The sequence below is a fragment of the Pseudoxanthomonas suwonensis J47 genome, assembly GCF_000513955.1.
GTDB classification, from domain to species: domain Bacteria; phylum Pseudomonadota; class Gammaproteobacteria; order Xanthomonadales; family Xanthomonadaceae; genus Pseudoxanthomonas; species Pseudoxanthomonas suwonensis_C.
The window spans coordinates 1-54,791 of the sequence record NZ_AZUZ01000015.1 but is presented as its reverse complement, the minus strand read 5'-3'; the positions used below and the strand labels follow the sequence as shown (position 1 = coordinate 54,791).

At 71.0% G+C, this 54,791-nt stretch carries 54 protein-coding genes and 1 tRNA gene; 26 read left to right on the top strand and 29 right to left on the bottom strand.

Features of this window, described 5'->3' with window-relative positions; genetic code table 11:
- Positions 1-56 precede the first annotated feature (56 nt).
- Positions 57-1,160, bottom strand: a complete 1,104-nt coding sequence (locus M503_RS0106085; RefSeq protein WP_028919427.1) for a PLP-dependent cysteine synthase family protein — start codon at positions 1,158-1,160, stop codon at positions 57-59.
- A 104-nt stretch (positions 1,161-1,264) separates the two neighbouring features.
- On the opposite strand from M503_RS0106085, the gene M503_RS15795 reads away from it, so the two are divergent.
- Both M503_RS15795 and M503_RS0106075 read left to right on the top strand, forming a co-directional pair.
- Positions 1,265-2,998 carry an alpha/beta hydrolase gene (locus tag M503_RS15795; protein WP_081720954.1) on the top strand — a complete coding sequence of 578 codons (1,734 nt, stop codon included), beginning with the start codon at positions 1,265-1,267 and terminating at the stop codon, positions 2,996-2,998.
- Positions 2,999-3,163: 165 nt separating this feature from the next.
- Positions 3,164-5,059, top strand: coding sequence for a pyridoxal phosphate-dependent decarboxylase family protein (locus M503_RS0106075; RefSeq protein ID WP_028928152.1), 1,896 nt, complete (start codon positions 3,164-3,166; stop codon positions 5,057-5,059).
- 57 nt (positions 5,060-5,116) lie between these two features.
- Here the strand turns inward: M503_RS0106075 and glmS are convergent, their stop codons facing one another.
- A complete protein-coding gene (glmS, locus tag M503_RS0106070; RefSeq protein ID WP_028928151.1) occupies positions 5,117-6,949 on the bottom strand; it encodes a glutamine--fructose-6-phosphate transaminase (isomerizing) in 1,833 nt (610 codons plus the stop codon).
- Positions 6,950-7,317: 368 nt separating this feature from the next.
- Here glmS and M503_RS0106065 point away from each other — a divergent pair, with 368 nt between their 5' ends.
- From M503_RS0106065 to M503_RS0106035, 7 genes are all read left to right on the top strand, one after another.
- A complete protein-coding gene (locus tag M503_RS0106065) occupies positions 7,318-8,592 on the top strand; it encodes an efflux RND transporter periplasmic adaptor subunit (RefSeq protein WP_028919425.1) in 1,275 nt (424 codons plus the stop codon).
- Positions 8,593-8,718: 126 nt separating this feature from the next.
- Positions 8,719-9,435 (top strand): ABC transporter ATP-binding protein, encoded by a 717-nt coding sequence (locus tag M503_RS0106060; RefSeq protein ID WP_024868684.1) that lies wholly within the window; start codon positions 8,719-8,721, stop codon positions 9,433-9,435.
- A gap of 10 nt (positions 9,436-9,445) precedes the next feature.
- A complete protein-coding gene (locus tag M503_RS0106055; RefSeq protein ID WP_028919424.1) occupies positions 9,446-10,747 on the top strand; it encodes an ABC transporter permease in 1,302 nt (433 codons plus the stop codon).
- Positions 10,748-10,784: 37 nt separating this feature from the next.
- Positions 10,785-12,020 (top strand): ABC transporter permease, encoded by a 1,236-nt coding sequence (locus M503_RS0106050; RefSeq protein WP_028919423.1) that lies wholly within the window; start codon positions 10,785-10,787, stop codon positions 12,018-12,020.
- Positions 12,017-12,337, top strand: a complete 321-nt coding sequence (locus M503_RS0106045) for a hypothetical protein (RefSeq protein ID WP_028919422.1) — start codon at positions 12,017-12,019, stop codon at positions 12,335-12,337. The genes M503_RS0106050 and M503_RS0106045 overlap by 4 nt, the downstream gene beginning before the upstream one ends.
- Before the next feature lie 60 nt (positions 12,338-12,397).
- Positions 12,398-13,735, top strand: coding sequence for a sigma-54-dependent transcriptional regulator (locus M503_RS0106040; protein ID WP_028919421.1), 1,338 nt, complete (start codon positions 12,398-12,400; stop codon positions 13,733-13,735).
- A 10-nt stretch (positions 13,736-13,745) separates the two neighbouring features.
- A complete protein-coding gene (locus M503_RS0106035; protein ID WP_028919420.1) occupies positions 13,746-15,086 on the top strand; it encodes a sensor histidine kinase in 1,341 nt (446 codons plus the stop codon).
- A 222-nt stretch (positions 15,087-15,308) separates the two neighbouring features.
- Here the strand turns inward: M503_RS0106035 and glmU are convergent, their stop codons facing one another.
- The gene (glmU, locus tag M503_RS0106030; protein ID WP_028928150.1) at positions 15,309-16,682 is read right to left on the bottom strand and encodes a bifunctional UDP-N-acetylglucosamine diphosphorylase/glucosamine-1-phosphate N-acetyltransferase GlmU; all 1,374 of its coding nucleotides are present in this window, start codon (positions 16,680-16,682) and stop codon (positions 15,309-15,311) included.
- A gap of 180 nt (positions 16,683-16,862) precedes the next feature.
- Between glmU and M503_RS0106025 the strand changes: the two genes are divergently transcribed.
- Together M503_RS0106025 and M503_RS0106020 are read left to right on the top strand one after the other, a co-directional pair.
- Positions 16,863-17,246 (top strand): GtrA family protein, encoded by a 384-nt coding sequence (locus M503_RS0106025; RefSeq protein ID WP_028928149.1) that lies wholly within the window; start codon positions 16,863-16,865, stop codon positions 17,244-17,246.
- A gap of 92 nt (positions 17,247-17,338) precedes the next feature.
- Positions 17,339-17,593 carry a DUF2249 domain-containing protein gene (locus tag M503_RS0106020; protein ID WP_028928148.1) on the top strand — a complete coding sequence of 85 codons (255 nt, stop codon included), beginning with the start codon at positions 17,339-17,341 and terminating at the stop codon, positions 17,591-17,593.
- Between the two features lie 77 nt (positions 17,594-17,670).
- Here M503_RS0106020 and M503_RS0106015 read toward each other — a convergent pair whose 3' ends face one another.
- From M503_RS0106015 to M503_RS0105990, 6 genes are all read right to left on the bottom strand, one after another.
- Positions 17,671-18,249 (bottom strand): anthranilate synthase component II, encoded by a 579-nt coding sequence (locus M503_RS0106015; RefSeq protein ID WP_024868693.1) that lies wholly within the window; start codon positions 18,247-18,249, stop codon positions 17,671-17,673.
- A 10-nt stretch (positions 18,250-18,259) separates the two neighbouring features.
- Positions 18,260-18,982 carry an SIMPL domain-containing protein gene (locus tag M503_RS0106010; protein ID WP_028919415.1) on the bottom strand — a complete coding sequence of 241 codons (723 nt, stop codon included), beginning with the start codon at positions 18,980-18,982 and terminating at the stop codon, positions 18,260-18,262.
- A 23-nt stretch (positions 18,983-19,005) separates the two neighbouring features.
- On the bottom strand, positions 19,006-20,481 hold the full coding sequence (trpE, locus tag M503_RS0106005; RefSeq protein WP_028919414.1) for an anthranilate synthase component I: 1,476 nt from the start codon (positions 20,479-20,481) through the stop codon (positions 19,006-19,008).
- A 185-nt stretch (positions 20,482-20,666) separates the two neighbouring features.
- Positions 20,667-21,638: a lipid kinase YegS gene (yegS, locus tag M503_RS0106000; protein ID WP_037060644.1), complete on the bottom strand. Its 972-nt coding sequence runs from the start codon at positions 21,636-21,638 to the stop codon at positions 20,667-20,669.
- A 180-nt stretch (positions 21,639-21,818) separates the two neighbouring features.
- Positions 21,819-22,505: a ribulose-phosphate 3-epimerase gene (gene rpe / locus M503_RS0105995; RefSeq protein WP_037060642.1), complete on the bottom strand. Its 687-nt coding sequence runs from the start codon at positions 22,503-22,505 to the stop codon at positions 21,819-21,821.
- 42 nt (positions 22,506-22,547) lie between these two features.
- Positions 22,548-22,883 (bottom strand): J domain-containing protein, encoded by a 336-nt coding sequence (locus M503_RS0105990; RefSeq protein WP_028928145.1) that lies wholly within the window; start codon positions 22,881-22,883, stop codon positions 22,548-22,550.
- Positions 22,884-23,066: 183 nt separating this feature from the next.
- Here M503_RS0105990 and M503_RS0105985 point away from each other — a divergent pair, with 183 nt between their 5' ends.
- Positions 23,067-24,020 carry a phosphoribosylaminoimidazolesuccinocarboxamide synthase gene (locus M503_RS0105985; protein WP_028928144.1) on the top strand — a complete coding sequence of 318 codons (954 nt, stop codon included), beginning with the start codon at positions 23,067-23,069 and terminating at the stop codon, positions 24,018-24,020.
- A 253-nt stretch (positions 24,021-24,273) separates the two neighbouring features.
- Entirely contained in the window at positions 24,274-24,753 is a 480-nt protein-coding gene (locus M503_RS0105980) for a DUF962 domain-containing protein (protein ID WP_028919410.1), read from the top strand.
- 108 nt (positions 24,754-24,861) lie between these two features.
- On the opposite strand, the gene M503_RS15790 is transcribed toward M503_RS0105980, so the two are convergent.
- Positions 24,862-25,740, bottom strand: a complete 879-nt coding sequence (locus M503_RS15790; RefSeq protein ID WP_051414315.1) for an NAD-dependent epimerase/dehydratase family protein — start codon at positions 25,738-25,740, stop codon at positions 24,862-24,864.
- Between the two features lie 132 nt (positions 25,741-25,872).
- Here M503_RS15790 and M503_RS0105970 point away from each other — a divergent pair, with 132 nt between their 5' ends.
- The 6 genes from M503_RS0105970 to M503_RS0105945 are packed head-to-tail and all read left to right on the top strand — an operon-like array spanning position 25,873 to position 31,881.
- Positions 25,873-28,707, top strand: a complete 2,835-nt coding sequence (locus tag M503_RS0105970) for a monovalent cation/H+ antiporter subunit A (RefSeq protein ID WP_028928143.1) — start codon at positions 25,873-25,875, stop codon at positions 28,705-28,707.
- 22 nt (positions 28,708-28,729) lie between these two features.
- A complete protein-coding gene (locus M503_RS15785; RefSeq protein WP_081720952.1) occupies positions 28,730-29,197 on the top strand; it encodes a Na+/H+ antiporter subunit C in 468 nt (155 codons plus the stop codon).
- On the top strand, positions 29,194-30,750 hold the full coding sequence (locus tag M503_RS0105960; RefSeq protein WP_028919407.1) for a monovalent cation/H+ antiporter subunit D: 1,557 nt from the start codon (positions 29,194-29,196) through the stop codon (positions 30,748-30,750). The genes M503_RS15785 and M503_RS0105960 overlap by 4 nt, the downstream gene beginning before the upstream one ends.
- Positions 30,750-31,250 carry a Na+/H+ antiporter subunit E gene (locus M503_RS0105955; protein ID WP_028919406.1) on the top strand — a complete coding sequence of 167 codons (501 nt, stop codon included), beginning with the start codon at positions 30,750-30,752 and terminating at the stop codon, positions 31,248-31,250. Before M503_RS0105960 ends, M503_RS0105955 begins: the two co-directional genes overlap by 1 nt.
- 38 nt (positions 31,251-31,288) lie before the next feature.
- Positions 31,289-31,531: a K+/H+ antiporter subunit F gene (locus tag M503_RS0105950; RefSeq protein ID WP_231472333.1), complete on the top strand. Its 243-nt coding sequence runs from the start codon at positions 31,289-31,291 to the stop codon at positions 31,529-31,531.
- A complete protein-coding gene (locus M503_RS0105945; RefSeq protein ID WP_028919405.1) occupies positions 31,528-31,881 on the top strand; it encodes a Na+/H+ antiporter subunit G in 354 nt (117 codons plus the stop codon). Before M503_RS0105950 ends, M503_RS0105945 begins: the two co-directional genes overlap by 4 nt.
- A 22-nt stretch (positions 31,882-31,903) precedes the next feature.
- Here M503_RS0105945 and M503_RS0105940 read toward each other — a convergent pair whose 3' ends face one another.
- The 6 genes from M503_RS0105940 to hppD form a co-directional block, all read right to left on the bottom strand.
- The gene (locus M503_RS0105940) at positions 31,904-32,854 is read right to left on the bottom strand and encodes a sodium:calcium antiporter (protein ID WP_028919404.1); all 951 of its coding nucleotides are present in this window, start codon (positions 32,852-32,854) and stop codon (positions 31,904-31,906) included.
- A 75-nt stretch (positions 32,855-32,929) separates the two neighbouring features.
- Positions 32,930-33,556, bottom strand: coding sequence for a hypothetical protein (locus M503_RS0105935; RefSeq protein ID WP_051414313.1), 627 nt, complete (start codon positions 33,554-33,556; stop codon positions 32,930-32,932).
- Positions 33,557-33,663: 107 nt separating this feature from the next.
- Positions 33,664-34,956 carry a homogentisate 1,2-dioxygenase gene (hmgA, locus tag M503_RS0105930; RefSeq protein ID WP_037060639.1) on the bottom strand — a complete coding sequence of 431 codons (1,293 nt, stop codon included), beginning with the start codon at positions 34,954-34,956 and terminating at the stop codon, positions 33,664-33,666.
- Positions 34,949-35,170, bottom strand: a complete 222-nt coding sequence (locus M503_RS17935) for an endonuclease domain-containing protein (protein WP_331280017.1) — start codon at positions 35,168-35,170, stop codon at positions 34,949-34,951. Before M503_RS17935 ends, hmgA begins: the two co-directional genes overlap by 8 nt.
- Before the next feature lie 5 nt (positions 35,171-35,175).
- Entirely contained in the window at positions 35,176-35,316 is a 141-nt protein-coding gene (locus M503_RS17930; RefSeq protein ID WP_331280016.1) for a DUF559 domain-containing protein, read from the bottom strand.
- Between the two features lie 192 nt (positions 35,317-35,508).
- On the bottom strand, positions 35,509-36,555 hold the full coding sequence (gene hppD, locus M503_RS0105925; protein ID WP_231472332.1) for a 4-hydroxyphenylpyruvate dioxygenase: 1,047 nt from the start codon (positions 36,553-36,555) through the stop codon (positions 35,509-35,511).
- A 175-nt stretch (positions 36,556-36,730) separates the two neighbouring features.
- Between hppD and M503_RS0105920 the strand changes: the two genes are divergently transcribed.
- Positions 36,731-37,231 carry a MarR family winged helix-turn-helix transcriptional regulator gene (locus tag M503_RS0105920; RefSeq protein WP_024868712.1) on the top strand — a complete coding sequence of 167 codons (501 nt, stop codon included), beginning with the start codon at positions 36,731-36,733 and terminating at the stop codon, positions 37,229-37,231.
- A 60-nt stretch (positions 37,232-37,291) separates the two neighbouring features.
- Here M503_RS0105920 and M503_RS15780 read toward each other — a convergent pair whose 3' ends face one another.
- From M503_RS15780 to M503_RS0105905, 3 genes are all read right to left on the bottom strand, one after another.
- Entirely contained in the window at positions 37,292-37,942 is a 651-nt protein-coding gene (locus M503_RS15780) for a thioredoxin family protein (RefSeq protein WP_051414311.1), read from the bottom strand.
- Positions 37,943-37,944: 2 nt separating this feature from the next.
- The gene (locus tag M503_RS0105910; protein ID WP_028919400.1) at positions 37,945-39,468 is read right to left on the bottom strand and encodes a peptide MFS transporter; all 1,524 of its coding nucleotides are present in this window, start codon (positions 39,466-39,468) and stop codon (positions 37,945-37,947) included.
- Positions 39,469-39,639: 171 nt separating this feature from the next.
- The gene (locus M503_RS0105905) at positions 39,640-40,503 is read right to left on the bottom strand and encodes a tryptophan 2,3-dioxygenase (protein WP_028919399.1); all 864 of its coding nucleotides are present in this window, start codon (positions 40,501-40,503) and stop codon (positions 39,640-39,642) included.
- Positions 40,504-40,713: 210 nt separating this feature from the next.
- On the opposite strand from M503_RS0105905, the gene pdhA reads away from it, so the two are divergent.
- The 4 genes from pdhA to M503_RS0105885 all read left to right on the top strand — a co-directional run bounded on the left by pdhA (position 40,714) and on the right by M503_RS0105885 (position 45,069).
- Positions 40,714-41,811, top strand: a complete 1,098-nt coding sequence (gene pdhA / locus M503_RS0105900; protein WP_024868716.1) for a pyruvate dehydrogenase (acetyl-transferring) E1 component subunit alpha — start codon at positions 40,714-40,716, stop codon at positions 41,809-41,811.
- A gap of 76 nt (positions 41,812-41,887) precedes the next feature.
- On the top strand, positions 41,888-42,886 hold the full coding sequence (locus tag M503_RS0105895; protein WP_155951976.1) for an alpha-ketoacid dehydrogenase subunit beta: 999 nt from the start codon (positions 41,888-41,890) through the stop codon (positions 42,884-42,886).
- Between the two features lie 98 nt (positions 42,887-42,984).
- Positions 42,985-44,388, top strand: coding sequence for a dihydrolipoamide acetyltransferase family protein (locus tag M503_RS0105890; protein WP_028919397.1), 1,404 nt, complete (start codon positions 42,985-42,987; stop codon positions 44,386-44,388).
- A 297-nt stretch (positions 44,389-44,685) separates the two neighbouring features.
- Positions 44,686-45,069 (top strand): VOC family protein, encoded by a 384-nt coding sequence (locus tag M503_RS0105885; RefSeq protein WP_028919396.1) that lies wholly within the window; start codon positions 44,686-44,688, stop codon positions 45,067-45,069.
- A 21-nt stretch (positions 45,070-45,090) separates the two neighbouring features.
- On the opposite strand, the gene M503_RS0105880 is transcribed toward M503_RS0105885, so the two are convergent.
- The 10 genes from M503_RS0105880 to birA all read right to left on the bottom strand — a co-directional run bounded on the left by M503_RS0105880 (position 45,091) and on the right by birA (position 52,726).
- Complete coding sequence (locus M503_RS0105880; RefSeq protein ID WP_028919395.1) at positions 45,091-46,020, bottom strand: MBL fold metallo-hydrolase; 930 nt, start codon at positions 46,018-46,020, stop codon at positions 45,091-45,093.
- Positions 46,021-46,161: 141 nt separating this feature from the next.
- A complete protein-coding gene (locus M503_RS0105875) occupies positions 46,162-46,473 on the bottom strand; it encodes a hypothetical protein (RefSeq protein ID WP_028919394.1) in 312 nt (103 codons plus the stop codon).
- Positions 46,473-47,837, bottom strand: a complete 1,365-nt coding sequence (locus M503_RS0105870) for a tryptophan--tRNA ligase (protein ID WP_028919393.1) — start codon at positions 47,835-47,837, stop codon at positions 46,473-46,475. The genes M503_RS0105875 and M503_RS0105870 overlap by 1 nt, the downstream gene beginning before the upstream one ends.
- A 308-nt stretch (positions 47,838-48,145) precedes the next feature.
- On the bottom strand, positions 48,146-48,361 hold the full coding sequence (locus M503_RS0105865) for a CsbD family protein (RefSeq protein ID WP_024868723.1): 216 nt from the start codon (positions 48,359-48,361) through the stop codon (positions 48,146-48,148).
- Positions 48,362-48,585: 224 nt separating this feature from the next.
- Positions 48,586-48,738 carry an entericidin A/B family lipoprotein gene (locus M503_RS0105860; protein WP_028919392.1) on the bottom strand — a complete coding sequence of 51 codons (153 nt, stop codon included), beginning with the start codon at positions 48,736-48,738 and terminating at the stop codon, positions 48,586-48,588.
- A 103-nt stretch (positions 48,739-48,841) separates the two neighbouring features.
- Complete coding sequence (gene rocF / locus M503_RS0105855; RefSeq protein WP_028919391.1) at positions 48,842-49,765, bottom strand: arginase; 924 nt, start codon at positions 49,763-49,765, stop codon at positions 48,842-48,844.
- Positions 49,766-50,137: 372 nt separating this feature from the next.
- Positions 50,138-50,213: transfer RNA gene (locus tag M503_RS0105850), tRNA-Thr, on the bottom strand.
- Positions 50,214-50,226: 13 nt separating this feature from the next.
- Complete coding sequence (locus M503_RS0105845) at positions 50,227-50,931, bottom strand: SPOR domain-containing protein (RefSeq protein ID WP_028919390.1); 705 nt, start codon at positions 50,929-50,931, stop codon at positions 50,227-50,229.
- Positions 50,932-50,963: 32 nt separating this feature from the next.
- Positions 50,964-51,716 carry a type III pantothenate kinase gene (locus M503_RS0105840; protein ID WP_028919389.1) on the bottom strand — a complete coding sequence of 251 codons (753 nt, stop codon included), beginning with the start codon at positions 51,714-51,716 and terminating at the stop codon, positions 50,964-50,966.
- On the bottom strand, positions 51,713-52,726 hold the full coding sequence (gene birA, locus M503_RS0105835; RefSeq protein ID WP_428992216.1) for a bifunctional biotin--[acetyl-CoA-carboxylase] ligase/biotin operon repressor BirA: 1,014 nt from the start codon (positions 52,724-52,726) through the stop codon (positions 51,713-51,715). The genes M503_RS0105840 and birA overlap by 4 nt, the downstream gene beginning before the upstream one ends.
- A gap of 87 nt (positions 52,727-52,813) precedes the next feature.
- Here birA and M503_RS0105830 point away from each other — a divergent pair, with 87 nt between their 5' ends.
- Together M503_RS0105830 and M503_RS0105825 are read left to right on the top strand one after the other, a co-directional pair.
- The gene (locus tag M503_RS0105830; RefSeq protein WP_028919387.1) at positions 52,814-53,104 is read left to right on the top strand and encodes a hypothetical protein; all 291 of its coding nucleotides are present in this window, start codon (positions 52,814-52,816) and stop codon (positions 53,102-53,104) included.
- Positions 53,071-53,859, top strand: a complete 789-nt coding sequence (locus M503_RS0105825) for a zinc-dependent peptidase (protein WP_028919386.1) — start codon at positions 53,071-53,073, stop codon at positions 53,857-53,859. The genes M503_RS0105830 and M503_RS0105825 overlap by 34 nt, the downstream gene beginning before the upstream one ends.
- Positions 53,860-54,791: the final 932 nt, after the last annotated feature.

Below are 54,791 nucleotides of genomic sequence, written 5' to 3'. Positions count from 1 at the left end.
CCGACTCCCACGCCAGGCGTGCCAGCGCGGGGAAAGGCAGCGGGGCGAGACCCGCTCTACAGGTCGCCGCAGGCCTGCACCCCGTCGAGGGTGCCGCCGGCCACCGCGGCGGCGATCGCCCGGTCCGCGCCTTCCACGTCGATGCCGTGGCGCGCGTACCACGCCGGGTCGTAATAGCTGTGCGCGTAGCGCTCGCCGCTGTCGCAGAGGATGCTCACGATCGACCCCGTGCGCCCGGCCTCGCGCATCGCCTGCGCCGCGCGCAGCACGCCGACGAAGTTAGTGCCGGTCGAACCGCCGACGCGCCGCCCCAGCACCGCGCTGACGTGGCGCATCGCCGCCAGGCTCAGCGCGTCGGGCACCTTCACCATCGCGTCGACGCAGGACGGGATGAAGCTGCGCTCCACCCGCGGCCGGCCGATGCCCTCGATCCGCGAGCCGCCCTGGATCGCCAGTTCCGGGTCGCCCTGCCCCTCCAGCGCACCGACGTAGTAGTCGTAGAACACCGACACTTCCGGATCCGCGCACAGCACCCGCGTCGCATGCCGCCGGTAGCGCACGTAGCGGCCCAGCGTCGCGCTGGTGCCGCCGGTGCCCGGGCCGCACACGATCCACTCCGGCACCGGATGCGGCTCCTCGGCCATCTGCTTGAAGATCGACTCGGCGATGTTGTTGTTCGCGCGCCAGTCGGTGGCCCGTTCGGCGTAGGTGAACTGGTCCATGAAGTGGCCGCCGCTCTCGCGCGCCAGCTGGGCCGACACCTCGTTGATCGTGCACGGGCTGTCGACCAGGTGGCAGCGGCCGCCCTGGAACTCGATCGCCGCGATCTTCTCCGGCGAGGTCGAAGCCGGGATCACCGCGATGAAGGGCAGGCCGAGCAGGCGCGCGAAGTACGCTTCCGACACCGCGGTCGAACCGCTGGACGCCTCCACCACCGTGCTGCCCTCGCGCAGCCAGCCGTTGGCCAGCGCGTACAGGAACAGCGAGCGCGCCAGCCGGTGCTTGAGGCTGCCGGTCGGGTGGCTGGATTCGTCCTTCAGGTAGACGTCGATGCCCGGGTAGCCGGGCAGCGGCAGCGGGATCAGGTGGGTGTCGGCCGAACGGTTGAAGTCGGCCTCGATCTTGCGGATGGCGGCGGCCACCCAGTCGCGCTGGGACATTGGATTGGCGGTGGACGGTATGCGTGGATTCTACCGGGCCCGGTGCGGGCGGCGGCGCTATAGTCCGGCGCAGGGTCCGCCGCGCGGACCCGGGAGCCGCGAGGATGGGGACCACCCGCACCGCACGCCGCACGCTCCGGCCGCACCTGGCCGCCGCTGGCGGCCATGTCCGCGCCCGCCTCGGTGCGCGGATCGGCAGCACCGGCCTGGTCGTGGGCACCTTGTTCTTCGCCGCCTCGCTCACTCCCAGCCTGATCCCGCGCGGGATCCCCGCCCAGGCCGCACTGTCCGGGCTGTGCCTGGCCGCCGGCTACGGCCTGGGCGTGGCGCTGCGCTGGCTGTGGGAATACCTGGAACTGCCGTTGCCCACCGCTGGCCGCGGCCGCCGCATGGTGCTGGCTGCCTGCGCCGCGGCCGCGGTGATGGCCCTGTGGCGCAGCCAGCACTGGGAGAACATCGTCCGCGCGCTGATGCAGCTGGAACCGGCCGGGCCGCTGCGCGGCCTGGGCGTGGCCGCCGGCGCGCTGCTGGTCGCGGCGCTGGCAGTGCTGCTTGGACGCGCGGCGCTGATGCTGGTGCACGCGTTGATGCGCCTGGTCGCGCGACGCATCCCGCGGCGCATCGCGAATGTGGTCGGCTTCGTCGCCGGCGTGCTGCTGCTGGCGGGCCTGGTCGACGGCGTGGTCCTGCGTTCGGTGCTGGACATGCTCGACGCCTCCTACCGCCAGGCCGACGCACTGATCCCGCCAGACGAGCCGCCCCCCACCGCCTGGGACAGCCCCGGCAGCGCGCAGTCGCTGGTGGCCTGGAATGAACTGGGACGGATGGGCCGGCGCTACGTCGCCGAACGCCCGGATGTCGCCGATATCGCCGCCTTCGCCGGCCCCGGCGCGAAGGCGCCGCTGCGCATCTACGCAGGCCTGCCGACCGGCGACACGCCCGCGCAGCGCGCGCGGCTGGCGGTGGAAGAGCTGCAGCGCATTGGCGGCTTCGAGCGCAAGGCGCTGGTCGTGATCACGCCGACCGGCACCGGCTGGGTCGACCCGGCCGGCATCGACGGCCTCGAGTACCTCTACCGCGGCGACGTGGCCAGCATCGCCGTGCAGTACTCCTACCTGTCCAGCCCGCTGACCCTGCTGCTGGACCCGGAGACCGGCGGCGAGACCGCGCGCGCCCTGTTCCGCGAGGTCTATGCACACTGGCGCACGCTGCCGCGCGGGCAACGCCCGAACCTGTTCCTGCACGGCCTGAGCCTGGGCGCGTTCAACTCGGAACGATCGTTCGAACTGTTCGAACTGCTGGAGGATCCGTTCGACGGCGCGGTGTGGAGCGGCCCGCCCTTCGCCGCCAGCCGCTGGGCCGCGGTCACCCGCGCGCGCAAGCCGGGCACGCCGGTGTGGCTGCCGCGCTTCGGCGACGACGGCTTCGTGCGCTTCATGAACCAGCACGGCAGCGCCACCCCGCCGGGCACGCCCTGGGGCCCGATGCGCGTGGTCTACCTGCAGTACGGCAGCGACGCGGTGACCTTCTTCGACCGCCACGGCTTCTTCCGCGAGCCCGAGCTGCTGCACGAACCGCGACCGCCGGACGTCTCGCCTTCGATGCGCTGGTATCCGGTGGTGACGGCGCTGCAGATGGGACTGGACACCTCGCTGTCGATGAGCGCGCCGATGGGCTTCGGCCACGTCTATGCGCCCTCGCACTACATCGCCGCCTGGGTGGAAGCGACCGGCATCGACGACTGGAATCCGGACGACCTGGCCCGGCTGCGGCGCCACCTGGACCAGCGCCGCGCCGAGGAACTGGCCAAGGCCAGCGACGAAACCGCGGACGGCTGAGGGCGCGGCGACGCGCTCACGACTGCCGCGCGGCCGATCTGCACCCGGATTGATCCAGATCAGGGGCACGCGGCGCGGCCTCCATAGGCTTGCCGCATGCCGAATACCCTGCCCTCCCCGTATCCCTTCCCTGCCCCGGCGCATGCCCCGGAACCAGGCCAGCGCATGCTCGACGCCTGCTTCCTCGGTCCCTACGGCGAGAACGACACCCTGCTGGAGAAGCTGGTGGTGGAGTTCCTGCGCGACCACGTGCACTGGCGCCGCAACTTCCATCCCGAGGATCCGCCGGCGATCCCCACCTCCGCCGCGCAGCACCCGGAATACCTGGCGCTGGAGGCGCGGATGCGCCGCGAGCTGCACCAGCTCTCCGCCGCGCTCAAGCAGTCGGTGCCGTTCCACAGCCCGCGCTACCTCGGCCACATGGCCTCGGACCTGCTGCTGCCCGGCCTGGCCGCGCAGATCCTCGCCCTGCCCTACAACCCGAACAACGTCAGCGAGGATGCCGCGCCGATCACCGTGCAGCTGGAAGTGCTCGCCGGCCTGCAGCTGGCGCGCATGTTCGGCTATCCCAGCGATCCTTCGCGCCCGGACTGCGCCTTCGGCCACCTCACCTCCGGCGGCACCCTGGCCAACTACCAGGCACTGCGGATGGCGCTGGCGCTGAAGGCCTTCCCGGTGGTCCTGCGCGCAGCGGGCGTGCCCGACATCGGCGTGCCCGAGGACGACTGGCAGGCGTTCAACCTGGCGCCGGACGAGGCGATCGCCCTGCTGGTGCGCTGGCAGGACTGGCTGGCCACGCTGGGCGAAGGCGAACGCCGCCGCTGGCGCGCGCGGTTCCAGGAGCAACGCCTGGAAACGCTGGGGATGTTCGAGTTCTTCTCGCGCCACCCCGACCTGAAGGTGCCGCAGGTGCTGGTGCCGGTGACCGCGCACTACTCGTGGAGCAAGGGCCTGAAGATGCTCGGCCTGGGGCGGGCGCAGCTGCGCCTGGTGGCGACCTGCGGCATGCGCATGGACGCGGCGGCCCTGCGCGAGGCGCTGGAGCAATGCGAGCGCGAACGCCAGCCGGTGCTGATGGTGGTGGCGGTGCTGGGCAGCACCGAGTACGGCACCATCGATCCGGTCGATGCGATCGTGCAGGCGCGCCGTGACATGACTGCGCGAGGACTGGGCTTCGGCATCCACGTCGACGCGGCCTGGGGCGGTTACCTGGCCACCCTGTTCCGCAACCCGGACGGCAGCCTGCGCGCGCTGGAGGAGATCCGCGGCGAGTACCGGGACTTCCCGCAGCCGGAAGTGCACGCCGCGTTCGCCGCACTGGCGCGGACCGATTCGGTGACGGTGGACCCGCACAAGCTCGGCTACCTGCCCTATGGCACCGGCGCCTTCGTCTGCCGCGACCACCGTGCCACCGCGCTGGTGTCCGAACAGGCCGACTACGTGTTCAAGGAAGGCGACCGCGACGACTACATGGCCCGCTACCGCCAGCTGGGCCAGTTCATCCCCGAAGGCTCCAAGGCCGGCGCGGCGGCCGCGGCGGTATACGTCACCCACCACGTGCTGCCGCTGGACCACGCCAACTTCGGCCTGATGCCGCGGCAGACGGTGCTGGCCGCCGAGGCGTTCCAGGAACGCGCGCAGCGCTTCGCGGACGAAATGCGCGGCGTGGTGGCCGCGACCGTGCCGTTCCCGCCCGACAGCAACCTGGTCTGCCTGGCGCTGAACCCGCACGGCAACCGCGACCTGGCCCGCGCCAATGCCTTCGTCCGCCGGCTCTACGACGAACTGCGCTGCGACCCCCACCGGCCGCTGCAGGTCAAGCAGTTCTTCGCCTCGACCACCACCCTGCAGCGCACGCTGGTCGGCGAAGCCGAACTGCGGCGCATCCTCGACGCGCTGGGCATCGACCCGGCAACGATGGACGAGGCCACCGACCGCCTGGTGATCCTGCGCCACACCCTGATGAACCCGTACCTGGTCGACCACGAGAACGGGATCAGCTACATCGACCTGTACTTCGAGTACCTGGGCACCCTGCTGCGGGACAGGACAGCGCCGTAAAGGCGGCGTCGCATGCAGCGCGCAACGGGCAGCAGGCCCGTGCGCCTGCCGCCGGGCTTACTCCACCGTCACCGACTTGGCCAGGTTGCGCGGTTTGTCGACGTCGGTGCCGCGGGCCAGGGCGGTGTGGTAGGCCAGCAGCTGCACCGGGATGGTGTGGATCACCGGGCTGAGCACGCCGGTATGGCGCGGGGTGCGGATCACGTGCACGCCCTCGGAGGCAGTGAAGTTGCTGTCCTGGTCGGCGAACACGAACAGCTCGCCGCCGCGGGCGCGCACCTCCTGCATGTTCGACTTCACCTTCTCCAGAAGCCGGTCGTTCGGCGCGATCACCACCACCGGCATCGATGCATCCACCAGCGCCAGCGGCCCGTGCTTGAGCTCGCCGGCCGGGTAGGCCTCGGCGTGGATGTAGGAGATTTCCTTGAGCTTGAGCGCGCCTTCCAGGGCGATCGGGTAGTGCAGGCCGCGGCCGAGGAACAGCGCATTCTGCTTGCCGGCGAAGCGTTCGGCCCAGACCTGGATCTGCGGCTCCAGGTTCAGCGCGTGCTGCACGCTGCCCGGCAGCATGCGCAGCTGCTCGAGGTAGTCCGCCTCCTGTTCGGCGCCCACCTTGCCGTGCAGCTTGCCCAGCACCACGGTCAGCTGGAACAGCGCCGCCAGCTGGGTGGTGAAGGCCTTGGTCGAGGCCACGCCGATCTCGGCGCCGGCGCGGGTGTAGCAGACCAGATCGCTGGCGCGCGGTATCGCGCTCTCCGGCACGTTGCAGATCGACAGGGTGTGCAGGTGGCCGAGCGACCTGGCGTACTTGAGCGCCTCCATCGTGTCCAGGGTCTCGCCGGACTGGGAGATGGTGACGATGAGCGTGCGCGGGTCGGCGTAGGCCTCGCGATAGCGGTACTCGCTGGCGATCTCCACGCTGCACGGCAGGCCGGCGATGGCCTCGATCCAGTAGCGCGCGGTCAGGCCGGCGTAGTAGCTGGTGCCGCAGGCGAGGATCTGCACGCCGGTCACCTCGCGCAGCACCGCCCCGGCGTTCGCACCGAACAGGGTCGGCTCGAAGCTGCCGGCGTCGATCACCGCCTCGATGGTGTCGCCCAGCGCGCGCGGCTGCTCGTGGATCTCCTTCTGCATGAAGTGCCGGTACGGGCCCAGCTCCAGCGAGGCCAGCGACACGTCGGAGACGTGCACCTCGCGCTGCACCTCGTTGTCGTCCTGGTCGAACACGCGCACGCCGGAGCGGGCGACCTCCACGGTGTCCCCTTCCTCCAGGAAGATCACCCGGCGGGTGGCCTGCACGATCGCCGAGACATCGGAGGCGAGGAAGTTCTCGCCCTCGCCCAGGCCGACCAGCAGCGGGCAGCCCATGCGCGCGCCGACCAGGCGGTCCGGCTCGGAGCGGCTGAGCACCGCCAGTGCGTAGGCGCCGGTCAGTTCCTTCACCGCGGCCTGCAGCGCGGCCAGCAGGTCGCGGCCACCGGCCATGTGGTGGTGGATAAGGTGGGCGATGACCTCGGTATCGGTCTGCGACTCGAACTCGTAGCCCAGCGCGCGCAGGCGCTCGCGCTGTTCCTCGTGGTTCTCGATGATGCCGTTGTGGACCAGGGCCAGGTCACCATGGCTGATGTGCGGGTGGGCGTTGGCCTCGGTCACGCCGCCGTGGGTCGCCCAGCGGGTGTGGCCGATGCCGAGCACTCCGTGGAAGCCTTCGGCGACGGCGGCCTGCTCCATCTCGGCCACGCGACCGGTGCGGCGCACGCGGCGCACGCCCTCGCTGGCGGCCACCGCGATGCCCGATGAGTCATACCCGCGGTACTCGAGGCGCTTGAGGCCTTCGACCAGGACAGGAACCACATCGCGATCCGCGATCGCGCCGACAATGCCGCACATAGGGTCTTCCTACCGGAACAGGCCGAGGATTCTACCCGCAGGGCGTCGCCACTCCGGGGCGTCCCGGGCGCCCCGCCGGGCCTTTGGCGTGCCGCCGTTCACGCCTTGGATAGGAACGTGCCGGTGGCGTGCCCAGGCTTGCGCGCGCGGCAAGCCTTGCACGACGCCCGGCGCCTCATCCCTCCCCGATGGGGCCCGGCCACCATGCGTCCGCCCTGTCCGCCCCCTGCCGGGGACTGTCCGCGCGCCGTCCGGCGGACACCGCGGACACTCACGTCCGAGGCGGACACCCTTCCAGATCAATCACTTGCAGTTGGCACGGTGCGTGCTTTGCCTTTGCCCGTACACCACCGGCCAACCACCACCCGATGATCCCAGACACCTCCGCCCAGGACCGCCCCCTCTCCTCTTCCGCCCACGCCCGCCCGGCGTGGCGCCGCTGGCTCTGGCCGGCGGTCGGCGCCGCCGCCTTCCTCGTGGTCGCCGGCTGGGTGGTGTCCAGCTGGGGCGCCGGCTCGCGCTCCTACGACTCCGCGCGCATCCGCATCGCCGAGGTGAAGCGCGGCGACCTGGTCCGGGACCTTTCCGCCGACGGCCGCGTCATCACCGCCAACAGCCCCACGCTGTACGCCATCGCCGGCGGCACCGTCACCCTGCAGGTGGTGGCCGGCGACGTGGTGAAGAAGGGCCAGGCCCTGGCGGTGATCGACAGCCCGGAGCTGCGCAGCAGGCTGGTGCAGGAGGAATCGACCCTGGCCAGCATGGAGGCCGAGGCCAGCCGCGCCCAGCTCGATGCGCGCATCGCCCGGCTCAACGCGCAGAAGGCGCTGGACCAGGCCGACATCGACCACACCGCCGCACAGCGCGACCTGGAGCGCTACCAGCGCGCCCATGCCGGCGGCGCGGTTTCCAACAACGAACTGGCCCGCGCCCAGGACGAACTGAAGAAGGCCCAGATCGGCCTGCAGACCGCGCGCAGCGACGCCGGCCTGCAGGACCAGGGCGCCGCGCTTGACGCGCGCAACAAGCGCCTGCTGGCCGACCGCCAGAAGGCGGTGGTCGACGAACTGCGCCGCCAGGTCGACCTGCTGACCCTGCGCGCGCCGTTCGACGGCCAGGTCGGCCAGGTGCAGATCTCGCAGGGGACCAACGTGGCGATCAACGCGCCGATCCTCAGCGTGGTCGACCTGAGCGAGTTCGAGGTCGAGATCCGCGTGCCGGAAAGCTTCGCCCGCGACCTGGCCATCGGCGTGCCGGCCCAGGTCACCAGCCAGGGCAAGCCGTGGCCGGCCCAGGTCTCGGCGGTATCGCCGGAAGTGGTCAACGGCGAGGTCACTGCGCGCCTGCGCTTCGACGACGGCCAGCAGCCGCCGGGCCTGCGCCAGAACCAGCGCCTGTCCGTGCGCATCGTGCTGGATACCCGCAAGAACGTGCTGATGGTCGAGCGCGGCCCGTTCGTCGAGCAGGGCGGCGGCCGCTACGCCTGGGTGGTCGACGGCCGCAGCGCCGAACGCCGCCCGGTGCAGACCGGCGCCAGCAGCCTGGGTTACGTGGAAATCGTCTCCGGCGCCAGGGAAGGCGACCGCATCGTGGTCTCCGGTTCCGACCAGTTCGGCGATGCCGAGAGGGTCGCAATCAATTGATTGCTCGTGATTGGTGATTCGGGATTCGTGATTCACAAGAGCAGAAGCAACTGCCCCCGGATCACCCCGACCACCAATCGAATCACCAATCACCAATCCCGAATCACCATCTACGAGGATCCTCCAATGCTGGAAATGCGCCAGGTCTCCAAGGTCTACCGCACCGCGATGGTCGAAACCCACGCCCTGCGCTCTCTCGACCTGCACGTCCGCGAGGGCGAGTTCGTCGCCGTCACCGGCCCGTCCGGTTCGGGCAAGACCACCTTCCTCAACATCGCCGGCCTGCTGGAAACCTTCGACTCGGGCGACTACCTGCTCGACGGCGAGAACGTGCGCGGCCTCTCCGACGACGCCCGCAGCAGGCTGCGCAACCGCAAGATCGGCTTCATCTTCCAGGGCTTCAACCTGATCCCGGACCTCAACCTGTTCGACAACGTCGACGTGCCGCTGCGCTACCGCGGCCTGCCGGCGGCCGATCGCAAGGCGCGCATCGAGAAGGCGCTGGCGGACGTCGGCCTGGCCTCGCGCATGAAGCACTTCCCGGCCGAGCTGTCCGGCGGCCAGCAGCAGCGCGTGGCCATCGCCCGCGCCCTGGCCGGCGAGCCGCGCCTGCTGCTGGCGGACGAGCCGACCGGCAACCTCGACTCGCAGATGGCGCGCGGGGTGATGGAGCTGCTGGAGCAGATCAACGCCGCCGGCACCACCATCGTGATGGTCACCCACGACCCGGAACTGGCCGCGCGTGCCCAGCGCAACGTGCACATCGTCGACGGCGTGGCCACCGACCTGACCGTCGAGCCGGGCCTGCAGCGCATTGCCCGCACCGTGGCCGCTTCGGCCTGAGGAGCCCACCATGCTCGGCTACTACTTCAACCTGGCACTGCGCAGCTTCCGCCGCGACAAGGCCCTGACCGCGCTGATGGTGCTGGCCATCGCCCTGGGCATCGGTGCGTGCATGACCACGCTGACCGTGTTCCACGTGCTGTCCGGCGACCCGATTCCGACCAAGAGCGACCGCCTGTTCTACGTGCAGCTGGACGCGGCGGAGATGAACGACTACACCCCCGGCGAGGAACCGGACGAGCAGCTGACCCGCTACGACTCCGAGACCCTGCTGCGCGAGAAGCGCGGCCTGCGCCAGGCGATGATGACCGGCGGCAGCGTGTCCGTTACGCCGGAGCGCGAGGGCCTGCCGCCGTTCCTGTCGGACGCGCGCTACACCAGCGCCGACTTCTTCCCGATGTTCGAAGTGCCGCTGCTGTACGGCAACGGCTGGAGCGCGGCGCAGGACGAGCAGCACGCGCGCGTGGCGGTGATCTCGAAGGAGCTCAACGAGCGCGTGTTCGGCGGCGGCAACAGCGTCGGCAAGCAGCTGCGCCTGGACCAGACCGACTTCACCGTGGTCGGCGTGGTCGACGAGTGGCGGCCCACGCCGCGCTTCTACGACATGAACAGCGACCGCTACGGCGAACTCGAGAACGTGTTCCTGCCGTTCACCACCTCGCGCGACCTGGACATGGGCCGCAACGGCAGCATGAACTGCTGGGGCGACACCCAGGGCGATGCCACCGGCCCGAACGCGCCGTGCAGCTGGATCCAGTACTGGGTCGAGCTGGAATCGGCGGGCAAGGCCGGCGAGTTCCGCGACTACCTGGTCAACTACTCCGACCAGCAGCGCGCGGCCGGCCGCTTCAAGCGCCCGACCAACGTCCGCCTGCGCAACGCGATGGAGCTGCTGGACTACGCGCGGGTCGTGCCGAACGACGTGGTGATGCAGCTGTGGCTGGGCTTCGGCTTCCTGCTGGTGTGCCTGGTCAACACCATCGGCCTGCTGCTGGCCAAGTTCCTGCGCCGCGGCAGCGAGATCGGCGTGCGCCGCGCCCTCGGCGCCTCGCGCGGGGCGATCTTCACCCAGTGCCTGGTCGAAGCCGGCACCGTCGGCCTGGCCGGCGGCATCCTCGGCCTGGGCCTGTCCCTGCTGGGCCTGTGGGGCGTCCGCCAGCAGCCGGCCAGCTACGCCGAACTGGCCCACCTCGACGTGGGCATGCTGCTGCTGACCTTCGTCCTGGCCGTGGTCGCCAGCATCCTCGCCGGCCTGCTCCCGGCCTGGCGCGCGATGCAGGTCACTCCCGCCATCCAGCTCAAGAGCCAGTAACGGGCCCCTGCCCGTCGCTGCCTACCGGAGACGTTCCATGGACATCCGACCCATCCTCTCCACCCTGCTGCGGCACAAGACCGCCGCGGCCCTGATCGTCATCGAGATCGCCCTGACCTGCGCGATCATCTGCAACGCGCTGTTCATGATCAGCGACCGCCTCACCCAGATCCGCGAGGTCAGCGGCCTGGCCGAGAACGAGCTGGTCCGCCTGCAGATCACCAGCATCGGCAGCGACAAGGAAGAGACCGCGCGTACCCGCTCCGACCTGGCCGCGCTGCGTGCCATCCCCGGCGTCAAGGACGCGACCGTGCTCAACCAGGTCCCGTTCGTGAACTCGTCCTGGAACAGCAGCGTGCGCCTGAGCCAGGACCAGCAGCAGTCGACCGTCAACGCCACTACCTACATGGCCGAGGACCAGTTCATCGAGACCCTGGGGCTGAAGCTGGTGGCCGGCCGCGACTTCAACCCGGACGAGTACGTGGACGCCGGCGACGTGCTCAACGCGGTGGGCGGCGACTTCACCATCCCCGCGGCGATCATCACCCGCAAGCTGGCCGACAAGCTGTTCCCGGGCGAGGACCCGATCGGCAAGGGCTTCTACAGCTGGAGCGACCAGCCCACCCGCGTGGTCGGCGTGGTCGAGCACCTGGTGCGGCCGAACCAGATGGGCGGCCCGACGGCGCGCGAGTACGCGATGGCGTTCCCGCTGCGCCCGCACTACAACCTCGGCGGCAACTACCTGGTCCGCACCGATCCGGAGCGCCGCCAGGAAGTGCTGGAGGCGGCCAAGAAGGTGCTGCTGGCCAACGGCGCCGACCGCATCCTGCTGGAGGACAACACCAAGACCGTCGAGGAGCTGCGCCGCGAGTTCTACCAGGCGCCGCGCGCGATGGCCTGGCTGCTGGGCATCGTCTGCGTGGCCCTGCTGCTGATCACCGCGCTGGGCATCATCGGCCTGGCCAGCTTCTGGGTGCAGCAGCGGACCAAGCAGATCGGCGTGCGCCGCGCCCTGGGCGCCACCCGCGGGCAGATCCTGCGCTATTTCCAGACCGAGAACTTCCTGCTGGCCACCATCGGCATCGCCGTCGGCATGCTGCTCGCCTTCGCCATCAACCAGGCGCTGATGGGCAAATACGAGATGGCGCGGCTGCCGGCGCTGTACCTGCCGTTCGGCGCGCTGCTGCTGTGGGGCCTGGGCCAGCTGGCCGTGCTCGCCCCGGCACGCCGCGCCGCCGCGATCCCGCCGGCCACCGCGACGCGCAGCGTATGAGCCGCCGCAGCGCCAACCGCTCCCGCGCCGTGCCGGTCGACCGCGCCCTGGTCCGGCACGCGATCGCCGCGGCCGTCCTGGCCGGCGCCGCCTGGCTGGCGTGGGCGCTGCCGCTGGCGCCCACCAGCGGCTCCGGCCGGCCGGCGCGCGCGCCGGCCGGTGGCCTGCTGGTGCACCCGATGGCCGGCCTCGGCGCGCTCGCGCAGGGCCGGCTGCAGGTCTGCGGAGCGGTCGCCGGCGACTGCCGCGCGGCCTCCGCGTCGGCGATGATCCCGCCGCGGGACACCATCGGACAGGTCGTCCGCGTTCCCGGCTAGCCACTGGCCGGCCGGGAACAGGTAGCCTTGTCCCCCTTCTTCCCTCCACTGCCGCGCTGCATGTCCACCATCCTGGTCATCGACGACAACCCTGCCGTCGCCACCGCCCTCGAAGTGCTGTTCTCGCTGCACGACCTGTCCACCGTGCACGCGGCTTCGCCCGAAGCCGGCCTGGCCCTGCTGGACAGCGAGCCGGTGGACCTGGTCATCCAGGACATGAACTTCACCGCCGATACCACCTCCGGCGACGAAGGCCGGGCGCTGTTCGCGGCGATCCGCGAGCGCCACCCGGACCTGCCGGTAGTGCTGCTGACCGCGTGGACGCACCTGGAAAGCGCGGTGGAGCTGATCAAGGCCGGCGCCGCCGACTACGTGGCCAAGCCCTGGCAGGACGCCAAGCTGCTGGCCACGGTCAACAACCTGCTGGAACTGGCCGAGGCGCGGCGCGAACTGGACCAGCGCCGCGACGGCGAACGCCGCCGCCGCGACGACCTGGCCCGGCGCTACGACCTGCGCGGCGCGGTGTTCGCCGACCCGGCCAGCGAGCGCGTGGTCGCGCTGGCCTGCCAGGTCGCCCGCTCCGGGCTGCCGGTGCTGATCACCGGCCCCAACGGCGCCGGCAAGGAGAAGATCGCCGAGATCATCCAGGCCAACTCGCCGGCGAAGTCCGGGCCGTTCGTGACCGTGAACTGCGGCGCGCTGCCGGCGGACCTGATCGAGGCCGAGCTGTTCGGCGCCGAGGCCGGCGCCTACACCGGCGCCAACAAGGCGCGCGAGGGCAAGTTCGAGGCCGCCGATGGCGGCACCCTGTTCCTGGACGAGATCGGCAACCTGCCGCCGGCCGGGCAGATGAAGCTGCTGCGCGTGCTGGAGACCGGACGCTTCGCGCGGCTGGGCTCCAACCGCGAGCGCCAGGTCAAGGTGCGCGTGGTCAGCGCGACCAACGCCGACCTGCCGGCGATGATCCGCGAAGGCAGCTTCCGCGAGGACCTCTACTACCGGCTCAACACCATCGAGCTGGCGATGCCGCCGCTGGCCGAGCGCCCCGGCGACATCGTGCCGCTGGCCGAGCATTTCCTCGATGACGACAAGACGCTGTCGGCCAGCGCGATCAGCGCGCTGCAGCGCCACCCGTGGCCGGGCAACGTGCGCGAGCTGCGCAACGTGATCCAGCGCGCGCAGCTGCTGGCCACCGGCCCGCGCATCGAGGCCGAGGACCTGGGCCTGCCGCGCGCACCGGCGCAGCGCAGCAGTCCCGCGCGCGAGCCGGAGCGCGAACAGATCGAGGCGGCGCTGCAGCGCGCCGGCGGAGTGATCGCCCAGGCCGCCGCCGAGCTGGGCATGAGCCGCCAGGCGCTGTACCGGCGCATGGAACGACACGGGTTGAAGCCCGCATGAGGCAGCCGGCATGAAGCTCCGCCGCAGCCTGTTCCTGCGCCTCTTTCTGCGCCTGTTGCCGGTGCTGGCGCTGGCTGCCGCGCTGCCCTGGACCTTCGCCTACTGGATCGACCATGGCTGGGTGGTGGCGGTCAGTTCCACCCTGATCCTGCTGGGCCTGGCGTGGTGGAGCCTGCACCGCGCGCTGGCGCCGCTCAACTCGCTGTTCCGGGCCCTCGCCGGCAGCGTCAACACCTACCGCGACGGCGAGTTCAACTTCGGCATCAACTGGCACAGCAACGACGAGATCGGCGAGCTGGTCCAGTCCCACGCCGAGCTGGGCGAGGTACTGCGCCAGCAGCGCCAGGACCTGGTGCAGCGCGAGCTGCTGCTGGACACCATGGTGCAGAACACGCCGGTGGCGATGCTGCTGTCGGCCGCCGGCGGCGACCAGGTCCGCCGCGTGGTCTACGCCAACGTCGCCGCGCGCAAGCTGCTCAACGAAGGCCACAAGCTGGAAGGCCAGCGCATCGACGAGCTGCTGGCATCGCTGCCGGCGGGGCTGCAGGAAGCGGTGGCGCGCGGCAACGACAGCCTGTTCTCGATCGCCGACGAGGATGGCGAGGACGAGCAGGTCTACCACCTGTCGCGCCGCACCTTCACCCTCAACGGCCGCCCGCACGAACTGCTGCTGGTGCGCCTGCTCACCCCGGAACTGCGCCGCCAGGAAGTGCAGACCTGGAAGAAGGTGATCCGGGTGATCAGCCACGAGCTCAACAACTCGCTGGCGCCGATCGCCTCGCTGGCCCATTCCGGCGCCGAGCTGGTGCGCCGCGGCCGCACCGAGCGGCTGGGCGAGGTGTTCGCCACGATCGAGGACCGTGCGCGGCACCTCGAGGGCTTCATCCGCGGTTACGCGCGCTTCGCCAAGCTGCCGCAGCCGCGCCTGGACCCGGTGGTATGGGGCGAGTTCCTCGCCCGCCTGCAGCGGCAGATCGGCTTCACCCTGGAAACCTCGACCCCGGACCTGCCCGGCAAGGTCGACGTGGCGCAGATGGAACAGGCGCTGCTGAACCTGCTCAAGAACGCGCACGAGGCCGGCGACGAAGCCGATCCGCCCAGCGACGAGGTCACCGTGCGCCTGCTGCGCATCCCGGGCTGGACCCGCCTCGAAGTCCTGGACCGCGGCCCCGGCATGAACGAGGCGGTGCTGCAGAACGCGCTGCTGCCGTTCTATTCAACCAAGCGCAACGGCACCGGCCTGGGCCTGGCGCTGTGCCGCGAGATCGTCGAGGCCCACGGAGGCCGCCTGTCGCTGCAGAACCGCACCGATGGCGGCCTGTGCGTGGCGGTGATGCTGCCGGAGAACTGAGCGGCGGCGCTGGCGAGGTCTGGCGCGTCGCCACGCGCTGCGGAGTCACCGCCGGACTGTATCGCCCAGGGACCAATGCGTGGCCGCAGCCCCCCTGCCCCGGATGCGGCCTTCGGCCTTGTCCGGGCTACATCTCGTGGTGCGTAGCCCGGGTAAGCGAAGCGCACCCGGGGACGACGCACGAAGCACGCCGCGGCCCCGCGGCCGCAGGTCAATCCCGGCTCAGGCCTTCGGCTTCTTCTCCGGCCGCTTCCAGCCTTCGATCGTGTTCTGGCGCGCGCGGGAGACGGTCAGCGCGTCCGGCGGCGCGTTGCGGGTGATGACCGAACCGGCGCCGATCGTCGCTCCGGCACCGATCTCCACCGGCGCCACCAGCGCGGAGTTGGAGCCGATGAAGGCGCCGTCGCCGATCACCGTGGCGGACTTGTTCACGCCGTCGTAGTTGCAGGTGATGGTGCCGGCGCCGACGTTGACCCCGGCGCCGACCTGCGCATCGCCCAGGTAGGTGAGGTGGTTGGCCTTGCTGCCCACGCCCAGCACCGCCTTCTTGGTCTCGACGAAGTTGCCGACGCGCACGCCGTCGGCCAGCACCGTGCCCTGGCGCAGGCGCGCGAACGGGCCGATCGTCGCCGCGCCCTCGGTGACCACGCCTTCCAGGTCGCAGTGCGCGAGCACCTCGGTGCCCGGGCCCAGGCGCACGTCCTTGAGCCGCACGAACGGGCCGATGCGCACGCCGTCGCCCAGTTCGACCTCACCTTCGAGGATCACGTTGGCGTCGATCTCCACGTCGCGGCCCACGCGCACGTTGCCGCGCTGGTCGAAGCGCACCGGGTCGAGCAGGCGCGCGCCCTGCGCGCACAGGTCCCGCGCGCAGCGCAGCTGGAACGCGCGCTCGAGCTGGGCCAGCTGCCAGGGATCGTTGGCGCCCTCGGCCTCCAGCGGATCGGCCACCAGCACCATCTCCGCGGCGTTGTACTCGGCCGCGGCCATGGCGAAGATGTCGGTCAGGTAGTACTCGCCCTGCGCGTTGTCGCTGGAAAGCCGGGCCAGCCAGCGCTTCAGCGGATCGGATTCGGCGGCGATGATGCCGGTGTTGATGGTGCGGATGCGGCGCTGTTCCTCGTCGGCATCGCGGTGCTCGACGATCGCGGCGACCCGGCCTTCCAGGTCGCGGACGATGCGGCCGTACCCGGTCGGGTCCTCCAGGTCGGCAACCAGCACGCGCAGCAGGCCCGGCGCATCGCGCAGCCGCGCCAGCGTCTCCGGCCGGGTCAGCGGCACGTCGCCGTACAGCACCAGCACGTCGCACGCCGCGGGGATGCCCGGCATCGCCTGCTGCACCGCGTGACCGGTGCCCAGTTGCTCGGCCTGCTCGTACCAGTGCAGGTCTTCCTGCCCGGCGAACGCGGCACGCACCGCCTCGCCGCCATGCCCGTAGACCACGTGGATGCCTTCCGGCTGCAGCGCGCGCGCCGTGGCGATCACGTGCGCCAGCATCGGCCGCCCGCCGACCGGCTGCAGCACCTTGGGGAGCGAGGACTTCATCCGCTTGCCCTCGCCGGCGGCGAGGATCACCACGTGCAACGCCTGGGTCATGGTCTGTCCGTTCTTCCGGGTGCGCCGATTCTACTTCGGCGGCGCGTGGACGCGTCCGCCCGGCGGCCGTGCCCGCCCTCACGGCTGTGAACGGAAGCCGACCGGCTGGCTTCCGGGGCCGTGCGGCTGGCTTCTACAATGGCGCTCCCCGCCTGCCGAGCGGCCGACCGGAACCGATCGATGCGACTCATCCGCCAGGGCAGCCATTACCTCGTCTTCGGCGTGCTGCAGCTGGTGGTGGACTGGGCGGTGTTCGTGGTCCTCACCGCGCTGGGCATCGCCCCTGCGCCAGCCAACCTGGCCGGGCGCACCGCCGGCGCCATGCTCGGCTTCTGGCTAAACGGCCGTTACACCTTCGCTGATGACGACGGCCACCGGCTCGGCTGGCGCCGCTTCGCCCGCTTCTGGGCGCTATGGCTGGTGATGACCGCGATCAGCACCCTGCTGGTGGCCGCGGTCGAGGCGCACCTGGGCCTGCGCCAGGCCTGGCTGGCCAAGCCGGTGGTCGAGGCGGGCCTGGCGATGGCCAACTTCTTCCTGATGCGGCATCTCGTCTATCGCTGACGCCGGGGACAGGATCGTCGCCGGCGTTGACCTGCGTCAGGGCGCGCACGCGGCGGTGGCCGCAGGCTGGGCTCCCCTTCCAGGAGCCTGCCATGAGCGCCCCCGACAGCACCGAGTACACCGCCCATCCCTTCGACGCCCGCGGCATCGCGCGACGCTTCCGCCACTCCGCCATCTTCGGCGCGCTCGGTGCGCTCGAACCCGGCGAGGCGATGCGCTTCGTCAACGACCACGACCCCCTGCCGCTGCTCGACCAGATCGCGACCCGCTTCGGCGATCGCATCGGGATCGCCTACCGCCAGCAGGCACCCGGGGCGGTGGTGATCGACTTCATCGTGCGCGCCTGAGCCGGCAGGCGCCCGCCCGGATCGCCTCGGCACAGGCGGTCCGGCGCCGGGTGCGGGCGTTCCGCCCGCGGCGAGGCTCAGCGCTCGAGGAAATTCCGCAGCAGCGCGTGGCCGTGCTCGGTGAGGATCGATTCGGGGTGGAACTGCACGCCTTCCACCGGGTGTTCGCGGTGGCGCAGGCCCATGATCTCCTCGAACGAGCCGTCCTCGTTCTCGGTCCAGGCGGTGATCTCCAGGCATTCCGGCAGCGTGGACTTCTCCACCACCAGCGAGTGGTAGCGGGTGGCCTCGTAGCCGTCCGGCAGGCCGGCGAACACGCCCTTGCCCTCGTGGCGGATCGCCGAGGTCTTGCCGTGCATGATCCGGCCGGCGCGGATGACGTTGCCACCGTAGGCCTGGCCGATGCTCTGGTGGCCCAGGCACACGCCGAGGATCGGCGTCGTCGCACCGAGCTTTTCGATCACCTCCAGCGACACGCCTGCCTCGTTGGGCGTGCACGGACCGGGCGAGATCACGATCCGCTCCGGGGCGAGCTTCGCGATCCCGTCCACCGTCAGCGCGTCGTTGCGCACCACCTTCACCTCCGCGCCCAGCGCCTGCAGGTACTGCACGAGGTTGAAGGTGAAGCTGTCGTAGTTGTCGATCATCAGGAGCATTGCGACGGCCTCACTCGACCAGGGTGTAGATGATGTAGACGTCCTGGGTGAGCTCGATGCTGCCCTCCTTCAACACCGTCGGGGCCGCGGCGACGCGGCTTCCCGTCACCGCGATGCTGTCCAGTTCGACGCCTTCGCCTGACGTGGCGTAACGGACGTTGAAGCCCTGGTTGGAGATGTTGTGGACGGTACCGAGGCGCCGGCCGACCGAGGTGGCCATGGCCTCGGCGGTGCCGCGCGCATCCTCGACCGCGGCCGCCAGCAGTTCCTTGCGCAGCTCGTCGGAACGGGCCAGCTCGAACCGGCCTGTGCTGAGCTGGAGCTGGGTGGCCGCTGGCAGCGACGAGATCATCGCCTGCAGGTCGGCGAGCCTGCGGAACCGCAGCTTCACCTGGCGCTCGTAGGTGTTGCCGAGGAACACCTGGGTATCGTCCCGGTCGTTGTAGCGGTACTCGGGCTCGACATCGAGGTTGGAGATATCGATGTCGCGGTCTTCCAGCCCCAGCCCCTGCGCCAGCTCGAGCACGCGCTGGGCCAGCGACTCGATCTGGCGCTGGGTCCTGGCCGCGTCCTTGCTCGTTTCCGACAGGGTGACGTGGAGCGGGAAGATGTCCGGCACCACCTCCGCCTTCGCCTTGCCATGCACGGCGATGAAAGGCGCGCCACTGATCGACTGGGCCTGCGCTCCGAACGCCAGCGACGACAGCAGCAGCGTGGCGATGATTGCCTTCATGCCTGGCCTCCGTGGTGTGGTCTTCATAGTCCCTGCGCGGCCTGGGCCACCGCGCGGAACAGCGCGCGGCCCTTGTTCATGGTCTCGTCCCACTCCTTCTGCGGATCGGAGTCGTAGACGATGCCCGCGCCGGCCTGCACGTGCAGGCGGCCGTCCTTGATCACGGCGGTGCGGATGGCGATGGCGGTATCGGCGTCGCCATGCCAGCCGATGTAGCCGATGCTGCCGGCATAGACATTGCGCTTGATCGGCTCCAGCTCGCGGATCACTTCCAGCGCGCGGATCTTCGGCGCGCCGCTGACCGTGCCGGCCGGGAACGTCGCGCGCAGCACGTCGGCATAGGACAGGCCCGGCAGCAGCGCGCCGGTGACCTCGCTGACGATGTGCATGACGTGGCTGTAGCGCTCGATCACGAAGCGCTCGCCGACCTCGACCGTGCCGGCCTGCGAGACCCGGCCGACATCGTTCCGGCCCAGGTCGATCAGCATCACGTGCTCGGCCAGTTCCTTCGGATCGGCCAGCAGGTCCTGCTCCAGCGCCAGGTCCTCCTCCGGCGTGCGGCCACGCGGGCGGGTGCCGGCGATCGGGCGCACGGTGACCTCGCCGCCCTGCAGGCGCACCAGGATCTCCGGCGAGGAGCCGACCACCTGCACTTCGCCGGTGTCGAGGAAATACATGTACGGCGACGGATTGAGCGCGCGCAGCGCGCGGTACACGTCGACCGGGCGCGCGTTGAACGGCACGCTCAGGCGCTGGCTCAGCACCACCTGGAACACGTCGCCGGCGCGGATGTATTCCTTCGACTTCTCCACCGCCTCGATGAAGCCTTCGCGGGTGAAGCCGGAGACGAAGTGGCTCTCGTCGAGCACGTCGCGGCTCAACGGCACCGGGTAGCTGCCGGGCTGGCGCAGCTTGTCGACCAGGGCGTCCAGGCGCGCCTGCGCCGCGTCCCAGGAACCGGGCAGGCGCGGGTCGGCGTGCACGACCAGGTACAGCCGGCCCTTGAGGTTGTCGAACACCGCCAGCTCTTCGGAGAGCATCAGGTGGATGTCCGGTGTGCCCAGCTCGTCGCGCTTGCCGCCGCCGGCCAGGCGCGGCTCGATGTAGCCGATGCACTCGAAGCCGAACCAGCCGACCAGGCCGCCGGTGAAGCCCGGCAGGCCTTCCAGCTTCGGCACCTGGTAGGCGGCGCGCAGCGCCTCGACCTCGGCGAACGGATCGGCGACTTCGCGCGTCTCCACCACCTGGCCGTGCTCGCGCACTTCCATGGTGTGGCCGCGGAAGGCGACGGTGCGCCGCGCCGGCAGGCCGATGATCGAGTAACGGCCGAAGCGTTCGCCGCCCTCGACCGATTCGAACAGGTAGGTGTGCGGGGCGTCGGCCAGCTTCAGGTAGACCGAAAGCGGCGTGTCCAGGTCGGACATCACCTCGCGGACGACGGGGATGCGGTTGTAACGGGCTTCAGCGGCGTGCTGCTGGAACTGCTCGGGCGTGACCAAGGGAGGCTTCCTTCCAGTGGATCAGGGCATGGCGGGTGACGACGGCATGCGGCCGCCATCGCCAGCACAGGCGCGCGGAGGAAGGTTGGAGCCTGATCGTCTGGCCGAACATGGGCCCACTTTACCCGCATCGGCGCGGACGCGCAGCCGTTACGGGGGCAACGGTGGCGCGGCGCCGGGGGGCGTCAGGAAGGTCGCGACCCGCGGGGGCCGGACGGCGACAGCAGCGGGCTGTCCGGCGGCAGGTGCATGCGCAGCCGGCCGGGCACGCATTCGACGCGGAAGCGGCGCGCGGCCACCGGCTCGCCGTCGAGGTTGAGGGTCAGCTCGCCGTCCAGCGATTCCACCTCGACCCGGGCCAGCCGCGTGCGCACCGCGCTGCGCTCCAGCGCCGCATGCTGGCCCTGCGCCACCACCGTGCCGAGGGTGGCCAGCAGTTCGCCGGACAGCTCGGGGATCACGGTGAGGTCGAGCAGGCCGTCGTCGACCACCGCCTCCGGGCACAGCGGCTGCCCGCCGCCGGCCTGGCGGCCGTTGCCCAGGCCCAGCGCGATCATCCCGCCCTCCCAGTCGAAGCCTGGCCCGCGCAGGCGCACCGGCAGCGGTTCGATCCGGCCCAGTTTCGCGATCCCGGTGACCAGGTAGGCCAGGCCGCCGAGCAGCTTTTTCAGGCCCTCGTCGGTCTCCACCGTGACCTCGGTGCCGAAGCCGCCGCTGGCCAGGTTGGCGCACCAGTGCTCGGTGCCGTCGGCCTCCACGCGCAGCAGGTCCAGCGGCGTCGGGGGCCCAGCGGCGACCAGGGACAGGGCCTCGCCCGGGTCCTGCGGCAACCCGGCGGCAGTGGCGAAATCGTTGGCCGTACCCAGCGGCACCAGGCCCAGCGCCGGCGTGTCCGCGGCCGGCAACTGCAGCCGCGCCAGCACGGCGGCGACCTCGCCCAGGGTGCCGTCGCCGCCGGCAGCGACCACCGTCGCCGCACCGGCGGCCATGGCTTCGTCCACGTAGCGGGCCGCGTCGCCGGGCTCCCACAGCACCCGCACCTGCACCGGCGTGCCGCGGTCGCGCAGTGCCGCCACCGCTTCGCGCAAGGCGTCGTCGCCGGCGGACTTGCCGTTGAGCAGCAGCCAGATCGTGGCCGGCACGCGGGGTTGGGTCATGGGCAGCCTGCGGGGGGAAGCGGTCCGGCAGGCTAGCAATGGCAGCGCCGGCGGGCCGTGAACCGGCGTCGCCACGCGGTCACGCCCCGGCGGCGGGATCGGCGTACGTGCGGCGGGGCAACCGGCGCTTCGCGGGCCGGAGCGCCGAACAGGCAGGCGCCGGGCACCCGCCCGGTCGGGTCAGCCGCGCGCGGCGTCCACCGCGGCCTTCATCCTCGCGATGGTGTCCGCGTAGGCCTCGCGGGTGCGCGGGGCGGTGAAGATCGCCGAGCCGGCGACGAAGGTGTCGGCGCCGGCGGCGGCGATCTGGCCGATGTTGTCGGCCTTGACCCCGCCATCGATCTCCAGCCGGATCGGCTTGCCGGTCTTGTCGATCATCGCCCGCACCGCGCGCAGCTTGTCCAGGCTGGACGGGATGAAGGACTGGCCGCCGAAGCCGGGGTTCACCGACATCAGCATCACCAGGTCCAGGTCCTCCAGCACCCAGTCCAGCACCTCGACCGGCGTGGCCGGGTTGAGCACCAGGCCGGCCTGGCAGCCGTGCGACCTGATCAGCTGGATGGTGCGGTGGACGTGGCGGCTGGCTTCCGGGTGGAAGCTGATGAGGTTGGCGCCGGCGGCGGCGAAGTCCGGGACGATGCGGTCCACCGGCTCCACCATCAGGTGCACGTCGATGAAGGCCTGGACGCCGTGGTTGCGCAGCGCCTGGCAGACCATCGGGCCGATCGTCAGGTTGGGCACGTAATGGTTGTCCATCACGTCGAAATGGACCCAGTCGGCGCCGGCGGCCAGGACGTTGTCCACTTCCTCGCCCAGGCGGGCGAAGTCGGCCGAGAGGATGGACGGGGCGATGACGGTGGGCTGCATGGTCGGCTCGGGCAAGGCGGGGAACGGGGCGTGACGCCGGGGTCAGCGGCGGCGCAGGGCGCGGATGCGGTCGTAGGCGGCGTTGATGGCACGGGCGCGCTTTTCGGCCTGCTCGCGCAGCTCGGGGGCGGCGCCGGCGACCTTGTCCGGGTGGTACTGGGACATCAGCCGGCGGTAGGCCTGGTCGATCTCGGCGTCGCTGGCCTCGCGGGTCAGGCCCAGCTCGGCATAGGGATTCTCGCGCTCGCGCAGGCGGAACCAGTCGGCATCGAAGGCGTGGCCCAGCAGCAGGCCGACCACGGCACCGAACAGGGGGTTGGCCCGGAACAGCAGCGCCCCGGCGATGGCTCCCAGCAGTTTTCCGTACCAGCGGTTCATTCGGCGGGCGTCGCCCCTGGCCTCTGGAGCACCCCGGGCGGGGCCTGGCGTGCGGGATGGCAATTCTACGGCACAGGCGGCTCCACTGGCCGTACACTGTGCGGCCGGCCGCCACGCGGGCGTCGCCAGGCGTGGGTCGGGCCGCCGTCAAATCCTGTGTCCCGCCTGCTTCCGGAGACTGCGTTGTCCACGACCCTGCTCCAGTCCGACCTCCCCGGCCTGCCGCTGCGCCACCGCGGCAAGGTGCGCGACGTGTTCGACCTTCCCCGCGAACGGATCCCCGACGCGGCGCTGGCCACGGCCGGCGATTCCGGCAACTCGCCGGACGGCTACCTGCTGATGGTCGCCACCGACCGCCTTTCGGCGTTCGACGTGGTCCTGCCCGACCCGATCCCCGGCAAGGGCGAGATGCTGTGCCAGATCTCCAACTTCTGGTTCGGCAAGACCGCGCACCTGATGCCCAACCACCTCACCGGGATCGATGTCGCTTCGGTCCTGCCCGAGGGCGCGGACCCGGCGCTGTATGCGAAGCGCGCGGTGGTCACCCGCAAGCTCAAGCCGGTGCCGGTGGAGGCGATCGCCCGCGGCTACCTGATCGGCAGCGGCTGGAAGGACTACCAGCGCACGGGCAAGGTCAGCGGTATCGCGCTGCCCGAGGGCCTGCGCCAGGCCGAGCAGCTGCCGGAGCCGATCTTCACTCCGTCGACCAAGGCCGCCGTCGGCGACCACGACGAGAACATCGATTTCGACGCGATGGTGCGCAAGGTCGGCGGCGAGCTGGCCGAGCGCGTACGCGACGCGACGCTGCGCCTGTACCGCTTCGCGGCGACCTACGCGGCCGAGCGCGGCATCCTGCTGGCCGACACCAAGTTCGAGTTCGGCACCGACGCCGACGGCCGCCTGTACATCATGGACGAGATGCTGACGCCGGATTCCTCGCGCTACTGGCCGGCCGACGAGTACGAGGTGGGCACGAGCCCGCCGAGCTACGACAAGCAGATCGTGCGCGACTACCTGGAAACGCTGGACTGGGACAAGACGCCGCCGGGCCCGAAGCTGCCGGCCGAGGTCATCGAGCGCACCCGCGCCCGCTACGCCGAGGCGCTGCAGAAGCTGGCCGGCATCTCGATCGACTGACCCCGCTGCGGGGCGACAACGCCCCGCACTGCCCGTAACCCGGACAAGCGAACCGCATCCGGGTGCGCCGGGAATGAACCGCCCCGGCCCGCGTGCATGGGACGCGGGCGTCCGGCGGCATGCGCGGCAGTGGCACGCAAACATGCCGCCCCACCCCGGTCGGAGCGGGGTTTCAGGGCTTCGGCCTTATCCGGGCTGCTCCCCGCGCGCTATCCTCGACGCACACGCGTACGGGATCCCCGGGAGGGACGAGATGGACGCCACCCTGCAGCGGCCGATCGACCGCTATTTCGCCAGCTATTCCGGCGACCACCGCAACCTCCTCAACCAGCGCATCCACGTCGTCGCCGTGCCGGCGATCCTGTGGTCGGTGGTGGCGCTGGTGTGGTGCATCCCGGTCGTTGGCACCTGGATGAAGACCGGGGTGTGGGCGGCCTTCGCGATGTTCTTCGCCTGGATGTTCTATTACCGCATGTCGCGGCCGCTGGGCCTGGGCATGCTGGCGGTGTTCTTCCTGTGCGGCTGCATCTGCCGGCTGGTGGAGATGCGCTTCGGCCTGCAGGCGCTGCTGTGGAGCGCGGTCACCGTGTTCGTGGTCGCGTGGATCGCGCAGTTCGTCGGCCACAAGTTCGAAGGCCGCAAGCCCAGCTTCCTCACCGACCTGGTCTACCTGCTGATCGGACCGGCCTGGGTGCTGGCGAAGTTCTACCGGAAGATGGGCTGGAAGTACTGAGCCGGCGGGAAACCCCTCCCATGCCGCGCGTTGTCTTGAAGGGTTGGCGGCGCGTATCCCCGCGTCGCTGTGACCACGCATCCCGACGCACCCCACCGTCCCCGGGCTCTAGATCGAGTCCGCCCCCTCGAACATCCACGCTTCCGGCGCGAACCCGCGCGGCGCATAGCCCAGCTCGCGCCGCGCCGGGCCCGCGTCGAACACCAGGTCCTCGCGCATCCGCTGCAGCACCGCCGGACCGGCGTCGTGCACGCCAAGCGCGCGCGCGGTCCATGCCGCCAGCGAGAACAGCGGCCCCGGCAGCAGCCACAATCGCCGTGGCGGCTGCAGCGATGCCAGCACCCTCGCCACCATGTCCCGGTAGGCGAGGGTTTCGCCACCGGGCAGATCGAAGGCACGCAGCCCGCGTCCGGGGCCATCCAGCGCCGCCAGCGCCGCGTCGGCCAGGTCGTCCACATGCACCGGCTGGCGCCGTCCGCGCGCGTCGTGCGGCAGCACGAACAGGCCGTGCCGGCGCGCCAGCGCCGCGATCCGGCTGAGGTTGCGGTCTCCGCCGCCGCCGTAGACCAGGGTCGGGCGCAGCAGCGTGACCGCGGCATCGCGTCCGGCGGCCGTCGCCGCGAGCCGCTCTTCCGCCTCGCGCAGGCGCGCGGCCAGCGCGCGCTCGGCCGGATCCGGCGAGCGGTCCTTGACGTGCACGCTGGTCGAGCCGAAGGCCACCACCGGCGTCGGCCCGGTCGGCGTGGCCGCGTACCACTGCGAGAACAGGTCCAGCGGCCCGCAGCTGAGGATGGCCTCGAAGCCGTCGCCGGGCCCGGCCGAACCGGGCAGCGCGCCCTGGCGCCATTCCACCCCGGGCAGCGGCGGCGCCGCGCCCCGGCTCAGCGCCACCACCTGCCAGCCGCGCGCCTGCAGCCGGGCGAGCACGCGGCGGCCGATCGGGCCGGTGCCGCCGAACAGCAGTGCGCGGGGTGGCGACGCGCTCACCGGCGGCGCGGAGGGAGAAGCTTCGACATGCGCACAGCATAGCGACCGCGTCGCAGGACGTGCCGCGTGCCGCGGCGTACTTGCACCTGCTGTTACACTCGGGCGCCTGCTCGACCACGCTTCCTGCCCCGGATGATCCCCTTCCTGGAAACCATGCTCGCCCTGCCGTTCCTCGCGGCCCTGGCGATGGTGTTCCTGCGCGGCCGTCCGCGCGGGCAGGTGGCGTGGGTGGCCGCGGCCGCGCCGGTGCTGGGCCTGCTGGTGCTGGCCTGGCTGACCCCGGCGGTGCTGCAGGGCTGGATCCCGCGCGCCGGCTGCGCCTGGATCCCGCAGATCGGCCTGGACTTCAGCCTGCGCCTGGACGGCCTGGCCTGGATGTTCGCCGGGCTGGTGCTGGCGATCGGCGTGCTGGTGGTGATGTACGCCCACTACTACCTGTCGAAGGAGGACAGCGCGCCGCGCTTCTTCGGCTGCCTGCTGTTCTTCATGGGCTCGATGCTGGGCGTGGTGCTGGCCGGCAACCTGCTCCTGCTGCTGGTGTTCTGGGAACTGACCAGCATCAGCTCGTTCCTGCTGATCGGCTACTGGTACAAGCGCCAGGACGCGCGCGAGGGCGCGCGCATGGCCCTGGCGATCACCGGTGGCGGCGGCCTGGCCCTGCTCGGCGGCGTGCTGCTGATCGGCCGCATCGTCGGCAGCTACGACCTGGACGTGGTGCTGGCCTCCGGCGACCTGATCCGCGAGAGCGCGCTCTACCCGTGGGCGCTGGGCCTGGTGCTGGCCGGCGTGTTCACCAAGAGCGCGCAGTTCCCGGTGCACTTCTGGCTGCCGCACGCCATGGCCGCGCCGACGCCGGTGTCGGCCTACCTGCATTCGGCGACGATGGTGAAGGCCGGCGTGTTCCTGCTGGCCCGGCTGCACCCGGCGCTCGCCGGCACCGACCTGTTCTTCTACGTGGTCACCGGCGTGGGCACGGTGACCCTGCTGGCCGGCGCCTGGTACGCGATCTTCCAGCACGACCTCAAGGGCCTGCTGGCGTACTCGACGATCTCGCATTTGGGCCTGATCACCGTGCTGTTCGGCCTGTCCACGCCTATGGCGGTGGTCGCCGGCGTGTTCCACATCCTCAACCACGCCACGTTCAAGGCCTCTCTGTTCATGGCCGCGGGCATCATCGACCACGAGACCGGCACCCGCGACATGCGCCGGCTGGGCAACCTGCGCAGGTACATGCCCATGACCAGCGCGCTGGCGATCATCGCCTCGCTGTCGATGGCCGGCATCCCGCTGCTCAACGGCTTCCTGTCCAAGGAGATGTTCTTCGCCGAGGCGCTGGGCGTCGAGCGCTACCGGATGATGGGCAACTGGGTGGCGGTGGCGGCGCTGCTGTACGGCATCTTCGGCGTGGCCTACAGCCTGCGCTTCATCCTCGAGACCTTCTTCGGCGAAGGCCCGCGCGGGCTGGACCGGGTGCCGCACGAGCCGCCGCGCTGGATGAAGATCCCGGTGGAGGTGCTGGTGCTGCTGTGCGTGGCCGTGGGCGTGGCGCCGGCGTGGACCATCGCCCCGGTGCTGCAGGCCGGCGCCGGCGCGATCCTCGGCGAGGCCATGCCGCACTACAGCCTGGCGGTCTGGCACGGCCTCAACCGGCCGCTGCTGATGAGCCTGGCCGGCATCGTCGGCGGCGTGGCGCTGTACTTCGGCCTGCGCCGGCTGCTGGACCTGCACGCGATCATGCGCAGCTCGCTGGGCCGGCAGGTGTTCCGCTGGAACATGGAAGCGCTGTACGCCCTCGCCGCCCGCTTCACCACGGGGCTGGCCAACGGCAGCCTGCAGCGCAGCATGGTCTGGCTGGTCGCCGCGGCGCTGTTCGCCGGCGCCGCGCCGTTCCTGTCCGGCGTGTCGCCGCCGCTGCAATGGCGCGCCCCGCAGCCGATGCCGCTGCTTGGCTGGCTGCTGTGGCTGGTGCTGCTGGCCTGCACCGCGTGGACCATCAAGTTCTATCGCCAGCGCCTGCTGGCCCTGGTCGTGCTCGGCGGCGCCGGGCTGATGGTGAGCCTGACCTTCGTGTTCCTCTCGGCGCCGGACCTGGCCCTGACCCAGCTGCTGGTGGAAATGGTCAGCCTGGCCCTGCTCCTGCTCGGCCTGCACTACCTGCCGGCGCGGTCGCCGCCGGAGCGCACGCCGCGCCGGCGCCTGCGCGACATCGTCGTGGCCGCGGCGGCGGGCCTGGGCATCGGCCTGCTCGCCTACGCGATGATGACCCGCGTGCCCGGCGAGCCGGCCAGCCTGGAGATGCTGGCGCGCTCGCTGCCGGAGGCCTACGGCCGCAACGTGGTCAACGTGATCCTGGTCGACTTCCGCGGCTTCGACACCTTCGGCGAGATCACCGTGTTCGGCGTGGCCGCGCTGATCGTGCACGCGCTGCTGCGGCGCGCGCGGATGGCGCCGGAGAAGGTGATGGCCGGGCCGCCGGTGAAGCTGCCGGTGCCGGCCGACCTGGCGCAGATGATGTTCCCGCTGACCCTGACCGTTTCGGTGTTCCTGTTCCTGCGCGGGCACAACGCGCCCGGCGGCGGCTTCATCGCCGGCCTGGTGCTGGCGGTGCCGCTGCTGATCCAGTACGTGATCCAGGGCGCGGCCTCGGTCGAGTCGCGCTTCGGCTTCGACTACATCAAGTGCATCGCCGTGGGCCTGATCGTGGCCGCGGCCAGCGGCGCGGCCTCGTTCGCGTTCGGGCTGGAGTTCCTGACCAGCGGCCACGCCGAGCTGGACCTGCCGTTCCTCGGCGAACTGGAGCTGGCCAGCGCGATGGGCTTCGACACCGGCGTGTACCTGGTGGTGTTCGGCGGGGCTATGCTGATCCTGTCGATGCTGGGCACGATCAAGCCCTCGCGCACCCGCGTCGCGCGACAGGGCGTGATCGAACCGGGCGAACGCTCGACCCGCACGGGGGAGCGGCCGTGATGCACATGGAGGCGAAGCGCTGATGGAGCTGGCGATGGCGAGCGCGATCGGGCTGCTCACCGCGGCGGGGGTGTACCTGCTGCTGCGCGCGCGCAGTTTCGACCTGATCCTGGGGCTGACCCTGCTCTCGTACGCGACCAACCTGCTGATCTTCTCCAGCGGCCGCCTGGTGGCGGGCAAGCCGCCGGTGCTGCGCGACGGCGTGGCCACCGACCTGGCCCACTACACCGACCCGCTGCCGCAGGCGCTGGTGCTGACCGCGATCGTGATCTCCTTCGCGATGACCGCGGTGAGCATCGTCATCGCCATCCGCAGCCGCGCCGACAACCACAGCGACCACGTCGACGGCAGCAGCGCCGAGCGCGAGTTCCAGCTGGCCGAGCAGCGCCGCCACGAGGAAGCGCGCGTGGCTACCCTGGCCGCCGACACGGCCCGCGCCAGGTCCACCGGCGAAGCCTCGCCCGCGCGCGACATGGAGGCCGGCGGATGAACCACCTTCCGCTGCTGCCGATCCTGGTGCCGCTGGTCGCCGCGGCGCTGGCCCTGTTCTTCGAGCACCGCCGCTTCGGCATGGCGCCGCAGCGCATGGTCGCGTGGACCTCGATGGCGGCGATGCTGGTGGTCTCGATCCTGCTGGCGCAACGCGCCGCCGGCGGCGAGATCGCGGTGTACCTGGTCGGCGACTGGCCGGCGCGGCTGGGCATCGCGCTGATGGTCGACCGGCTCTCGGCGCTGATGCTGCTGGCCGCGCAGCTGCTGGGCGTGGCCTGCCTGCTGCACGCCTGCGCCGGCTGGGACCGGCGCGCGCCGCATTTCCACGCGTTCTTCCAGTTCCAGATGATGGGCCTGAACGGCGCGTTCCTGACCGGCGACATCTTCAACCTGTTCGTGTTCTTCGAGGTGCTGCTGATCGCCTCGTACGGGCTGATGCTCAGCGGCGGCCGCGGCGAGCGCCTGCGCGCCGGCCTGCACTACGTGGCCTTCAACATCGCCGCTTCGACGCTGTTCCTGGTCGCCCTGGGCCTGGTCTACGGCCTGCTGGGTACGCTCAACATGGCCGAGCTGGCGGCGCGCGTGGCCGAGCTGCCGGTGGAGGACGTCGCCCTCGTGCAGGCGGCGGCCGGCCTGCTGGTCGTGGTGTTCTGCGCCAAGGCGGCGCTGTTCCCGATGTACTTCTGGCTGCCGCAGACCTACACGCATGCGCCGGCGGCGGTGGCCGGGCTGTTCGCGATCATGACCAAGGTCGGCCTGTACGCGGTGCTGCGCGTGTGCACGCTCAGCTTCGGTACCGGCACGGTGGCCGGCTTCGCCTGGCCGGCGCTGCTGGCGCTGGGCGGCACCACCCTGGTCCTGTCCTCGCTGGGCGTGCTGGCCTCGCGCAAGCTGCGGGCGATGACCGCCTACCTGGTGCTGGGCTCGGCGGCGACGCTGTTCCTCGCCTTTGCCCTGGCCAGCGCCGGGACCATCTCCGCCGGCCTGTACTATCTGGTGCACAGCACCTTCGCCGGCGCCGCGCTGTTCCTGCTGGCCGACCTGATCCGCCGCCGCCGCGGCAATGCCGGCGACCGCAAGGACGTGCTGTCCGCGCTGCCGGACCGCACCCTGCCGGGCGTGGTGTACCTGGTCGCGGCGGTGTCGCTGGCCGGGTTGCCGCCGCTGTCGGGCTTCATCGGCAAGCTGCTGCTGCTCGAGGCGGTGCCGGCGCCCCGCACCGGCTGGGTGTGGGCGCTGGTGCTGGGCAGCAGCTTCATGATGCTGGTCGGGCTGGCCCGCGCCGGCACCCGCCTGTTCTGGCGGGTGGAACCGTGGCCGGATGCCTCGCCGGAGAAGCTGGCCGCATACACCCCGGTGGAGCAGATGAAGGTGGTGCCGAGCCGGCCGCTGGAAGCCGCGGCCACCATGCTGCTGCTGGCCTACGGCGTGGCCATGGTGCTGGCCGCCGCGCCGCTGCTGGAATACACCCGTGCCACGGCCGCGCAGCTGCAGTCGCCGGGCGACTACGTGGAGCAGGTGCGCGCGGCCCTGCCGGTGAGGGGCGACTGATGGCCACTCCATTGCGCAAGCGCTGGCTGCCGTCGCCGCCGTTGAGCGTGCTGGTGTTCTGCTTCTGGCTGCTGCTCAACGACGCGGTCACCGCCGGCCATGCGCTGATGGGCCTGGTGCTGGCGTTGCTGATCCCGCCGTTCGCCGCGCGCCTGGACCGCGAGTTCGCGCGCATCGGCAGCCTGCGCCAGGTGCCGCGGATGATCGGCGTGCTGCTGCTGGACATCGTCCGCTCCAACATCACCGTGGCCCTGCAGGTGCTGGGCCCGGAGCGCGACATCCACCCGGGCTTCATCTGGGTGCCGCTGGACATCAGCAACATCCACGGCATCGCCGTGCTGACCAGCATCATCACCCTCACCCCCGGCACGGTATCGTCGGCGCTGTCGGACGACCGCCGCTACCTGCTGGTGCACGTGCTGAACCTGGACGACGCCGACGAAGTCATCCGGCAGATCAAGACCCGCTACGAGAAGCCGCTGATGGAGATCTTCCCGTGACCCCGCAGGCCCTGGTCGGCTACGCCATCGTCGCCTCGATGCACCTGGTCGGGCTGTCGATGCTGATGGCGCTGTACCGCATGCTGCGCGGCCCGACCCTGCCCGACCGCATCCTCGCCCTGGACACCCTGTTCGTGGCCGCGATCGCGCAGCTGATGCTGTTCGGCATGTGGCTGGGCACGGCGGTGTATTTCGAGGCGGCCCTGGTCATCGCCATGCTCGGCTTCGTCGGCACGGTGGTGCTGAGCAAGTACGTACTGCGCCGGGACATCGTCGAATGAGCTGGGTCTTCGCCATCGTCCTGGTCCTGCTGCTGGCGGCCGGCTGCTTCTTCATCGTGCTCGGCTCGCTGGGCCTGGTGAAGCTGTCGGAGTTCTTCAAGCGCCTGCACGCCCCCACCAAGGCCAGCACGCTGGGCGTGGGCTGCGTGCTGGCCGCCTCGCTGGGCTACCACGCGCTCAACGGCACCGACCCGCAGCCGCGCGAACTGCTGATCACCGCGTTCCTGTTCATCACCGCGCCGATCAGCGCGCACCTGATGGCCAAGGCGGCGCTGTCGCTGCACATGGCCGAGCGGCCGCCGCAGCCGGACACCGACGCGGCCGACGACACCAGCCGCGAGGCCAGCTGAGCTGGCAAACCCCCGGCTTCCGTCAGAGGAACAGCAGCAGTTCCACCGCCACCCACGTCGCGAAGGCCAGGCACAGCACCGCGCCCTCCTGGCGACTGATGCGGTGGTCGCCGCGCAGCAGCGGGTAGACCAGCAGCGCCAGCACCAGCACCGCCGGCAGTTCGAACTTCACGAACGAGGCCGGCAGCGCCAGCGGGTGGACGGCGGCCATGCCGCCGACGATGGCGAGGGTGTTGAACAGGCTGGAGCCGATCACGAAGCCGGCGACCATGTCGCCATGGCCGCGCCGCGCAGCGCCGATCGCCGCGGCGATCTCCGGCAGCGCGGTGCCGATCGCCACCGGCAGCAGGCCGACCATCAGCGGGCTCATGCCCCAGCCTTCGCCCAGGCGCAAGCCGCCGGACACCACCGCGCGCGCGCCGAAGTACAGCAGCACCAGCGCGATCAGCAGACGCAGCAGGTTCAGGGCCAGGCCGGTGCGGGTGGCGGCATGTGCGGCGATGCCGGACTGCACTGCCTCCGGCTCGCGACGCCCGCTGCGCAGCAGGAAGCCGGTGCTGGCGAGGAAGCCCAGCAGCAGGACGGTGCCTTCCCAGCGGCTGAGATGGCCGTCCAGGCCGAACAGCATCACCGCCAGCGAGGCGGCCGCCAGCAGCAACAGCAGCGGCCCGAGCATCCGCGCGCGCAGCAGCAGCGGCGCGGCCAGCGCGGCCAGGCCCAGGGTCAGGCCGAGGTTGACGATGTTGCTGCCCACCGCATTGCCCAGCGCCAGGTGCGGCTGCTGCTCGTGGACCGCGCGCAGGTTCACCGCCAGCTCCGGGACCGAGGTGCCGAAGGCGACCAGCAGCAGGCCGGCGACGAACGGCCGCACGCCGAAATGCTGCGCCAGCCCGGACAGGCCCTTGACCGCCGAATCGCCACCCAGCGCCAGTCCGAGCAGGCCCAGCGCGAACAATCCCAGTGCTTCCGCCATTGCCGCTTCTCCCTGGACCGCTTCCTGGGCCCCCGCGATCCTAGCCGCGCAGGACGGGGCGGTCGATCCCGGCGCTCAGCCGCAGCCTTCCACGTAGTCGACCTGCGGCGGCAGGCCGACCCGCCAGGAGCGGACCACGCCGGCCGCGTCGGTGGCGAAGACCAGCACCGCCTCGCCGTCGCCGGTCACGCGCAGGGTGCGCGCGCCTTCCACGTACTTGTGCAGCTGCTCCTCGACCCGGCCCGGATACAGCGCGGCCACCGCCGCGGCGTCCATGCCGACGCGGCCGCCACCGGGCGCGGCCAGCGCGGGGTCGTCCACGTCCATGCGCACGAAGCGCCCGCCTTCGAACATGAAGGCCTGGCCGAAGCTCTCGGCGCGATCGGTGTCGGTGAACAGGTAGTGGCAGGCTTCCGCGTCGGTGGCGTCCGGGCCGCCCTGCAACGGTCGGCCCCAGCCGTCGCGCAGCGCCTGCGCATCGGCGCCCAGCGGCGCCGGCAGGCCGGCGGCCAGGTCGGTCGTCGCCAGCGCACCGGCGGCATGCGGCGCGGTCGCCGGCGGGATGTCCTCGGCCGGCTCGTCCGCGGCATCCAGGTCGGCCTCCACGCCCGCCGCTGCCGGTTCGCCGGCCGGCGGGCGCGAGCACCCGCCGAGCAGCAGGACCAGCACCAGCAGGCCGGCCAGGGATCTGCAGAGGGCCATCGTTTCCCCGAACGTGGTTTGGTCGGGTGAAAGGCTGACGAAAACCGCGTCAAGGCCGGGCGAAGGCCGCGGCGGGCGCGACCGCCCGCCCGCTACGGCCGGTGTGCTCAGGGCTTGCGGAAGTGCTTCTGCAGCCCGTGCCAGCATTCCTGGTAGCGGCGCTGGCGGTGACCGGCGTCGAGCGCCTGCGCGGTCGGACGGATCACGCCGCGGGTCTCGAACATGAAGGCCATGGTGTCCGCGATCACGTCCGGCTTCGACAGGTCCGCCGCCGACGCCTTCTCGAAGGTCGCCGCGTCCGGGCCATGCCCGCTCATGCAGTTGTGCAGCGAACAGCCGCCGGGGAGGAATCCCTCGGCCTTGGCATCGTAGGCACCGTGGACCAGGCCCATGAACTCGCTGGCCACGTTGCGGTGGAACCACGGCGGGCGGAACGTGTGCTGCGCCACCAGCCAGCGCGGCGGGAAGATCGCGAAGTCCACGTTCGCCGTGCCCGGGGTGTCGCTGGGACCGGTGAGCACGGTGAAGATCGACGGATCCGGGTGGTCGTAGCTGATCGAGCCGATGGTGTTGAAGCGGCGCAGGTCGTAGCGGTACGGCGCGTAGTTGCCATGCCAGCCGACCACGTCCAGCGGGCTGTGGCCGATGTCGGCGCGCCACAGGTGGCCCTGGAACTTGGCGACCAGCTCGAACCGGCCCTCGATGTCCTCGTACGCGGCCACCGGCGTCTCGAAGTCGCGCGGGTTGGCCAGGCCGTTGGCGCCGATCGGGCCCAGGTCGGGCAGGCGCAACGGCGCGCCGAAGTTCTCCAGCACGTAGCCGCGCGAAGGGCCGTCCGGCAGCTCCACGCGGAAGCGCACGCCGCGCGGCACCACCGCGATCTGCTGCGGCTCGATCTCCAGCACGCCCATCTCGGTGGCGATGCGCAGGCGGCCCAGCTGCGGCACCAGCATCAGCTCGCCGTCGGCGTTGTAGAAGTAGCGCCCGTCCATGTCGCGGTCGGCCGCGTACAGGTGGATGCCGACGCCGGCCTGCGCCGCCGGCGAACCGTTGCCGGCCATGGTGTACAGGCCTTCCACGAAGTCGGCCGGCTGCGACGGCAGCGGCAGCGGGTCCCAGCGCAGCTGGTCCGGCGGCACCGGGCCGTGGCCGAAGTCGTTGTGGAAGGTCGCCTGCGCGAACGGCGAGAAGCTGCCGTGCATCACCGCCGGGCGGATCCGGTACAGCCAGCTGCGCCGGTTCTGCCCGCGCGGCGCGGTGAACGCGCTGCCGGACAGCTGCTCGGCGTACAGCCCGTGCGCCACCCGCTGCGGCGAGTTCTGCCCGACCGGCAGCGTCCCCGCCACCGCCTCGGTGGCGAACTCGTTGCCGAAACCGCTCATGTAGGTCAGTTCATTCATCGTCGTTCGCCTTTTTCCTCAACTCCCCTCTCCCGCCGGGAGAGGGGCCGGGGGAGAGGGCCGGTTCCCTGGTTGCGTTCCAGATCGCATCAAGTACGAGGTCTGCCTGTCCGAGCACCTCACGCCCCCAGAACCGCAGCACCCTCCAGCCACCCGCTTCCAGATACTCCGTCCTCGCCGCATCGACTCCAGGCCAGTGTTGCGAGCCATCCACTTCGACTACCAACCGCTTCTCCACGCAGCAGAAGTCGGCGATGGCGGCGGAACCGGATGCTGGCGCCGGAACTTCAAGCCGTCGAAGCGGCCGGCACGCAGGTAACTCCACAGCTTCAGTTCGGCCTCCGTCTGCCCGCTTCGCATCTGCCGGGCGTGGCGGAGGAGAACTGTGGGGAGGGGAGGTTTCGAGGTCGCCATGACCCCTACCCTCTCCCCTACCCCCGCTTCGCGCCCCGGCCCTCGCGCCAGCGCGAGGGCGCTCGGGTGAGCGCGGAGCGGTGCTCCGCAAACGCTACCCCTCGCCCCGGTGGGAGAGGGGAATTGCTCGCAGTCCCGTCAGAGAACCCCGCGGCGCATCTGGTCGCGCTCGATGCTTTCGAACAGGGCCTGGAAGTTGCCCTCGCCGAAGCCCTGGTTGCCCTTGCGCTGGATGATCTCGAAGAAGATCGGGCCGATCGCGTTCTGGGTGAAGATCTGCAGCAGCTTGCGCTTCTTGGTCTCCGGGTCGGCGTCGATCAGGATGCGGTTCCTGCGCAGGCGCTCCAGGTCCTCGCCGTGCTCGGGGATACGCTGGTCGATCACCTCGAAGTAGGTGTCCGGCGTGTCGAGGAAGTCGACGCCGGCCTCGCGCATCTGCTCCACCGTCTCGTAGATGTCGTCGGTGAAGCAGGCCACGTGCTGGATGCCTTCGCCGTGGTACGCGTCCAGGTACTCGTTGATCTGCGACTTCGGGTCGGAGGATTCGTTGAGCGGGATGCGGACCATGCCGTCCGGCGCGGTCATCGCCTTGGACAGCAGGCCGGTCTTGGCGCCCTTGATGTCGAAGTAGCGGATCTCGCGGAAGTTGAACAGCCGCTCGTAGTAATCCGCCCACTTGGCCATGTTGCCCTGGTACAGGTTGTGGGTCAGGTGGTCGATGAAGGTCAGGCCGAAACCCTTCGGCATCAGCTCCACGCCCGGCACGTAGTCGTAGTCCGGATCATGGATGGTGCCCTTGTCGTCGTAGCGGTCGACCAGGTACAGCATGCAGCCGCCGATGCCCTTGATCACCGGCGCGGCGACGGCCTTGGTCAGCTCCTCTTCCGGCGAGAACGGCTCGGCGCCGTTCCTGAGGGTCTGGGTGCGGACCCAGTCGGCCAGCTTCTTCACCCGGATGGCGAAGCCGCAGGCGCTGGGGCCGTGCTCGGCGGCGAAGCGCGCGGCGAACGAATCCGGGTCCTCGTTGACCAGGAAGGTACAGTCACCCTGGCGGTAGGTGCTGATCGCGCGGGTCTTGTGGCGCGCGACCTGGACGAAGCCGAGCTTGCGGAAATAGTCGTGCAGCAGGTGGCCCTGGCCCTGCGGTGCGGCAAACTCGACGAACTCGAAGCCGTCGATGCCCATCGGGTTCTCGAACAGCCCGGTGGGGGCGTCAGCGCCCAGGCCGGCGGGGGAGGTGTGGAGGACTTGCGATTGCGCGGTCATGATGGCTTCCTGAACACCCCGCCGGGGAAGCGGGGCTCTCTCGAAACCCCCTTTATAGTTACGTCTGCAACCATAAGCAAGGTGCCCTGCCGCAATGTCTGCTTCCAATGCTCCTGACACCGCGCCTGCGGGCGCCTCCGGCCATGCGGAACTGGCGCTGGAGAACTTCCTTCCGTACCGGTTGAGCGTGCTGTCCAACCGGGTCAGCCAGACCATCGCCGACCTCTACCAGAAGCGTTTCGGCCTGGCGATCACCGAATGGCGGGTGATGGCCGTGCTCGGCCGCTTCCCGGACCTGTCGGCCAACGAGGTCGCCGAGCGCACCGCGATGGACAAGGTCGCGGTCAGCCGCGCGGTGGCGCGCCTGCTCGAACGCGGGCTGATCAAGCGCGAGATCCACAGCGACGACCGCCGCCGCTCGGTGCTTGCGCTTTCGGACGTGGGCTACACCGTCTACGACGAGGTCGCGCCGCTGGCGCTGGCCTGCGAGCAGCGGTTGATCGCCACCCTCGACGCCGAGGAACGCGCCACCCTCGACCGGCTGCTGCAGAAGCTGTCCGGACCCGGCCTGGCGGCGCTGCGCGACGGCACCTGAGCCGCCGCGCGGCGGACCCGGTCCGCAAAAGGAAACGGCGCCACTGACGGCGCCGTTTCTTCATCCACCGACTGCAGGCTCCGGCGCTTCGGGTTCTTCGGGCTCTTCGGGTGGCGTCCATTCCTCGAGGAAGGCGCGGATCTTCCGCCGGTCCGGCTTGCCCTTGCGCAGCAGCTCGCCCTCGCCGCCGGACTGCTCGTGCAGCACCTGGGCGTCGGCATCCAGCACCAGCAGGTGCGGGGCCGGCGCTGCGGCGCTGCCCGGATAGCGGGCGAGGAATTCCGCATTTCCCGCCGCGCTGCGGTCGACCTTGACCCAGATGAAGCCGGCATCGCGCAGGTGGCGCAGCGGCGCCTCGCCCTCGATGGTCTCGTCCAGCGCCGCGCATTCGCCGCAGCTGGCGTCGCCCAGTTCCAGCACGATGCGCCGGTTGCCGCGCTTGGCCTCGACCTTGGCGGTCTCCAGGTCGTTGGCGGCACTGCGGCCGGGATCGAAGGCCGCGCCGAGCGCCGCGATCGCCGCGATATCGGCCGCCGCGCGCGTGTTGCCCGAGGCGACCCGCTCGCGGGTATCGGCGACCGGCGGCTTCTGCGGCGTGGTGTCCACCGGCAGCGGCGGCCCCGACGGCGGCGGCGGTTCCTGGCCGCTGCACGCGGCCAGGAACGCCACGACCAGGGCCGCCGGGAGCATCGCGCGGACGCCCGCCACCATTCTTACTTCACCCCGTGCATGAGCTTCTGGATCAGCGGCGCGATCAGGAACAGCAGCACGCCGGCGCCCAGCAGCGCCCAGAAGCCGAAGGTGTAGCCGGCCAGCGCCGACTCGGTGGTCATGCCGCCCTCGCCGCTGACGCTGGAGGCGAAGATGCCCGACAGGTTGTTGCCGATGGCGATCGACAGGAACCAGCCACCCATGGCCAGGCCGGTCAGCTTGGCCGGGGCCAGCTTGGTGGTCATCGACAGGCCGATCGGCGACAGGCACAGCTCGCCCACCGACTGGATGACGTAGACCATGAACAGCGTCCAGAACGGGATCTTCAGGGTTTCCGGGTCGACCAGGCTGGACAGGGCGAACATCAGCAGCAGGAAGGCCAGGCCGTTGAAGATCAGGCCCAGGCCGAACTTGCGCGGGATCGACGGATTGGCGCGGCCCATCGCCACCCACAGCCAGGCCAGTACCGGCGCCAGGGTGATGATCGCGATCGAGTTGACCGACTGGAACCAGCCGACCGGGAAGATCCAGCCGCCGAAGTCGCGGTCGACGATGTTCTGGGCGAGGAAGTTGAACGAACTGCCGGCCTGTTCGAAGAACATCCAGAACAGCACGTTGAAGCCGAAGATGATCAGCATCGCGATCACCATGTCGCGCTGCACCTTGCCCTCGCGGATGCCCTCGACCAGCAGCATGATCGCCGGGGCGACGAACAGCGCGATCAGGATCCAGTTCAGCACGCCCGCGTCGATGGTCAGCAGCGAGTAGTACACCGGGATCGCCACGAACGCGCCGACGATCACCATCGCCACGCGGCCCAGGCCGGTGGCTTCGGCCGGTGGCGCGCCGATGCCCTTGAGCTGGGCGCGGCCGAACCAGAACCACAGCAGGCTGAACAGCATGCCGATGCCCGAGGCGATGAACACCACCTTGTAGGCCGGCAGCTCCGGGGTGCCGCCGAACATGCGCTCGGCCAGCCAGCCGGTCAGGATCGGGGCGATGAAGGCACCGAGGTTGATGCCCATGTAGAAGATGGTGAAGCCCGAGTCGCGACGCTCGTCGCCGGTCGCGTAGAGCTTGCCGACCATGGTCGAGATGATCGGCTTGAACAGGCCGTTGCCGACGATGATCGTGGCCAGGCCCAGCTTCAGCATGGCCTCGCTCGGCGCCATGATCATGAACAGGCCGAGCGACATGAAGGCCGCGCCGACCAGGATCGAGCGCTGGTAGCCGATGAGCTTGTCGGCCACGTAGCCGCCGAAGATCGCCGCCGCGTACACCAGCGCCAGGTAGGCGCCGTACAGCTCGCTGGCCGGGGCCTCGCCCCTGGCGTCGCCGCTGTAGAACTGGGCCACGATGTACAGGACCAGCGCCCAGCGCATGCCGTAGAACGCGAAGCGCTCCCAGAACTCGGTCATGAACAGCATCCACAGCGGACGCGGGTGGCCCATGACCTGGGCGAACTCGGGGATGGTCGGGTTGTGCGGCGGTGCCGCGACCTTGGGCTCGACGACGTCGGCGCTCATGGAATTCCTTGTGGCTTCGATACTGGCGGGGCGACCCGCGGGGTCGGGCGAGCATCCCCGACGCGGCGCCGTGCGTCAATGCGGAAGCGCCTCCCGCAGCGCGGCGGCCACGTGTTTTCCCCTTGGATTCCAGCCACTTGCCTGCGCCAGACCAGGCGGCGCGGGCCGCGTTCAGCCCGGCCCGATGCTGGTCCGGACCGCGAAAAGCTCGGGGAAAAACGTCAGTTCCAGCGCGCCACGCAGGAAACCCACGCCGCTGGAACCGCCGGTGCCGCGCTTGAAGCCGATGATCCGCATCACCGTGCGCATGTGGCGGAAGCGCCACAGCTGGAACTGGGTCTCCAGGTCGACCAGGTCCTCGCACAGCGAGTATTCGCGCCAGTAGCGGTCGGTGTCCTGGTAGATCCGTTCGAACACCGGCAGCAGCGCCGGATCGGAGACATGGGCCATCGTCCAGTCGCGCGAGCCGTCCAGGTACTTCGCCGGGATCGCATGGCCGAAACGGGCCAGGTAGCGCAGGAACTCCTCGTACAGGCTCGGCGCCTCCAGCTCGGCGCGCAGCGCCGCCTGCCCTTCCGGGTCGTGGGCGAACACCTTGACCATGTCCGGGTTCTTGTTGCCCAGCAGGAACTCGATGGCGCGGTACTGCAGCGACTGGAAGCCCGAGGACGGCCCCAGCAGGTCGCGGAAGCCCATGTACTCCGAGGGCGTCATCGTCTCCAGCACCGACCACTGCTCGACCAGCTGGCGCAGCACCTGCTTGCCGCGGGCCATGACCTTGCGGCTCTGCCAGACCTGGTCGCCGCGCAGGAACACCCGCGCCGCCTGCAGCTCGTGCATGAGCAGCTTCAGCCAAAGCTCCGAGACCTGGTGCTGGATGATGAACAGCATCTCGTCGTGGTGCGACGGGTCCGACAGCGGCCGCTGCGCGGACAGCAGGCGGTCCAGCTGCAGGTAGCCGGAGTAGGTCATCCGCCCTTCCAGGTCGGTGTGGATGCCCGGTTCGAGGGGACGCTGGTTCTTGTCCAGGCTCATCGGCAGGAGTCGCGTGGTGGGCCGCAGAGGGTAACCCAGCGGCCCGCGCGGCCGGCCTGCCACCGTTGTCATGCCTGAACGGGCACGCGCATGGCCCGCGCAAGTCCGCGGAACACAAGGGTTGTTGCAGCGCAGGGCGGGTTTTCGGACGCTATTCCGTACCATGTGTAACTTTCCCGTATGCAGTTCGCACCCCCGGTGACGCACGCGATGACCCTCGCCGCCAGTTTCGAAATCCAGTACCTCCGCTACCTCGGCCCGGACGGCACGCCGGTCCAGGAATTCCCCCCTGCCCTGCGCGACCCGGCGGCGCTGCTGCCGCTGTTCAAGCAGATGCTGTACGTGCGCCATTTCGACACCAAGGCCGTGGCGCTGCAGCGCACCGGCAAGCTCGGCACCTACGCCTCCTGCCTGGGCCACGAGGCCACCCACGTCGGCATCGGCGCGGCCATGGCCGAGGACGACGTCTACGCCCCCAGCTACCGCGAGTACGGCACGCTGTTCATGCGTGGCGTGCGCCCGCGCGAGGTCCTGCTCTACTGGGGCGGCGACGAGCGCGGCAACGACTTCCAGGAAGGCGGCGCGCGCCACGACTTCCCGTTCTGCGTGCCGATCTCGACCCAGTGCCTGCACGCGGCCGGCGCCGCGCTGTCGTTCAAGCTGCGCGGCCAGCCGAACGTGGCCGTGGCCACCTGCGGCGACGGCGGCACCTCCAAGACCGACTTCTATGCCGCGCTCAACTCCGCCGGCGCCTACCAGCTGCCGCTGGTGCTGGGCGTGGTCAACAACGGCTGGGCCATCTCGGTGCCGCGCTCGGCGCAGACCGGCGCGCAGACCCTCGCGCAGAAGGGCCTGGCCGGCGGCCTGCACTGCCTGCAGGTGGACGGCAACGACCTGGTCGCGGTGCTCGAGGGCATGCGCCAGGCCACCGAACGTGCGCGTAACGGCGAAGGTGGCACCGTTATCGAATTCATGACCTACCGCCTGTCCGACCACACCACCGCCGACGACGCCCGCCGCTACCGCGACGAGGCCGAGGTCAAGGCCGCCTGGCAGGAGGAGCCGATCGCGCGCCTGCGCACCTGGCTCACCGCGCAGGGCGCGTGGAGCGAGGCCGAGGAAGCGGCCTGGAAGGAAGAGTGCGACCGCCTGATCGCCATCGAGGTGGACGCCTACCTGGCGACGCCGGTGCAGCCGGTGGAAGCCATGTTCGACTACCTGTACGCGGATCCGCCGCCGGAGCTGCTGGCCCAGCGCGCTGCCGCGATGGCCCTTGAACAGCGAGCCCTGGAGCAGCGCCATGGATGACATCCGCAGCCACCACCGCGACACCCAGGCCAGCCCGATCGATACTGGCCTCGGCCACGACCGTGGAGCCCAGCCGATGACCGCCACGCCCACCGCCGCGCCGATCACCCTGATCGAGGCCATCACCCAGGCGCTGGCCTGGGAACTGGAACACGACCCGTCGGTGCTGGTGCTGGGCGAGGACGTGGGCGTCAACGGCGGCGTGTTCCGCGCCACCGCCGGCCTGCAGCAGAAGTTCGGCCCGCAGCGCGTGCTCGACACGCCGCTGGACGAGACCACCATCGCCGGCCTGTCGGTCGGCCTGGCCGCGCAGGGCATGAAGCCGGTGGCCGAGGCGCAGTTCGACGGCTTCGTCTACCCGATGGTCGACCACCTGGTCTGCCACGCCGCGCGCCTGCGCAACCGCACCCGCGGCCGCCTGCACTGCCCGATGGTGCTGCGCGTGCCGTGGGGCGGCGGCATCCGCGCGCCGGAACACCACAGCGAAGCCAACGAGGCGATCTTCACCAACGTCCCGGGCCTGCGCGTGGTCATGCCGTCCTCGCCGCAGCGCGCCTACGGCCTGCTGCTGGCCGCGATCCGCGAGCCGGACCCGGTCATCTACATGGAGCCGAAGCGGATCTACCGCCAGTACAAGGAAGTGGTCGCCAACGACGGCGAGGCGCTGCCGCTGGACGTGTGCTTCGTGCTGCGCGACGGCACCGACGTGACCCTGGTCGCCTGGGGCGCGCAGGTGAAGGAAGCGCTGGAAGCCGCCGACGCCCTGGCGAAGGAAGGCATCAGCGCCGAGGTCATCGACGTGGCCACGCTGCGTCCGCTGGACTTCGACACCATCGCCGAGTCGGTCTCGCGCACCGGCCGCTGCGTGATCGTGCAGGAAGCCCCGCGCACCGCCGGCTTCGGCGCCGAGATCGCCGCGCGCCTGGCCGAGCAGTCGATGTACGACCTGGTCGCGCCGGTCGAGCGCGTCACCGGCTACGACACGCACATCCCGCTGTTCCGGCTGGAAATGAAGTACCTGCCGAGCGTGGATCGCATCGTCGCCGCCGCGCGCCGCGCGGTCGCGCACGGCTGATCCCTCCGGTGCCGCGGCTCCGGCCGCGGTACCTTTGAACCCGACCTGCCGGCGCGGCGCCTTCGCCGCGCCCGCCCAGACCTGCCAGAGTATTCCGCATGAGCCAGACCAAGACCTTCCACCTGCCCGACCTGGGCGAAGGCCTGCCGGACGCCACCATCGTCGAGTGGTTCGTCAAGGAAGGCGACACCATCCGCCTGGACGAGCCGCTGGTCTCGATGGAGACCGCCAAGGCCGTGGTCGAGGTGCCCTCGCCGGTGTCCGGCAAGGTGGTGAAGCTGGCCGGCGGCGCGGGCGACGTGGTCGTCACCGGTTCGATGCTGGCCGTGTTCGAACCCGATCCGTCGCTGCCGCAGCGCGCCGAAGGCCAGGACACCGGCCACCACCACGGCGGCGCGCATGCCGCGCCGGCCAAGGGCACCGCCAGCGATGACGGCGGCGAAGTGGCGACCTCGCCCGCTCCGTCCGAGGCGCGCGGCGGCGACGCCGGTACCGTGGTCGGCGCGATGCAGAGCTCCGACGCGGTGCACGCCGAACAGGCCGTCGCGGTCGGCGGGGTGAAGGCGATGCCCGCGGTGCGCGCGCTGGCGAAGAAGCTGGGCGTGGACCTGTCGCGCGTGCAGCCCACCGGCGCCGACGGCACCGTCTCCCTGGCCGACGTGAAGCAGGCCGCGGCAGATCCGTCCCGCATTCTCCCTTCTCCCACCGGGAGGGGGGCCGCGGGTGAGGGTCGGGTCGCACAGGCCCCGGTTCCGGTCGCGACGCCGCCTGCCGCCCCTTCGGCGCAGCAGCGCACTCCCGTCTCCGCCTCCGGCCGCCCGATGCGCACCCGCCCGCCGGGCGCCGACGACGGCGCGGCCGCCAGCGGCCAGCCGGAACAGCTCAAGGGCGTGCGCCGCAACATGGCGCGGGTGATGGCCGACGCGCACAGCAAGGTCGTGCCGACGACCCTGGTCGACGATGCCGACCTGCACGCCTGGATCGGCAAGCAGGACATCACCGCACGCCTGGTGCGCGCGATCGTCGCCGCGTGCAAGGCGGTGCCGGCGCTCAACGCCTGGTTCGACGGCGAGGCGCTGGCGGTGACCCGCCATCCGCACGTGGACGTGGGCATCGCCGTGGACACCGACGACGGCCTGTTCGTGCCGGCCCTGCGCAACGCCGACATGCTCGATGCCAACGGCATCCGCGCCGGCATCAACCGCCTGCGCGCGCAGGTCGAGGAGCGCAGCATCGCCGCCAGCGAGCTGTCCGGCTACACGATCTCGCTGTCCAACTTCGGCATGTTCGCCGGCCGCTACGCCACACCGGTGGTGGTGCCGCCGTGCGTGGCCATCGTCGGTGCCGGCAAGCTCAGCCACGACGTGATCGCGGTGATGGGCGGCATCGAGGTGCACCGCCGCCTGCCGATCTCGCTGACCTTCGACCACCGCGCCGCCACCGGCGGCGAAGCCGCCCGCTTCCTCAAGGCGCTTCTCGACGACATGGCGCTGCCCCAGTAAGCCATGCCGAAAATAAAGCCCCTCTCCCCTCGGGAGAGGGGTTTGGGGAGAGGGTCGGCAGCCCTGCGGACGCGGGCACACCCCGGAAAACCGGAACCCCGCGCCTTGCGCCTGGGACCCGGTGCCGCGTGGGCACGACGCGGAACATCCCCGACGGGCACGAGCGCGTACCGGCCGCCGCAATCACGCGCGCACGCCGGACCGCCAACCGCGATCAACGAATTGCCCCGCACCGCTCATCCCCACGCAACCGACCCGGCGCTATCGTCACCCCTCCCCGCCCACCGGAGCCCGACCATGCCCCACCACAGCCGCCTCAGCACCCTGGTCCTGGACTGCAAGGTCGACGACCTGCAAGCCTCGCTGGAATTCTGGAGCGCCGCGCTGGGCAAGCCCATCGCCGACCTGGACCAGGACGGCGACGGCCGCTACGCCGAACTGGGCACCGACGCCGACGAGCCGATCATCCTGCTGCAGAAGGTCGACCACGAGTCGCGCGTGCACCTGGACATCGAGACCGACGACGTCGAGGCCGAAGCCGAACGCCTGGAAAAGCTCGGCGCGCGCAAGGTCGCCTTCGTCCACCGCTGGTGGGTGATGGAAGCGCCGAGCGGCCACCGCTTCTGCGTGGTGCGCCAGCAGCGCGAGCCCTTCGGCCCGCACCTCAACCGCTGGGAATGACCCGTGGATGGCCGCGGCCGCTCAGCGGCGGCTGCGGTCCAGCCAGATCTCCAGGCCCTGCGCGTTGAGCTCGATGTCCATCTCCAGCACGCGCAGCACGGCCGCGTCGTCCAGCGCGCAGCCGTGCGCCTGGGCGCGCTCGAGGTAGTACTCCGACAGCGCCGCGACCAGCGCGCGATGGCGGTCGGGGCCGCCGTCGCAGGCCTGCGCCAGCGAGACCATGGCGTCGACCTGCTCGTGCATCTCCGCGGCCAGGCGCGCCACGTCCCCGACCCGCCCGTAATGGGTCAGGTACATCGCCAGCGGCGCGCGCGCCATCATCCGCTTGATCGAGGCCTGCATCGCCTCCGGTTCGAACTGCACCGGCGAGGACGTGGGAATGATGAAGGCGCCGCGCCCGCTGTCCAGCTCGCGGTACGACAGGCCGAAGGTGTCGCCGGTGAACCAGCTGCGGCTGCGCGCGTCCCACACGCACAGGTGGTGGCGGGCGTGGCCGGGCGTGTCGATGCACAGCAGCGGCCGGCCGGCCAGGTCGACGACATGGCCATCGTTGGCCACGACCACGCGTTCGGCCGGCACCGGCACCAGTTCGCCGTAGTGGCGGGCGAATTCAGCTTCGCCGTAGACCGCGGTGGCGCCGGCGACCAGCTTCGCCGGATCGATCATGTGCGGCGCCGCGCGCGGATGCGCGACCAGGCGGGCATTGGGCAGCTGCCGCATCAGCAGGCCGGCACCGCCGGCATGGTCCAGATGCGCGTGGGTCAGGACCAGCCAGTCGACGTCGGCCGGCGCCAGCCCCGCGGCGTCGAGCGCGCGCAGCAGCTGCGGGACGCTGTTGTTGGTGCCGCAGTCGATGAAGGCGCCGCGGCCGTTCTCGGTGACCAGGTACGCCGCGTCGAAGCCGGGACGGACATAGTCGGTATCGATGGTATGGATGCCGTGTTCTGGCATGGACCGCTTCCGTGTTGTCCTCCCCCTGCGACGGCCATCGTAGGCAAGGCCCGGCGCGCCTGCGACCCGGCTTTGGTCGTAGGCAGGAAACGGGGGATGTTCACCGTCGATACACGGCACGACGGCTAAGCGGGGAACAGGTCAGCCGCGCGTGCGCCAGCCCGCCATCAGCCGCATGCGCAGCGGGATCGCCAGCGCCAGCACGGCCAGGAACGCACCGTAGGCGTACAGCACGGCCAGCACCTGGCGCCAGATCGGGCCGCTGCGCGCGTCGGCCGCACCGGTGTCGTAGCCCCAGTGCATGCCGGCGATGCTCAGCAGCAGCGCGACGACCAGCACCACGCCGTCGTACACGCGGCGCGCGGCCGGACGCGGCGTGCGCGGGTAGAACCAGTACAGCGCGCCCAGCAGCGCGAACCAGGGCAGGAACAGCAGCAGCGACAGCCAGGCCATCAGCTTTCCGCCTCCACCAGCTGGCGCAGCGCCTCCCGTACCTCGTCGACGCCGGCCAGGCCTTCGCCCAGCGTGCCGATGCGCTCGCCGAGCAGGCCGACCGCACGCTGCTCCAGCTCGTGCAGCGCGTCGAGGCCTTCGCGGCGCAGGCGCGCGATCACCTGGCCGGCCTCGCGCGGCGATTCGAAGCCGTCGCCCTGCAGCAGCAGGCGGCCTTCGCCGTCGACCAGCTTGAAGTGGAAGCGGCCGTCCGCCTCCCGGTACTGCTTGATCTGCGGCAGGCGCGCGCCGGCCGGGGCCTTGGCCTTGCCCTTGGCGATCGCCGGCGCGGAGAACGCGCCCAGGCCGACCGCACGCTGCAGGCCGTCCAGCAGCGGCACGGTGATGTCGCGGGCCTTGCGCGCACCTTCGAGAAGGATCTCCTCCAGCTGCGCCGGGCGCGCCATCAGCTGCGCGTACTGCTCGCGCATCGGCGCGACGGTGTCGTCGACCAGGTTGAACAGCCGCTGCTTGGCATCGCCCCAGCCGATGCCGTCGGCGAAGGCGTGGCGCATCTCCTCGGTCTGCGCCGGCGTGGCGAAGGCCTGGTAAAGCTGGAACAGGGTCGAGCCCTCGGTATCCTTCGGCTCGCCCGGCGCGCGCGAGTCGGTGACGATCGACATCACCAGCTTCTTCAGTTCGGCCGGCGGGGCGAACAGCGGGATGGTGTTGTCGTAGCTCTTGGACATCTTGCGGCCGTCCAGGCCCGGCAGCGTCGCCACGTTCTCGTCGATCTGCACTTCCGGCAGCACCAGCGGCTCGCCGCTGGCGCCGGTGGCCGCGCGCCACGAATCGCCGTAGATGTGGTTGAAGCGCTGGCCGATGTCGCGCGCCATCTCGATGTGCTGGATCTGGTCGCGGCCGACCGGCACCTTGTGCGCGCCGAAGGCGAGGATGTCGGCGGCCATCAGCACCGGGTACATGTACAGGCCGGCGGTTACGCCGAAATCCGGGTCCTCGCCCGCTTCGGCGTTCCTGTCCACCGCGGCCTTGTAGGCGTGGGCGCGGTTGAGCAGGCCCTTGGCGGTGACGCAGGTCAGCAGCCAGGTGAGGTGCGGGATCTCGGGGATGTCCGACTGCCGGTAGAAGGTGACCTTCTGCGGGTCCAGGCCGCAGGCCAGCCAGGTCGCCGCGATCTCCAGGCGCGAGCGGGCCACGCGGGCCGGGTCGTCGGCCTTGATCAGGGCGTGGTAGTCGGCGAGGAAGAAGAAACTCTCCACCCCTTGGGTGCGGCTGGCGGCGATGGCCGGGCGGATGGCGCCGGCATAGTTGCCCAGGTGCGGGGTCCCGGTGGTGGTGATGCCGGTGAGGACGCGGACGGTCATGGCAGGTACTGCGTGAAAGACCTGCCAATTCTAGCGCGCCGGCACGGGGGCACAGGCGGCTCACCTGGATCGGGCCTGCGCAAGGGTGCCCCGGCTGCCGCCGGATCACGCCGATTGCCATCCGGCGATGGCCTTTGGACCCGGCCAGGCCCGCAAGCCGTTGTGCCGCCTCGCTGACCGGAAGGAAACGCGCGAGAAAAGCGGCGGACCTGGGTCCGCCGCCCCGCCCGCGCCTGCCGCCGTGAGGAACACCTGCTTACGGCGCGGGGCAGACTGCACGCACCGGCGTCGGCGCCGGTCGCGTCCGGTCAGTGCCGGTAGCTGTCGTCGAGCGTGCGCTCGAAGTCGCGGATTTCCTGTTCGGCCCGATCCTTCTCCCAGCCGTAGCGCTCCTGCAGCTTGCCCGCCAGGTACTGGGTGTTGCCTTCGACGACGTCGAAGTCGTCGTCGGTGAGGTCGCCCCACTTGGCCTTGATCTGGCCCTTCAGCTGCTTCCAGTTGCCGGCGATGATGTCGCGATTCATGCGCTGCTCCTCTGCTTGGTTCTTTGTTGGTGACTCGGCCTGTGCCGGCCGCGTGGGTCCATCTTCGGTGGCGGCGCGTTGGCCTCCGGTCCAGCCCGCGTCAACGCGCGGTTAGCCCGCTGAACGCATCACGTCGCGTGCACGGGCGCATTGCGCGTTCGCGGACGCCACAAAGAAAAGGGGCCGGCAGAACCGGCCCCCGGGGAAGCAGTGGCAGGCAGGCCTCAGCACTTGCCGTCCTTGCAGTCCTGCGCCTTGTCCTCGACCTTTTCGCCGGCCTTCTGGATGTCCTGGCCGGCACCGGCCATGGTGTTGCAGGCGGTGAGCATGGAAGTGGAGAACAGGCTGACCAGGACCAGTGCGATGATGCGCTTCATGATGTTTGGCTCCTCGGGGTGACGTTGCGTCCGCACGCATGCGGTGTGGCGCAAATCTCCCTTGCCCCCCGTGCAACCGGCGTGAACCCGCCGCGGCCGGCGTTCAGTCGCGCATCAGCGTGGACTTGCCGAACAGGCTTTCCACCAGGTCCACCGCCAGTTCGGCGGTCATGTTGTGGTCGTCCAGCACCGGGTTGAGTTCGACGATGTCCAGTGAACCCATCCGCCCGGTGTCGGCGATCATCTCCATCACCAGCTGCGCCTCGCGGTAGTTCACCCCGCCCGGCACCGTCGTGCCCACGCCCGGGGCGATGCCCGGATCGAGGAAGTCGACGTCGAAGCTGACGTGCAGGTGCGTGTCCTCGTCCACGCCTTCCAGCGCCTGCTGCATCACCGCCTTCATCCCGATCTCGTCGATGTAACGCATGTCGTAGATGTCGAGCCGGTGCTGCTTAACCAGGCGCTTCTCTTCCGGATCCACCGAACGGATGCCGATCTGCCGTACCTGCTCCGGATGCAAGGCCGGCGCGTCGCCGCCAAGCCGGGTCAGCGCGTCCGGCCCCAGGCCGCACAGGCAGGCCACCGGCATGCCGTGCACGTTGCCCGAGGGCGTGACCTCGCTGGTGTTGAAGTCCGCGTGCGCATCCAGCCACAGCACGCGCAGCTTGCGGCCGGTCTCGCGGCAATGGCGCGCGACCGCGGTGATCGAGCCGATCGCCAGGCAGTGGTCGCCGCCGAGCATCACCGGCATGCGCCCGGCACGCAGCTCGCGCAGGCTCGCTTCCATCAGCGCCCCGTTCCACGCCACCACCTGCTCCAGGTGGCGGTAGCCGTCGACCGGCGGCTGCCACGGATTGGCCGGACCGGCGAGGTTGCCGCAATCGCGCACGTCCACGCCGCGCGCGGCCAGCGCCTCGCCCAGGCCGGCGATGCGCAGCGCTTCCGGGCCGAGCGAGGCGCCACGGTGGCCGGCGCCGACGTCGGTAGGCACGCCGATCAGGGAAACCGGTGGGTAGCTTCGGGCCATGGGTACTCCATCGATCATTCCTGTGAGCCGGACAGTCTAGCCAGAGGGCGGGTCGCGGACCCGCCGCAGCGCCGCATGGAAGCCGTGCCGGAGGTCCTGTCCGCCGCCGCTGTTGGGAGTTTTCCTACGCAACGCGCCGGCATCGGCTGATTGCCCGGCGCGCATCACGCGCGCGACGCTGCGGCTACCCGGCAGCGGGCATGCACAGGCCAGGGACACACGCTCAGCAGGGACGAAGCCACCGGCGGGACGCCGGGCCGGGGACTATCGAGGAATGCGCGCGACGCGGGCCCGTTCTACCGCGTGGATACGCGCGCGTGGCAAAGCGAAGCGGCGACCGCCAGCCGGTGCACGCAACGCATCGCGGGAAAGTGGTGCCGCCTATCCGATTCGAACGGATGACCTACCGCTTACAAGGCGGTTGCTCTACCAGCTGAGCTAAGGCGGCGAATGCCGGGATTCTAGCGTAGGGCGGCGCCCGGGATAGTCGCGCAGTCGATGTCGCGCGCCGCGGGGAAGGTGCTGCGCACCTGTGCCGGGTCGCCGGTCGCGCCCTGCAGCCACCAGCGCGAAGCGCCGCCGCCCTGCGCGCGCAGCTCGGCGGGGAAACCGGCCGCACGCAGGCTGGCGATGCGGCGTTCGGCGGTATCGCGGTTGCGGTAGGCGCCCAGGGCGATGGCGTTGGCTTCCTCGCCCTTGCTGAGCACGATGAAATCCTCGAAGCCGGCCGCGGCGATGCGCCGCGCGGTGGCCTGCGCCTGCGCGCGATCGGGCGCCGGCGGCAGCAGCACGCGGTAGCCGGTCGCCGCCCCGGCCTCCTCGTCCAGCACCGCCTCGCGCAGCAGCGTGCCGAGGCCGGCGCGCGCCACCTCGGCGGCGGCGCGATCGGGGAACGGGCCCAGGCGCAGGCATGCCAATGGGGCCGGAGCGGCAGGGGCGGCCGCGGCAGGCGCTGCAGGCTGTTCCGGCGTATGCCCAGGCTTCGCGGTGGCCAGCGCCGGCGCGCTGCGCGGTGCGTCCGTAGTGGCCGGCAGCAGCTCCAGTTCGACGCCACCGCGAGTGGATACCGGCGGCGGCGCTTCCGCCGCTTCCGGACGCGAAAGCCACCACGCCGCAACACCGAGGTTGAGCGCGACCAGCACGACGATCAGGGCACGGACGAACATGGGCGGCGATTCTAGCCGAGCGGCCGCAGCGCTCACGGCAGCCCGCTGCCGGCGGTGCGCGCCCATGCCGCCAGGCCTTCCAGCACCAGCGCCTCGCGCAGCCGTGCCTGCGGCAGCAGCGGCAGCAGCGCCGGCGCGCCGCCGCCATGCAGCAGCAGCGTCGGTTCACGATCCAGTTGCTGCGCCGCCTCCGCCAGCGAACGCTCGACCAGCGCGACCGCGGCGCCGTCGCAACCGGACGCCAGCGCATCCCAGGTGTCGTCGGCGAATTCCACGTAGCGTCCGCCGGCTTCCGGCAGCTGCGCGGCGCGCTGGTGCAGCGCCTGGCGCATCAGCGTCGGCGAGGCGGCGATGCGGCCGCCGTGGTGGCGGCCCTGTGCGTCGAGCAGGTCGATGGTCAGTGCGGTGCCGACGCCGGCGACCAGCACGTCGCCGCCTTCGCCGCTGCCGTGCGCGCCCAGCAACGCGAGGAAGCGGTCCACGCCCATCCGCGCCGGTTCTGCGTAGGCGATGCGGACCCCGGCGCATTCGGCGCTGGTGCGGGCCACGTGTACCTGTTCGAAGCGCTGCCGCAGCAGGTCGAGCATCTGCGTGGTCAGCGCCGGCGCGGCGACGCTGGCCACCCAGGCGCGGCGCCCGCGCGGCAGCGCGCCGTGGCTGGTGTCGCCGGCGGCCAGGGCGTCGGCGCCGTGCGGCCACGCCAGGACCTCGCCCACGTCCGTGCCGCCGTGCCACGGCGCGGCCTTGAAGCGGGAATTGCCCAGGTCGAACAGCCAGTCGCTCATCGTGGCCTCACGCTTACTTCGCCGGCATGGAACAGGCGTTCGCCGGCATCGGTCCGAACGCGCAGGGCGCCGTCGGCGGCCAGCCCCAGTGCTTCGCCCTCGATCGTCTCGCGCCCGCCCAGCACGCGCACGGGGCGCCCGGCCAGCGCGTCCAGCGGCGCATAGCGCGGCAGGAACGGCGCCAGGCCGTCGCGGTCGAACTGGTCCAGCGCCAGCAGCAGCCGCGCCAGCACCGCCGCGGCGATCGTATTGCGGCCCGGCACGCTGTCCGGACCCGCGACGTGGGCCAGGTCGGTCCACGGCTGGTCGATGGCCGCGCCCGCGGACGCCGGCAGGCGCACGTTGAGGCCCAGCCCGATCACCGCGTGCACCGGCCCGCCGTGCTCGCCACCGCCTTCCACGAGCAGGCCGGCCAGCTTGCGGTCGGCGACCACCACGTCGTTCGGCCACTTCAGCCCGGCCGCGGCGAAGCCCAGGTCGTGCAGCGCCTCGACCACCGCCACGCCGGCCACCAGGCCCAGGCCGCCCAGCCGGGCCAGCCCGCCGTCGAAGCCGCGGCGCACCGACAGGCACACCTGCGCGCCCAGCGGCGAGGCCCAGGAACGGCCCAGGCGGCCGCGTCCGGCGGTCTGGCGCTCGGCCAGCAGTACCCGTGCGCCGTATTCAGGCGCAGCGCCGCGCAGCAGCTCGCTGTTGGTCGAATCGATGCTCCACGCGACCTCCAGCGAGGCCAAGCCGGCCGCCACGGCCGGCGGCAGCGCCGCGCGCAGGGCGTCCGCATCGAGCAGGTCCGGAGCGCGGACCAGGGCATAGCCCTGCCCCGCACGCGCCTCTACCTCCACGCCGGCCGCGCGCAGGGCCTGGATCCGCTTCCAGACCGCGGCACGGGTGATCCCCGCCTCGCGCGCCAGCGCGTCGCCGGAGACCTCGCCGGCGCCCAGCCGGACCAGCAGTTCGCGATCGTCCAAATCCACCCCCGTCGGGCCGGTCCGCCCAAGGCGACCGATTATCGCCCGCCCGGCCGGCCGGGACACATGCCGGGGCGGCGAAGGCGCGGTATAGTCGGTCAATTCCCGCCCCGGACGACGGATCCTCCGATGCGCCGCCTGCTACCGCTTCTGCTGCTCGCCGTCCCGGCGCTGTGCTGGGCGGCGGCCTCCGACGACGAGGTGGCCCCGAAGAACGGGGCCTGCGTGTACACCCGTGCCTCCGCGCCGGCCAGCGCAGCGGAAGCCGATTCGGCGCAGGCGCGCACGCCGGTACCGCCGGTGGCGCGCAGCGTGCCGCGCACGACCGCCAGCGGCGGTGGCGGCAACGACGGCGACGCGGTCATGCAGCGCACGCGCAGCCCGCGCTGGCACAGTTTCCTGCCGGGCATGTTCCGCTGATCAAGAGGCTTGCGCGCTGGCTGCGGCCGCGCATTCCCACGATACCCGACGAACCCTGGCAGGCCGCCTGCGCAGCCCTGCCGTGGGCAGCCGCGCTCGACCCCCAGCGCCGCGAACGCCTGCGCGGACTGGCCGCGCGCTTCCTCCACGAAAAGACCATCACCCCGCTCGGCGACCTGGAGCTGGGCGACCACGAACGCATCCTGCTGGCCGCGCTGTGCTGCCTGCCCCTGCTGGAGTTCGGCGAAGGCGGCCTGCGCGGCTGGTCGCAGCTGCTGGTCTACCCGGACGCGTTCCGCGTGCGGCGCAGCCATGTCGATGCCGCCGGCGTGCTGCACGAGTGGGACGACGAACTGGCCGGCGAGGCCTGGGACCACGGCCCGCTGATCCTGTCCTGGGCTGACGTGTGCGCCGACCTCGAGGACCCGGACGCTGGCTTCTGCGTAGCCGTGCACGAGATGGCGCACAAGCTCGACGTGCTCGACGGCGAACTCGACGGTACCCCGCCGCTGCCCTCCGCCTGGTACCGGCAGTGGGCCCGCGATTTCCAGCGCGCGTACGACGCGTTCTGCGCCGAAGTGGATGCCGGACGCGAGACCACCATCGATCCGTACGCGGCGGAAGCACCGGAGGAATTCTTCGCCGTGTGCACCGAATACCACTTCTCCGCACCCGAGGTGCTCGAGGAAGCGATGCCGGAAGTGGCGGCGCACCTGGCAAGGTTCTACGGGCCCTCGCCCATGGGGGCGGGCTGACCCCCACGCACGACGCGGAAGGGCCGCGCCATAGCCCCTCTCCCACCGGGAGAGGGGTTGGGGGAGAGGGTCGGCATTCCGACGCCGCTGGGCTCCCGGCCCTCACCCCTGCCCCTCTCCCGGAGGGAGAGGGAAAGAGCGAGGCCACGACCTGGAAGCACCAGGAGACGCGTTAGCGCGGGGGTGTCACCAGCAGGCTGCTGGCTGATGCGGTAAGCAGGCTCTCGCGTGGCGACGCGCCAGACGTCGCCAGCGCCCGCGTTCATTCCCGGCGCGGCGACCCACCACGCACGACGCGGAAGGGCCGCGCCATGGCCCCTCTCCCACCGGGAGAGGGGTTGGGGGAGAGGGTCGGCATTCCGACGCCGGTGGGCTCCCGACCCTCACCCCTGCCCCTCTCCCGGTGGGAGAGGGGAGCAAGAGCGAAGCCACAACCTCAAGGTGCCGAAAGACGCGGTAGCGCGGGTGCACGCCCAGGCAGGGCGGTGCGTCGCCAGTCAAAAACCCTGGACACCGCTGGGCTCCCGGCCCTCACCCCTGCCCCTCTCCCGGAGGGAGAGGGGAGAAAAGAACGAAGCCACGACCCGAACGCACCGAAGACGCGGTAGCGCGGGGGTATGGCGCAAGCAGGCCATGGATGGCCTGCGTTCGCGCGTTGGAGCCATGGACGGCGGAACCGCGCGATGCGCCATACCCCCGCGCTGCCGCGGCTCCGTCCGAAGCCGACGCCCCAAAGCCGTTGCTGTCGCTGTTGCTGTCGCTGTCGCTGTCGCTGTTGCTGTCGCTGTGGCTGTGGCTCTTGCTGCGGCCGTGCCCCACCCGCTCGCATCGCCTGGTTCACAGGCAAGTGCGAAGTCGCGTAGGTTTCGATGCACGACACGACCCGAACGGGCCATACGCCCCGGTCAAAGCCCCGGCGGCAGCGTCACTTC

What these genes read in the sequence shown, in the direction of transcription:
- M503_RS0105950 (WP_231472333.1), top strand. Translation starts at nt 31,289, where the DNA reads ATGCACCTGGTCGGGCTGTCGATGCTGATGGCGCTGTACCGCATGCTG.
- M503_RS0105890 (WP_028919397.1), top strand. Translation starts at nt 42,985, where the DNA reads ATGAGCCAGACCAAGACCTTCCACCTGCCCGACCTGGGCGAAGGCCTG.
- M503_RS0106010 (WP_028919415.1), bottom strand. Translation starts at nt 18,982, where the DNA reads ATGAAGGCAATCATCGCCACGCTGCTGCTGTCGTCGCTGGCGTTCGGA.
- M503_RS0105970 (WP_028928143.1), top strand. Translation starts at nt 25,873, where the DNA reads ATGATCCCCTTCCTGGAAACCATGCTCGCCCTGCCGTTCCTCGCGGCC.
- M503_RS0105920 (WP_024868712.1), top strand. Translation starts at nt 36,731, where the DNA reads ATGTCTGCTTCCAATGCTCCTGACACCGCGCCTGCGGGCGCCTCCGGC.
- M503_RS0106015 (WP_024868693.1), bottom strand. Translation starts at nt 18,249, where the DNA reads ATGCTCCTGATGATCGACAACTACGACAGCTTCACCTTCAACCTCGTG.
- M503_RS0105960 (WP_028919407.1), top strand. Translation starts at nt 29,194, where the DNA reads ATGAACCACCTTCCGCTGCTGCCGATCCTGGTGCCGCTGGTCGCCGCG.
- M503_RS0106060 (WP_024868684.1), top strand. Translation starts at nt 8,719, where the DNA reads ATGCTGGAAATGCGCCAGGTCTCCAAGGTCTACCGCACCGCGATGGTC.
- hppD (WP_231472332.1), bottom strand. Translation starts at nt 36,555, where the DNA reads ATGGGCATCGACGGCTTCGAGTTCGTCGAGTTTGCCGCACCGCAGGGC.
- M503_RS0105940 (WP_028919404.1), bottom strand. Translation starts at nt 32,854, where the DNA reads ATGGCGGAAGCACTGGGATTGTTCGCGCTGGGCCTGCTCGGACTGGCG.
- rocF (WP_028919391.1), bottom strand. Translation starts at nt 49,765, where the DNA reads ATGGCCCGAAGCTACCCACCGGTTTCCCTGATCGGCGTGCCTACCGAC.
- M503_RS0105990 (WP_028928145.1), bottom strand. Translation starts at nt 22,883, where the DNA reads ATGAACCGCTGGTACGGAAAACTGCTGGGAGCCATCGCCGGGGCGCTG.
- M503_RS0105840 (WP_028919389.1), bottom strand. Translation starts at nt 51,716, where the DNA reads ATGAGCGACTGGCTGTTCGACCTGGGCAATTCCCGCTTCAAGGCCGCG.
- M503_RS0106045 (WP_028919422.1), top strand. Translation starts at nt 12,017, where the DNA reads ATGAGCCGCCGCAGCGCCAACCGCTCCCGCGCCGTGCCGGTCGACCGC.
- M503_RS0105895 (WP_155951976.1), top strand. Translation starts at nt 41,888, where the DNA reads ATGACCGCCACGCCCACCGCCGCGCCGATCACCCTGATCGAGGCCATC.
- M503_RS0105845 (WP_028919390.1), bottom strand. Translation starts at nt 50,931, where the DNA reads ATGTTCGTCCGTGCCCTGATCGTCGTGCTGGTCGCGCTCAACCTCGGT.
- glmS (WP_028928151.1), bottom strand. Translation starts at nt 6,949, where the DNA reads ATGTGCGGCATTGTCGGCGCGATCGCGGATCGCGATGTGGTTCCTGTC.
- M503_RS15795 (WP_081720954.1), top strand. Translation starts at nt 1,265, where the DNA reads ATGGGGACCACCCGCACCGCACGCCGCACGCTCCGGCCGCACCTGGCC.
- M503_RS0106055 (WP_028919424.1), top strand. Translation starts at nt 9,446, where the DNA reads ATGCTCGGCTACTACTTCAACCTGGCACTGCGCAGCTTCCGCCGCGAC.
- M503_RS0106020 (WP_028928148.1), top strand. Translation starts at nt 17,339, where the DNA reads ATGAGCGCCCCCGACAGCACCGAGTACACCGCCCATCCCTTCGACGCC.
- rpe (WP_037060642.1), bottom strand. Translation starts at nt 22,505, where the DNA reads ATGCAGCCCACCGTCATCGCCCCGTCCATCCTCTCGGCCGACTTCGCC.
- M503_RS17930 (WP_331280016.1), bottom strand. Translation starts at nt 35,316, where the DNA reads ATGCGAAGCGGGCAGACGGAGGCCGAACTGAAGCTGTGGAGTTACCTG.
- M503_RS15785 (WP_081720952.1), top strand. Translation starts at nt 28,730, where the DNA reads ATGGAGCTGGCGATGGCGAGCGCGATCGGGCTGCTCACCGCGGCGGGG.
- M503_RS0105860 (WP_028919392.1), bottom strand. Translation starts at nt 48,738, where the DNA reads ATGAAGCGCATCATCGCACTGGTCCTGGTCAGCCTGTTCTCCACTTCC.
- M503_RS0105885 (WP_028919396.1), top strand. Translation starts at nt 44,686, where the DNA reads ATGCCCCACCACAGCCGCCTCAGCACCCTGGTCCTGGACTGCAAGGTC.
- M503_RS0106025 (WP_028928149.1), top strand. Translation starts at nt 16,863, where the DNA reads ATGCGACTCATCCGCCAGGGCAGCCATTACCTCGTCTTCGGCGTGCTG.
- M503_RS0105980 (WP_028919410.1), top strand. Translation starts at nt 24,274, where the DNA reads ATGGACGCCACCCTGCAGCGGCCGATCGACCGCTATTTCGCCAGCTAT.
- M503_RS0105880 (WP_028919395.1), bottom strand. Translation starts at nt 46,020, where the DNA reads ATGCCAGAACACGGCATCCATACCATCGATACCGACTATGTCCGTCCC.
- pdhA (WP_024868716.1), top strand. Translation starts at nt 40,714, where the DNA reads ATGACCCTCGCCGCCAGTTTCGAAATCCAGTACCTCCGCTACCTCGGC.
- M503_RS0106065 (WP_028919425.1), top strand. Translation starts at nt 7,318, where the DNA reads ATGATCCCAGACACCTCCGCCCAGGACCGCCCCCTCTCCTCTTCCGCC.
- hmgA (WP_037060639.1), bottom strand. Translation starts at nt 34,956, where the DNA reads ATGAATGAACTGACCTACATGAGCGGTTTCGGCAACGAGTTCGCCACC.
- M503_RS0106035 (WP_028919420.1), top strand. Translation starts at nt 13,746, where the DNA reads ATGAAGCTCCGCCGCAGCCTGTTCCTGCGCCTCTTTCTGCGCCTGTTG.
- M503_RS0106050 (WP_028919423.1), top strand. Translation starts at nt 10,785, where the DNA reads ATGGACATCCGACCCATCCTCTCCACCCTGCTGCGGCACAAGACCGCC.
- M503_RS0105955 (WP_028919406.1), top strand. Translation starts at nt 30,750, where the DNA reads ATGGCCACTCCATTGCGCAAGCGCTGGCTGCCGTCGCCGCCGTTGAGC.
- M503_RS0105945 (WP_028919405.1), top strand. Translation starts at nt 31,528, where the DNA reads ATGAGCTGGGTCTTCGCCATCGTCCTGGTCCTGCTGCTGGCGGCCGGC.
- M503_RS0105870 (WP_028919393.1), bottom strand. Translation starts at nt 47,837, where the DNA reads ATGACCGTCCGCGTCCTCACCGGCATCACCACCACCGGGACCCCGCAC.
- M503_RS0105865 (WP_024868723.1), bottom strand. Translation starts at nt 48,361, where the DNA reads ATGAATCGCGACATCATCGCCGGCAACTGGAAGCAGCTGAAGGGCCAG.
- M503_RS0106085 (WP_028919427.1), bottom strand. Translation starts at nt 1,160, where the DNA reads ATGTCCCAGCGCGACTGGGTGGCCGCCGCCATCCGCAAGATCGAGGCC.
- M503_RS0106075 (WP_028928152.1), top strand. Translation starts at nt 3,164, where the DNA reads ATGCTCGACGCCTGCTTCCTCGGTCCCTACGGCGAGAACGACACCCTG.
- yegS (WP_037060644.1), bottom strand. Translation starts at nt 21,638, where the DNA reads ATGACCCAACCCCGCGTGCCGGCCACGATCTGGCTGCTGCTCAACGGC.
- M503_RS0105935 (WP_051414313.1), bottom strand. Translation starts at nt 33,556, where the DNA reads ATGGCCCTCTGCAGATCCCTGGCCGGCCTGCTGGTGCTGGTCCTGCTG.
- M503_RS15780 (WP_051414311.1), bottom strand. Translation starts at nt 37,942, where the DNA reads ATGGTGGCGGGCGTCCGCGCGATGCTCCCGGCGGCCCTGGTCGTGGCG.
- M503_RS0106040 (WP_028919421.1), top strand. Translation starts at nt 12,398, where the DNA reads ATGTCCACCATCCTGGTCATCGACGACAACCCTGCCGTCGCCACCGCC.
- M503_RS0105905 (WP_028919399.1), bottom strand. Translation starts at nt 40,503, where the DNA reads ATGAGCCTGGACAAGAACCAGCGTCCCCTCGAACCGGGCATCCACACC.
- glmU (WP_028928150.1), bottom strand. Translation starts at nt 16,682, where the DNA reads ATGACCCAGGCGTTGCACGTGGTGATCCTCGCCGCCGGCGAGGGCAAG.
- M503_RS0105875 (WP_028919394.1), bottom strand. Translation starts at nt 46,473, where the DNA reads ATGGCCTGGCTGTCGCTGCTGCTGTTCCTGCCCTGGTTCGCGCTGCTG.
- M503_RS0105830 (WP_028919387.1), top strand. Translation starts at nt 52,814, where the DNA reads ATGCGCCGCCTGCTACCGCTTCTGCTGCTCGCCGTCCCGGCGCTGTGC.
- M503_RS0105910 (WP_028919400.1), bottom strand. Translation starts at nt 39,468, where the DNA reads ATGAGCGCCGACGTCGTCGAGCCCAAGGTCGCGGCACCGCCGCACAAC.